Raw genomic sequence first — 57,671 nt, 5'->3', positions numbered from 1 at the left:
ATGGGGATGGAAATTATACTAGGGATTGGTTATATGTCCAAGATCATGCTAAAGCTATCGATTTGGTATTCCATAAAGGTGTTTTGGGAGAAACTTATAACATTGGCGGCTTTAATGAATGGAAGAACATTGATTTGGTAAAATTGCTATGTCAACAAATGGATGAGAAATTGAACAAACCAAAAGGCACTTCAGAGAAGCTCATTACTTTTGTTAAGGATCGTCCTGGCCATGATTTGCGTTATGCCATTGATGCCTCTAAAATTAATAAGGAATTGGGGTGGAAACCTTCTGTAACTTTTGAAGAAGGATTAAGTAAGACCATTGATTGGTATTTGAGCAATGAAGAATGGTTAAATCATGTCACCAGTGGCGCATATCAAACTTACTACCAAACTCAATATAACTAGATATGAAAGGAATTATTTTAGCAGGTGGTTCAGGCACAAGACTTCATCCGTTAACATTGTCGGTAAGTAAGCAGTTAATGCCTATTTATGATAAACCAATGATATATTATCCGTTGTCTACGTTAATATATGCAGGCATCAATGAAATATTAATTATTTCAACTCCTAAAGATTTGCCGTTGTTTCAAGATTTACTTGGTAATGGTGAAAAGTATGGATGTCATTTCGAATATGCTGTTCAGGATGAACCTAATGGCTTAGCAGAAGCATTTATTATAGGGGAAGATTTCATTGGAGAAGAAAAGGTGGCCTTGATTTTAGGGGATAACATATTCTATGGAACAGGCTTGTCACAACTATTGCAAAACAATAATGATCCCGATGGGGGCATTATTTATGCCTATAGAGTTCATGATCCGGAGCGTTATGGTGTAGTTGAGTTTGATGAAGAAGGTCAGGCTATTTCAATTGAAGAAAAACCCAAAGAGCCAAAATCCAATTACGCTGTTCCTGGGATATATTTCTATGACAATAATGTTGTCGATATTGCGAAAAACATTAAGCCAAGTGCCCGAGGAGAACTAGAAATAACTGATGTCAACAAAGTGTATTTGGAACAAGGACGTTTAAATGTAAGTATTTTGGATAGAGGCACTGCGTGGTTGGATACAGGAACATTCCAATCCTTGATGCAGGCTTCTCAATTTGTTGAGGTTATAGAAGAACGACAAGGATTAAAAATAGGGTCTATAGAAGCTGCTGCTTTTGAAATGGGCTTTATTGATGAAACACAATTCAAGGCATTGGCGGAACCACTTCTGAAGAGTGGTTATGGAAAAAATTTATTGGGATTGCTTAATAGAAAATAATGAGGGTAGAGAAAACCAATTTGAAGGGATGTTTTATAATTCATCCAACAGTATTTGAAGATAAAAGGGGATATTTCTTAGAGAGTTTTAATCAAGAAAGGTTTAATGAGGCTATTGGTGAAAATATAACCTTTGTTCAGGATAATGAATCTTTTTCTACAAAAGGTGTTTTAAGAGGATTGCACTATCAAACAGGAGAACATTCACAGGCTAAATTGGTACGTGTTATAAGAGGGAGAGTATTGGATGTGGCAGTTGATATTAGGCCGGATTCTCCAACTTACGGAGAACATGTAGCTGTTGAATTGTCAGAGGAGAACAAAACACAACTTTTTGTGCCAAGAGGATTTGCTCACGGCTTTGTTGTGTTAAGTGAGACCGCTATTTTCTCTTATAAATGTGATAATTTTTATAATAAGGCTTCTGAGGGAGGAATTATTTACAATGACCCTAGCTTAAATATAGATTGGCAATTATCCAATGAAGAATTGATTGTGTCTGAAAAGGATGCTGTTTTACCAATTTTAGAAAAGGCGCTGATATGAAAACCGTTTTGGTTACGGGAGGTAATGGGCAGTTGGGAACATGCATCAAAGATTTAGAACAGTCATTAGATGGTTTTAAATTCATTTATGTAGATAGTTCGGAGTTGGATATTTCGAAAGAAGATCAAGTAAATGAATTCTTTTCTGCCAATACCATTGATTGGTGTATCAATTGTGCAGCCTATACAGCTGTTGATATTGCGGAAAGTGATAAAGAAGGGGCTTTCGAGGTTAATGTTTTGGGAACGAAATATTTGGCAATGGCCTGTAAGGTGTATAAGGCAAAGATGATTCATATTTCAACCGATTTTGTGTTTGGTGGAGATGCTTGCTCTGGCTATTGTGAAACTGATGGAACAAACCCTATAGGTGTTTATGGAGCGACAAAGCTTCAAGGGGAACAAGAATTAGAAAAGCTTCTTGAAAGACATTTCATTTTTAGAACTTCTTGGCTGTATTCGGAACATGGACATAATTTCATGAAAACGATGTTGCGTCTTTCAGAATCCAAAACGGAATTAAATATAGTTGCCGATCAAATTGGAACTCCAACATACGCTAAGGATTTGGCTGTAGTACTTTTGAAAGTAGTTTCTTCTAATAGTGAAGCCTACGGTTTATATCATTTTAGCAATGAAGGTGTAACTAGTTGGTATGATTTTGCACACGCTATTTTTGACATTAGTGAAAGAGAAATTGAGGTTTTTCCAATCAAATCTGAAGATTATCCAACGCCAGCCAAACGGCCTCATTTTAGTGTTTTGGATAAGACTAAGGTGAAGAGTACATTCAACATAAAAATACCTCATTGGAGGGATAGTTTAAAAGAAGCTATAAAACAAATAGATTAATGAAAGAACTTTTAGAAACAGCCATAAAAGCTTCCTTGAAAGCAGGTAAAGCAATTATGGAAATTTACGATTCCAAAATTGAAGTTGAATACAAGGAAGACGAATCTCCCCTTACGGAGGCGGATAAACGTTCCAATAGTGTTATCAATTCCTTTTTGATACCTACCCAAATTCCTATTATTAGTGAAGAGAATAAACAAGTTGACTATGAAATAAGAAAGGATTGGTCTACTTGTTGGGTGGTTGATCCTGTAGATGGGACCAAAGAGTTTATAAAGCGTAATGGTGAGTTTACTGTGAATATTGCATTGGTAAAGGAAGGAAAGCCTGTGTTGGGAGTTATTTATGTTCCTGTAGAACAAACCATTTACTATGCCGATGTTGATTCTAAAGAGGCCTTTAAGGCAAAACTGGAGTCCCATAATACCGACGTTGAAACAGTGTTTGAATTGGCCACTCCTTTAAAACCTAAAGCTAAAGATTCGGATGTTGTTGAGGTTGTAGGAAGTCGATCGCATATGAATCAAGATACTTTAGATTTTGTTGAAGGTTTAAAGGCTGAAGGTAAAAATGTGGAGATAGTTTCAAAAGGAAGTTCTTTAAAGTTTTGTTTGGTTGCAGAGGGAGCGGCGGATGTTTATCCTCGTTATGCTCCAACAATGGAGTGGGATACAGCGGCGGGACAGGCCATATGCAATGCTGTAGGATTGCAGGTCATTTCAAAAGAAACGAATGTACCTTTGCAGTATAACAAGGAAAATTTGTTAAACAGCTATTTCTTGGTTAGCAAATAGATGAAGGACGCCTCATATAAAAGACATATAGCCAAAACCATTACTTGGAGACTTGTTGGTACCATTGATACTATAATACTATCATGGATTATTTCTGGAGACCCTTTAATTGGTCTGCAGATTGGTATTTATGAAGTCATTACCAAAATGGTCTTGTACTTTTTACATGAAAGGGTTTGGTTTAAAGTTAACCTTTCCAAAGATGGGAAGATTTTAGAGAGCAGAAAGCGTCATATCGCAAAGACGATTACATGGCGCATGGTTGGGACTATAGATACAATGACATTAGCTTGGATAGTAACTGGAAATCCCCTAACAGGTTTTAAAATTGCGTCTGTTGAAGTTGTTACCAAAATGCTATTGTATTATTTACATGAACGTACTTGGTACAAAATTAATTTTGGACTTCCAAAAAGAACTAATGAATAGGATATGAAAGAGAACATCATTCCCCACGATTATCAGATTTCAGTTGAAGACAGAAGAAATTCCAATAACCATAATTCTTTTTTATTGTGGTTCACGGGACTGTCAGGCTCAGGAAAATCTACCATTGCTAATGTAGTTGAACAACGATTGTTTAAAAATGGCATCAAAACCTATACACTTGATGGTGATAATATAAGAAAGGGATTGAATAATGACCTTACTTTTTCACCTGAAGACCGTACAGAGAATATTCGCCGAATAGCCGAGACAGCCAATTTGATAGTGGATGCCGGTTTAGTGGTTTTAGCGGCTTTTGTATCACCCTATAAAAAAGATAGGGAAAACATCAAGAGAATCCTCAAAGATGTTAACTTTGTTGAGGTTTACATCAACACGAGCGTTGAAGAATGTGAACGCCGTGATGTTAAGGGACTTTATAAAAAGGCGAGGGCAGGAGAAATAAAAAATATGACCGGTATTTCAGCTCCTTATGAAGCTCCAGAAAATCCGGATATTGAAATATTAACAGAAAAAGAATCAGTTGAAGCAGCCGCCCAACGGATTATTGATTACATAACACCTAAATTACAACTCAACAATGAGTAAGTACTATTTAAATTACCTGGACGAATTAGAAAGTGAAGCCATTTTTGTGCTACGTGAAGTTTGGGCACAATTTCAGAACCCAGTAATTTTATTTTCTGGAGGAAAGGATTCCATAGTGGTAACCCATTTGGCACGAAAGGCATTTCACCCGTGTAAGGTGCCATTTTCTTTAATGCACGTTGATACAGGACACAACTTTCCTGAAACCATAAAATTCCGTGACGATTTAATAAAAGAATTGGGTGTAAACCTGATTGTAGGATCAGTACAGGAGTCTATTGACCAAGGACGTGTTGCAGAGGAACGTGGTAAAAATGCCACTAGAAATGCCCTTCAAATAACCACTTTGTTGGATGCCATAGAAGAACACAAAGTAGACTGTGCTATTGGGGGTGGACGACGTGATGAGGAAAAGGCAAGAGCTAAGGAGCGTTTCTTTTCACATAGAGATGATTTTGGACAATGGGATCCTAAAAACCAACGTCCGGAGTTGTGGAACATTTTCAACGGAAAGTATTTTGAGGGAGAACATTTTAGAGCGTTTCCAATCAGTAACTGGACTGAAATGGACGTTTGGAATTACATCAAGCGAGAAAATATTGAAATTCCGTCATTGTACTATGCTCATGAAAGAGAGGTGATTTGGCGTAATAATTCTTGGATTCCTAATTCTGAATTCTTGATAGTTGAGGAACACGAAGAAATAGTCACCAAGAAAATTCGTTTTAGAACTTTAGGAGATATTACCATTACGGGAGGTATTGAAAGTGATGCGGATACGTTGGAAAAAATTGCTTTGGAAGTTTCGGCTATGCGCCAAACAGAAAGAGGTAACCGAAGTGACGATAAGCGTTCCGAAACGGCTATGGAAGACCGTAAACGTCAAGGATATTTTTAAAAATTAAAGTATTACTGAAGAAAATTCAGTATTCAAATAAAGAAACAATAAAAGATGTTAGATAGCAATCAATTATTACGTTTTACAACTGCTGGAAGTGTAGATGATGGGAAAAGTACCTTGATAGGACGACTTTTGTACGATTCCAAATCCATTTTTGAAGACCAGCTGGAAGCCATTGAAAATACAAGTAGGAAGAAGGGACATGAAGGTGTTGACTTAGCCTTGTTTACTGATGGATTACGCGACGAGCGCGAGCAAGGAATTACCATTGATGTTGCCTATAGATATTTTACAACGCCAAAGCGTAAATTCATTATAGCAGATACCCCAGGACATATTCAATATACCCGAAATATGGTTACGGGAGCTTCAACAGCCAATGCGGCCATTATTTTGGTGGATGCCAGACATGGTGTGATTGAACAAACGAGACGTCATTCATTCATTGCTTCACTTTTACAGATTCCGCATGTGATTGTTTGTATAAACAAAATGGATTTGGTGGATTATTCTGAAGAGGCATATAATAATGTTATTACTCAGTTTGAAGATTTCTCTTCTAAAATGTTGGTAAAGGATGTTCGTTTTATTCCAATTTCAGCGCTTTTAGGAGATAATGTTGTGAACAGATCTGAGAATATGGATTGGTATCAAGGTGCCCCATTGTTACATACCTTGGAAACCTTGCACATCAGTAGCGATGTGAATAAAGTGGATGCTCGTTTCCCTGTACAAACCGTTTTGCGACCTCAAAGTGACGATGACAATAGGGATTATCGAGGTTATGCGGGACGTGTTGCCAGTGGTGTTTTTAGAGCTGGTGATGAGGTTACGGTAATGCCTTCTGGTTTTACCTCTAAAATCAAAAGCTTGGATACATTTGATGGTTCCGTAGAAGAGGCCTTTGCGCCTATGTCCATTTCTATGACTTTGGAAGACGATATTGATATTAGTAGAGGAGATATGATTGTACGTTCCAATAATATGCCTGAGGCTTCTCAGGACATCGAGGTGATGCTTTGTTGGTTAAACAATAGCGCAGCCAAACCAAGGGCGAAATACACTATTAAACACACCTCAAATGACCAAAAGGCAATGATCAAGGAAATTGTTTATAAAATAGATATTAATACCTTGGCAAGGAATGAAGAGGACAAGGAGCTAAATATGAATGACATTTCTAAAGTTAAAATACGTACTACAAAGCCTTTAATGGTAGATTCTTATCGCGAAAATAGAGCAACAGGAAGCATCATTTTAGTAGATGATGCAACCAATGAAACTGTTGCTGCCGGGATGGTGGTGTAGGATGTAGTTTTTTTGATTGAGTTAAAGGGGTTTGTTTTTAGAAAGGGATTACACTTATCATATTGTTTTTTGTGATTGAAAGTATAATTCCTTAGAATTATTAGAAAATTGTATGATTTTACTCGATTGTACCCTTCGAGATGGGGGGTATTATACTAATTGGGATTTTGATGGAGCATTGGTCGAGGAATATGCCATTGCCATGGAAAATTTACCAATAAATTATGTTGAAGTTGGCTACAGAAGCATTCCTTTGAAAGGATATTTAGGCCAGTATTATTACTGTCCTGAATATGTATTAAGGCAGCTGAAAACATTAATGCCATCTAAGGAGTTGACAATCATTTTAAATGAGAAGGATATTCGAGTTGAGCATGTGCAAAATGGTTTGTTGGAAAGTGCAAAACCATACGTGTCCATGGTGAGAATGGCAATTGATCCAAAAAATATTTTAAGGGCAATTGAATTGGCTAAGGTGGTGAAAGCTGAAGGATTTAAAGTAGCATTCAATGTTATGTATATGTCCAATTGGAAGAATGACGGTTCTTTTTTGGATTTGCTGGAAGGTTTGGAGAATACTGTTGATTATTTTTATATGGTAGACTCTTATGGAGGTGTAATGCCAGAGGATGTTAAGGAAATAGTTCAGTTGGTAAAGTCTAAAACTCAAGTGCCTTTAGGGTTTCATGGCCATGATAATTTAGAAATGGCTTTGATTAATACCATTACAGCTTTGCAGGAAGGATGTGAAATTGTAGATGCCACGATTACAGGAATGGGTAGAGGAGCAGGTAACCTAAAAACAGAGTTATTGCTGACATATCTTGAGAGCTCAAGAAAATTACCGGTTTCTTATAGATATTTAAGTAAAGTAGTTCATGAGTTTGAAGAACTTAGAAAGCAATATCAATGGGGGACTAGTTTGCCGTATATGTTTTCTGGTGCCAAATCGTTGCCTCAAAAGCAAGTGATGGAATGGGTGGGGATGAACCGATACCCACTTGGCCATATTATTAACGCATTGAATAATCAAAAACAGGAATTAGAGGACAACTTGAAATTACCGGTTTTAGAAAAGTCTAAAAGTTATGCAAAGGCAATTATTCTTGGCGGAGGGAAAACAGCTAGAGACCATAAAGTGGCTATTCAGAAATTTCTTGAAAACCCACAGAATGAAGCAATACTCATTCATGCAGGGGCAAGAAATATTAAAGAATATGCTAGTGTAGCTTGTGACCAAGTTTTTGGTTTGGTAGGTTCTGAAAGTGATAAAGTTTTAAAGGATATTCCAAATGATACTACTGTTAAAATCACTTGTGTGTATCCCCCATTTCCAAGACCTATGGGGACTTCGATCTCAGAAGATATTTATAAGTTGGCCAAGGAACTTCACAATATTGAATTTACGAAGGTTACTACCGACTCTCCTATGGCAATTGCCATACAAGCGGCCATAGATTTAGGGGCAGAGGAGTTATACTTTGTGGGGTTTGATGGATATGATGTGAATATGAATCAAAACCAATTCGTGATTGCCAATGAAAATCAACAAGTCATTGACGATGCCGTTAATATTGAGGGTGTTACAATAAAAACATTTACACCAACAAAATATCAAAATTTGGAAATTGTTTCATTGTATAGTTTTTTATGAAGTGCATAGGAATTATACCCGCAAGATATAAATCATCCCGTTATCCAGGTAAACCATTGGTTGAGATACTCGGTGTCCCAATGATAATTCGAGTAGCTGAAATCGTGGCTAAAGCATTAGGAAAGGAAAATACATTTGTAGCTACGGAAGATAATAGAATTAAGGATGTGGTAGAGCGGTATGGATTTAAAGCAGTGATGACCTCAGATGGTTGCTTGACTGGAACAGATAGGGTATGGGAAGTAGCTCAACAAATAGACGCTGATATTTATTTGAATATTCAGGGCGATGAGCCAGTTTTGAATCCTCAAGATATTTTAAATATTGCTGAGCAGAAAATACGATTTCCTAATCATGTTATTAATGGAATGATCAATTTGGATGCAAATGAGGATCCAAACAACATTAATTTGCCTAAGGTTTTAGTAAATGTGAATAATGATCTCGTTTACATGTCTCGTTTACCCATTCCTGGAATTAAGGATGATTCAAGAGTAAAACCTACTTATAAAAAGCAAGTTTGTATCTATGCATTTAATTATAATGAGTTGAAATCTTTCGGAGAGTCTGCTGAAAAAGCATATTATGAGCAGTTTGAGGATATAGAAATATTGCGCTTTTTTGATTTCTCAATCCCCATTAAAATGGTAGAAACCACCTCGAGTTCCTTGGCTGTTGACGTACCGGAGGATGTTGAAAAAGTAGAACAGTTTATTAAGGGGAATTTAAAATGATACAAACAGTACTTTGGGATTTTGACGGGGTTATTTTAGATTCTATGTCAGTTAGGGATAGGGGTTTTGAAGAAATATTTAAAGACTTCTCAAGTGATCAGGTGTCACAATTAATAAAATATCATAGAATTAATGGAGGGCTTTCTCGATATGTTAAAATCAGGCACTTCTATGAAGAAATTTTAGGTAGAGAGATTTCGGATGCAGAAGTCATGGCATATGCAAAGGAGTTTTCAAAATTAATGAAGAAAGAACTTACCAATCCTAAGAATTTGATAATGGATTCGGTAAATTTTATCAAAGAGAATTATCAAAAATATAATTTTCATATTGTTTCAGGATCAGATCAAGAAGAGCTTAGGTTTCTATGCAAAGAACTGGATTTGACCTCTTATTTTATATCAATTCACGGTTCTCCAACACCAAAGAAATTGTTGGTTGAAAATTTGATGGGATTACATGGATATGAAAAAGGGAATACTTGTTTGATAGGAGATTCTATAAATGATTTGGAGGCTGCACAAAGGAATGACATTGCTTTTTTTGGGTACAATAATATTGAATTGTCTAAGTTTGATTTTATGTACATTAATAGTTTTGTGGATTTAGAGAAGCTGTAAATCCAAAATAAATTTCTGCATAAGGCATTGTGCGATTTTCTTATGTTTAAAATGAATTATTATATGAGATTATTTTTTTTGATTTTTTGTTTTGTTTTTTTTTATTCATGTAAATCTGAAAAAAAGGAAACTAAAGCAATAGAAGCACCTAACAATTCCTTTGTTATAAATGATGAGGTTGAAGGTAATTTGTATTTTGAAATTATTCTTGAAGTTCTTGTAACGAAGGATGATAAATTTCATCTATTTTATAAAGACCTTAACGATACTGAATATTCTTCAGAAAGAGTTGTTGAAAGGATTGTCAAAGGGTCTGAAAATTTACAAACGATTGTTTTTTCAATTCCAGAGGAAGTTATACCTAATGGATTAAGATTAGATGTAGGAGTTAATTTTTCTCAAGAACCAATTTTTTTGAAAAATCTTAAAATCAGATATGACAAGAAAGAGTTTTATTTTAATGATGGTAAATTTGAACAGTTATTTAGACCCAACAAATTTATTAGTTATGATAGTTTAGATCAAATAATTTTTACGCAGTCTATTGATGGAATTTACGACCCTAATTTTGTCTCAATCAATTTAGAAGATATAGTATTTTCTATGATAGATTAGGCAATTTATTTTTTAAATTAATGATTTATAATGCCAATTAATAATAAAGTTCTTTTTTCTATCTCCAATACTATAAGAACTTTTGAGGTTCTATTAATTTCCGTTTTTTTATCTAGGTTTTTTTTGGATAAAAATCAATTGGGAGAATTATTGCAAATTATTTTTGTGTCCTCAATTTTAGTAACTGTTGTTTCGGGATTACCTCTTTCCCTAAATTATTTTTACGGGAAATATGATAATTATCAAGAAAAGAAATCCTTATTTGGTAAATTCATCTTGATGATTTTTTTGGCTGCCATATTTCTTAGTGTTGTGATCTATTTATTTAAAAATAATATTAGTATAAATTTTAAAAACGAGTCTTTTATAAAATATATATATGTAATTATATGCTATTACTGTGTTAAAATTATTAACACAATTTTTCCTAATTACCATTATTTAGTTGATAAACTGGCAAAATACTTATTTCTTTATTCCATTACTTCTGTATTCCTTTTTGGATGTTTTTTTTACAATTATTTAAAGGGGGATTTTGAAATAAAGACAATCCTTTTTCAACTTGTTTTTGTTGAAGTTTTAAGGTTAATAATTAACCTTTTTATTATTAATAAAAGTGAAATTAAATTAAACTTTGAAACATTTAACATAAATGAATTAGTATACATTGGGACAATATCTATAGGGGTTATTTTAGGAGCTGTTAGTTTATATGTAGACAAGTATTTAATTGCGTTACTTTTAGATCCCACGGATTTTGTTTATTATCAAAATGGTGCCATAAACCTTCCTTTTGTCAATATAATTACTAGCTCTTTGTTTATTGCTTTAATTCCTATTTTTGCAGAACTTCATCTGAAGAATGAAATAAATGAATTAGTCATTAAACTGAAAGAAACCATAATGAAAAGTTCTTTTTTTTTAATTCCAATTTTGGTATACTGTTTTTTTGAGGCAATACCCTTGGTTGAGTTTTTGTATGGAGATGATTTTAAGATGTCAGGAGAGGTCTTTAAAATTTACATATTAAGATATTTACTTAGTGTTATGGCGTTCTCTATTTTTATGGGGAGTATAGGGTTGGAAAAAAAATCTAATTTTATAATATTTTTGAGTGCAATCATTGGTTTGGGATTGAATATTATTTTAATCCCAATTTATGGAGTTAAAGGTGCGGCGTGGGCAACGGTAGCTGCAAGTTTTATTACTATTGGGGTGTCATTATATTTTATCAGCAAAAGGTTAGATTTAGATATTATAAGTTTTTTTCCTTTTAGGCATTACTTTATTGTTGTCTTAATATCCATAACTACTTACTTGCCATTTTTTGTTTTAAATAAAAATTTAGAAATGAAGATGGTAGTCGTTGTTTTATCTGTTATTTATTATTTAACCTCCTTATTTTTTTTAAATCTTAGATTTAAACTTTTCGATTTAAAAAAGGTTTTAGTAAAAATCTAAACATGCACGTTTTTTATATCCATAGCCATATAACTTATGTTTTGGCTCAGCTCTTTATTAACCACCATGATTTAAAAAATGAAGATATTAGGTATATCACGTCTAGAGGTTATCAATTGAACAGCGTTGGGAGAGTTTATGATATTGCAGAATTTTATAATTATCTTGAGTCTGAAGGAAAAGTAAATAAAATATTTTATTTAAAAAAAAGGGTTGAAATTTTAGATGGTAATATTAACAGTTTGGTAGAAAACAAACAATTTCGAGTTTACCTTCCTCAATTTAATCATTCCTTGTTTCAAATTATTGCGAGCCATAGGTTATGTGAAAAAGTTGTGTTAGTAGAGGAGGGAATCACGTCATACAAATTAGACGAAAGGTTATATAAGAAAGTAAATATAAAATTTAGCCAAATTTTATCTCTATTTTATTCAAATAGGTTCTTATTCAAAAACAAGCATTACTGTCCTTATCCTGAAAATAAATTTGAGTATGCTATTTGCATTAATGAAGAATGTTTTCCCTATATCAGCAACAAAAGGGTGTTAGAAATCAAGAGCCAAATTGTAGATAATTATCGGAATTATATTAATAGTAAAGATGCAGTTTTGATTTTGGACTCGTTTAAAGAGCGTGCCAAAATCAAGGATGAGGATTATTTGAAAATAATTAGAGAGACATTAGAGCTTCTAAAGACGGAATTCGATAGATTATATGTTAAGTTTCATCCGGAGCAAGGTGGGGATATTCGAAGTAAGACATTGAAATTCATTGAGAGTGAATTTAACTATAGTAGAGTTATATGTCTTAAGGATTCTTGTATTTTAGAATTTGAGTTTTTGAAGTCAAAGAACCTAACAGTAATTGGTATGCACACATCTCTTTTGTATTATGCTAAACTTTTTGGACATAATGTAATATCCAGTATTAAGATAACATCTAAACTTCCAGAAATATCCGACTACATTGATCACGTGATGGATGAACGGCAAAAAAAAGAATATTTTAACTATGAATGAGCAGAGTTGTGATGTAAGTATAGTGTGTGCTAATTATAATAATGGAAAATATTTACATGAGTTTATATCGAGTGTGATCAACTCTACTTTTTTACCGAAAGAGTTAATTATTGTCGACGATGGCTCAACAGATGAGTCTAAAGAGATACTTCAAACTTATAAGCTTCCATACTTAAAAGTTATTGGTTTAGGTAGAAATGAGGGGTTTGCAAACGCTCTTAATCATGGGATAAATGAAGCAACTTCAAAGTATATTTTACGAGTAGATCCAGATGATATATTGGACAAGAAGAGGATTGAAAAACAGTTTATGTTTTTAGAAAGTAATTGTGGTATTGACCTTATAGGTAGCAATGTTGTTTACTTCAATGAAAATCTATTTAATGTAGTTGGGAGTTCTAATTTTCCAGAAGAAGGACCGGACATTTATAAAAGATATGTAAATGGCGAACATGGTCTTTTGCATGGTACAGTCATGGGTAAAAGCACTTTCTTTAAAAAACACTTGTATAGACAGAATAATGTTCCAGCCGAAGATTATGATATTTTTTCAAGAATGATGGAGGATGGCGCAAAGGCACAAAATAGTTTAGAAAAACTTACTTTTGTAAGAATTCATGTTAATAGTGTTTCGAATTCTTTACCTTTTAGTACTGTTAAAATGACTTATCAATTAAGGGATGAAATTTTTAAATCTAAGACTCCTTTTGTTAAAATTATTATTAATTATCTTAGTTTAAGATACTACAGAAAGTTTTATTTTGAAAAACAGTTGCTAAAAAGAGTTGTTTTTTTAGGGATTTCAAGTGCTTTTAGGCCAGATAAAGTAATAAGAAAATTTTTCGGATGATACTGGATAAGAGGTCTGTAATATTTATACTATATGTCATAGTATTTACAATGGATAGCGTTCTAAATTATTTTTTTGATGTGCCGCTATTTGTATTGTCCTTAATGCTTTATTGTGGATTGTTAACCATACCAGGATTTTTTTCTATTAAAAATTACAAGGATTTTTTAATAGTGCTTTTTTGTTTTTCAATTTCATTTTGTTTTAATTTAATAAAAGAGGGGTTTTATAAGGAGTCATTATCTGATTACTTGTTTATAATATCTTTTTTTGGATCATTTTACTTGTTTTCGGATTTAAAGCATTTTAAGCCTGAAAAAAAGTTGATTTCTTTCTTCCTAATTTGCTCACTTTTTTTGTTTTTAGCAACTTTTGCTGGTTTTGACAAAAATATTTGGGGAAATACTATAGGGCTTAAGACCGATGATATTGAGTTTAGTCGATCTTACCGTCAAGGCTTTTTTAGAAAGTCCCACATAGCCTCTTATTTTTTCACTTTTATACTACTATATTTTTTTAACAGATTTAAGGTTAATGGAGCACATAAATTCAAATATGCATTTTTGGCAATTCCATTAGTCTCAATTATTTTTTTAACGGGATCTAGAACATCAATCGTAGTAATCTTATTGGGCTTATTTATGTATTATTTTAAAGCTAAATTTTTAAAATATTTAATCGCATTGGCATCATTTTTAGTATTCGTTGTTGTTTTTATCGATAAAATATTAGTACTATTCAGTAATACAGTTGTATACCAGTATCTCACAATAATAAAAACTATAAGCTCCAACTTTGGTAGGCTTTCTAGGGTTATAATTTGGTCTTCTTGGTGGCAAGAAGTGAGAACATTTGGTTTGTTTGACTTTATTTTTGGTAGAGGGTTTAATTCTTCAATAGAAGCTAATTGGAAAAACGTTTCATATTCAATTTGGTTTCACAATGATTTTTTAAGTATCTCTTATTCTTATGGAATTTTGCCACTTATTTTATATGTAGTATTATTTGTAAACATATTTAAAAAGCATAAGGAGGTTATTCGGAATAATATTTTTATTTTTTTAGCATTTTCTAGTTTATGGTTATCGGCTTTTTTTAATGGGTTTTATTATTATTTCACAATTTTATTATTATACTTATTTTACGCAATGATATATGAAAAAAATGAGGTTGGCGATATTAGGTACTAGGGGTGTGCCTAATAATCACGGTGGATTTGAACAATTTGCAGAGTATTTTTCACTTTATATGGCCAAAAAGGGACATGATGTAAGTGTTTTTAATTCTCATACCCATCCTTACCAGTCTCAAGAGTGGAATGGTGTTAAAATTATTCATATGAATGATCCAGAGGATAGGGTTGGAACTATAGGGCAGTTTTTTTATGATTTAAATTGTATTAATTATTGTCGAAAGGTTCATTTTGATGTTATATTACAACTTGGTTATACAAGTAGTTCAATTTGGAGAAAACTTCTTCCAAAAAAATCGCTGATTATTACTAACATGGATGGGTTAGAATGGAAAAGATCTAAATATAAAAAACCTGTCAGGAAGTTCTTAAAATATGCAGAGAATTTGGCTGTAAAAAGTAGCGATTATTTAGTTTCAGACTCTATTGGTATACAAGATTATATAAGGGAGAAATATGACAAGGAATCAAAATACATCGCATATGGTGCCGATGTTTTTGAAGAACCAAATTTTGAGATTCTGGATTTATATAATGTTAAGCCATTTTGTTATAATATGTTAGTAGCGAGGTTTGAACCAGAAAATAATATTGAGGCTATCTTGGACGGAGTAAGTTTATCAAGAAGGAAAGAAATTTTCCTCGTTATCGGTAAGCATAATATTAATAAATTTGGTAGTTATTTGAAAAATAAATATAAAAACCATGAGCACATTAAATTTATTGGAGGTGTGTACAATTTGGAACATCTAAATAATTTAAGATATTATTCTCGATTTTATTTCCATGGACATTCTGTTGGAGGGACTAATCCTTCTTTATTAGAAGCTATGGCTTCCGGCGCATTGATTGTAGCAAATGACAATGTTTTTAATAAAAGTATTTTAAAAGAAAATGCTTTATACTTTCAGGACCATAAAGATGTTTTAAACATTATAGAAACTGAAAATATTTTTGACAGAAACAAAGAGAATTTTAAAAAGAATAATTTTAATGAGGTAAAAATGAACTTTAATTGGGACTTAATAAATTTTCAATATGAAGAGTTTTTAGTGTCAAAATTGAAGGAATACAATGGGTAAAATAAAATCTATTGGAATAGTAAATATTTTATTTGCATTTGTGCTTATCTCGTTTGTACTTCCTCCACAAATATTAAATCCCATTTGTTTAGGGATACTATTTAGTTTTGGCTTGGTTAGAAAAGTTATAACTAGGAAAAATTTTGAGACTAATCATTTCAATAAGGTTTCCTTCTATTTTATTTTTTACTTCGTAATCCTTTTGTCATCTTTATTGTATTCTGAAGATTTAAGGAAAGGAATTGGTGTAATTGGAGGTTCTTTATCCTATTTTATAGTTCCTTTTATACCTTTGTTTTTCTCCAAGGAGGATGTTGATTTGAAGTTTATAACAAAATTCTATTTGAATTTAATTTGTATACTTTTTTTTGTTCTTTTTTTTGTTGCAGTATATAAAAATTATCAAGAAGGCTATACTTTGGAATATGTCTTAAATAGTTTGAGTGGAACAGATGTCATAGAAACAGGGAAATATAGGTATATTAATTATTGGTATTTTATATATGATAAATTTGCCTCACCAATAGACATGCAGCCTATTTATTTGGGGATGTTCACTAATCTTGCTCTAGTTTTTCTGCTTTTTTCTAAAGGTGATATAAAAGAGGTTTTTTTTAATATCAAATTGGGAATATTAAGTTGTTTTATTTTGCTACTAGCATCCAGATCTCAAATATTAATTTTCATTTTTAATTATTTAATTTTTATTGTTTTTTTTGATAAATCCAAATTTTGGGATAAAATTCCATTTTTAATGTTCTTTCCAACAATTTTTTTTGCACTTGCTTTTACAAACCCTGTTATGCGTACTAGAATCAGTGAAGCATTTTCTTATAAAGAAGCATTTTATGAAGATAGTTTTGGAGGGACATCACTAAGGATCAAGAAATGGAAAAGTGCCGTTAGGACTATAAAAAACAGTCCGTTTATTGGATTTGGTGTTGGTGATGGGAAAAACGAATTGATGAAACAATATAAAATAGATAAATTTTATTTAGGTTATTACAATAAGTTTAATGCTCATAACCAGTATTTGGATACTGTATTATATGTGGGGGTTTTTGGTTTAATAGCAATATTTTTAATTTTTTACTATTCCTATGTGGATTCTGTAGATAATCCTGTTTTATTGTTTATATCGAACATATTTGGGATTGGTTTTATTACGGAATCAATGCTTAATAGGCAATGGGGCATCATTGCTTTTGCTTTTTTCTTAATTATCTTCTCAACATTTAAATTAAATAAAAGTGATAGCTGAAAAAGTTGCTCCTTTTCTTGTAAAGATAATTTTAATAATTGTGTTTGTAGTTGATGGGATTACAAAATATCTGTTGCATTATTCAAATTATAGTTTTAATATTTTGCCTAATAGGATAGTTAAATTATTGATAGTTTTATTGTCAATAATTTATCTGTTTTCTTTTTGGGGAAAGATCACCAAAGTAATTGTCAGAGTTGGTTTTTTGTTTTTATCTCTTCTGTTTGTTTTTGGATTAAACTCTTTTCTTTACGGATTTGATTTTAACTACTTTATTAAGTATTGTTGTTTTTTCTTATTTAGTATATTCTTTTTTGGAAAAATTGATGATTTATACTGGTTAAAGAATGTTGTTAGCACATTTCGATATATAGTAATAATTAATTTTCTTTTTATTGTTATTGGTATACTTACAGACATCCACCTTTTTAAAACTTATTATAGTCGTTTTGGTTACAATGGTTTGTTGATTACTTCAATGCAATCAACGTATATTTATATAACTGCTATTGTCCTTGCCATAAAAAGCAAGGATAAGGTTTTTTTTCTAATTAGTGTATTGTCTTCATTGGTTGTAGGAACTAAGATTTTATTGGGTTTTTTATTCCTTGTTGGACTTTATTTTATTTGGGTTAAAATAAGGAATAAAAAAATTGGACTAAGTTTACTAATGAGCCTTGTTATAATAGCTGTTTATTCTTTTTTTCTTTTGTTTAAGCAGGAGAGGTTTAAAGATATTATTGAAAATGAAGGAATATTGACTGCAGTGTTTTCTTATAGAAATGATAAATTGATTAAAGTTTTTAATGTAATTAGTGATATTGGGTTTAATATATTTAGTGGTGGAGTGAATTTGGAATATTATAGGGTTGAAATGGAAGTTGTGGATTTAGTGTTATATTTTGGACTAATGGGGCTGATTATATTCTTTTTATTTTTTAAAATATTAAATAATTTTTTTGTTAAGGATTCTTTGGGTCAGTTTTATTTATACGGTATTTTATTATTTGTATTTTTAGGGGGTAATTTCCTCTATTATCCAATCAATTGTTTTGTTTTTTTAATTGGACTCAAAACATTAAGTATGAATCCTGATAATAAAAATGTTATAAGTGTGTGAACAAAGAATTGGATTTTCATTTCTAATCCTACTCAATAAAACAATTCTACTTTACTATTTTTGTAGGAGCAAATTAATTTGTTTACCAATTTGAACACATTTAAGCAGGGAAGATATTCTGGCTACCTAAGGCCTTTATCCTATATAATAGATCTAACTATTATTAATGGATTGGCCATATTTTTATTTTTTCAGCACATAGATCCTTATTTTTTTGTCTTTGTAATTTCATCCTCTTGGATTGTTCTCTCTGTGGCATCCCATTTTTATGAAGTATATCGCTATACTAGGGAGGTGACTATTTTGTCAATGATTATCAAACAATTGGTGCTGTTTGGATTATTGATGTTTGCTTTTTCAGGATATAATTATGAATTCAATTTGCACCCAAAAACAATTATATCCTATGTCTTTAGCGTGTTTTTGTTAATATCAGTATTTAAATTCACGATTTATTACTTGCTGCAAAAGTATCGTGTGTCGTTTGGAGGAAATTTCAGAAATACAGTCATTTTTGGAGCCAATAAAAAAACCTTGGCACTTGAGGGGTTTTTTAATAAAAATCCAGAATATGGTTATAAGCATAAAAAAACCTTTTCTTTCAAGGAGAAAAATTCAAAGGCATTAGAGGAAAGTTTTCAATATGTGTTGGATGAGGGAATTGATGAGATTTATTGTTCTATTTCAGAATTGAGCAATAACCAAATTAATGAAGTCGTAGATTTTGCCGATAACAATCTTAAAATCCTCAAATTTTTACCAGATAATAAGGAAATATACTCTAAGAAATTAAAGTACGAATATTATGATTATATCCCTATTTTGTCCTTGCGGAATATCCCTTTGGAAGAGTCTATAAATATGTTTGTAAAACGTGGGTTTGATATCCTATTCTCAAGTTTAGTGATTGTCTTTATCCTTTCTTGGTTAACTCCATTAATAGCAATTTTAATAAAATTGGAATCCAAAGGACCTGTATTTTTTAAGCAGTCGAGAAATGGATTTAATTATAGGGAATTCGATTGTTATAAGTTTAGGTCGATGATGCCAAATTCTGATGCACATTTGTATCAGGCCACTAGAGGAGATCAACGCGTAACTAAGGTTGGAAAGTTTATTCGGAAAACTAGTATTGACGAATTACCTCAGTTTTTTAATGTATTGTTTGGAGATATGTCGGTGGTTGGACCAAGGCCTCATATGGTTAGCCATACGAATATGTACGCGAAAAGAATTGACAAATTCATGGTGCGCCATTTCGTGAAGCCTGGGATTACAGGACTAGCCCAAATCAGTGGGTATAGGGGCGAAGTGGAAACAGACAAGGATATCATAGGTCGTGTTAAATACGATATCTTTTATATTGAAAACTGGTCTATTTTCTTGGATTTGAAAATCATCTTCAGAACGTTTTTAAATGCGATACAGGGAGAGGAAAAGGCTTACTAAAGTATTTTGCTTAATTCCTCTAATTGCGTATTAAAATCAAAAGCAATTACAGCTTTTTGTTGAATCTCGACTTTATTATTTCGTGAAAGATTGTCTTTGTTTAGAGCTGATATCGCTTTGTTCAAGGATTTATATTCTGCTGCTTCAGCAATCCAGCCTAAGTTGTTTTTACTTATTACCTTTTCACCTTCACCTCCACCAAAATAAATCATTGGAAGGCCTAGTCGCGCATATTCAAAAATCTTTGAAGGGACTGAACCATAAATTCTGTTAAGAAGCGGAATAATGGTGATATCGTATTTCAATAGTTCTCGATGCAAAAGGCTACGCTCAATTTCCCCATGGAATGTAATGGGTAATTCCGAATGGTTCTTGATAAAATCTACAATAGCTTCCTGTTCGGCACCAGCCCCGTAGATATGAAACTCAATATTGGTATAATCCAGTTTGGTACAAAGTTTATGAATGCCTTGAGCAATTCCTAATAAACCCGCATAGACCATCTTGATTTTTGAATTTTCTTGTAAATTGATAGGTATTTCAGGAGGGATAAAATCAGGATAGTTTCTATATAGAAAAGTTTTTTTATTCGGATATATGGAAGTGATGTGCGTTAGAATTTCATTGCTCTGTCCTAATATTAAATTTGCATTTTTATAATTAAAGTGTTCTATCCATTCCAAAAGCCTATAGCTCCAATTCTTTTTAAAAGCTCCAAGTTCCAGACCTGCGATAGGCCATAAATCACTAACATTTAAAATCAATTGACGTTTTTTGTTCCGAAGAAAAAGTATGCAAGTGAAGGCTACTAATAATGGAGGCGATTGTACAATGACCTTTTTGGGAATCTTGTTCCAAATGAAAAACCATATCAAACTAAAGCTATAGGAAAGCATGGCAAACAAGCGCAAGAGTTTATTCTTGGAATTGCTTGCGTAAATCCACAGTCTGTGGACTGTTATTCCGTTTTCTTTTGAAGTGTGCTTAAAATGCTTTTTATAGCCTTCAAAGATTTTGCCTTTGGGGTAGTTTGGGAGTGGCGTGAGTACCGATATACTAAATCCCCTTTTTTGAAGTCCTTCTGCCAAATGAAAAATTCTGTTGGAAGCAGCTCCAGTTTCTGGAGGAAAGTAGTTAGTAATAATTAAAATGTCTTTGCTCAAAGCTGGTAAATATTGATGAGGTGCTCGATGATGCGTTCTGCGGTTTTGCCATCCCATAATTTTGGAATGGTTGTGTTTTTCCATTTGCCGGAAAGAAGAGTTTGGAAGGCAGTTTCAATTTTTTCAGGATCTTTTCCTGCTAAAACATTGGTGCCAAGTTCACAGGTTTCGGGGCGTTCGGTATTTTCTCGCAAGGTTATACAAGGCACATTCATTACGGTGGTTTCTTCAGTAATCCCTCCTGAATCGGTTAATACGGCCAAAGCATGTTTCACCAAAAAATTAAATTCCAAATATCCCAAGGGTTCCACAAAGTAAAGGTTGGAAGCGTTAATGTGCATGGCTTCCAAAACCTGTTTTGTTCGTGGGTGTACTGGAAATATGATAGGGTAATCTTTTCCCAAATTTGTAATAAGAGATAACATCTCGCTTAGTTGTGCCTGTTCGTCTACATTGCTGGGTCTGTGAAGGGTTAAAACCAAATACTTTTTAGCTTCTAGATGTAATTGGCCCCATAACTCTGGCTTTTGAAATCGATCTTCATTTTTTAGAAGTGTATCAATCATCACATTCCCCACAAAAAAGATTTTGCTATTGGGAACCCCTAATTGTGTTAGGTTATTGTTGGCGTATTCTGAAGTAGTAAAAAAGTAATCCGTCAAACTATCGGTGACAATACGGTTGATTTCCTCTGGCATGGTCATGTCTCCAGAACGGATACCTGCCTCTACATGGGCCACACTAATATGTGCTTTTTTGGCCACAATGGTACAGGCCATGGTTGAGGTAACGTCTCCAACTACTAAGACCAAATCACAAGGGTGTTGTTGGAGTTCCTTTTCAAAACCAATCATGATGGCTGCGGTTTGCTCTGCTTGGCTGCCACTTTTAACTTCCAAATTACTGTCTGGAAAAGGTATGTTGAGCGATTCAAAAAAAGTGTCGCTCAAGTTTTTGTCGTAGTGTTGCCCAGTATGTACCAAACGGTAATGGATGTCTTTTCCTGATTGGTTGCTCTTTTGAATAGCCTCAATAATAGGGGCTATTTTCATAAAGTTAGGGCGGGCTCCCGCCACTATAGTAATGGTCATGAATGTTGCTTTACTTGTGATGTAAATTGTTTGAGTTTGCCGCTTTTGGAGCGCACCAAGCGTTCCTTTCTTTCAAATTTTATATGGAGTCCGTTTTCCAAATAACGCTCCATTTGCGATGTGATAATTTTGATTTTTTCTGTGGACAATGGATTGCTACTTACATAAAATATTTTGAACGTATTATGAGTTATCTGTTCTATGACAAATTCCTTAACGTTCCCATCGTCCTCGATAATACTTTTGGTGATATAATAAAAAGTCAAACCAGCAGCGACTTTACCACTTGGCAAAATGGCAAAATCATTGGTTCTTCCTGTTAACTGTTTTAAAATGGGTTTTTGAATGGTGGATTCGGGAGAAAGCGTGCCAATGTCGCCAATATCGTATCTGATAAAGGGATGTGCTTTGTTGTAAAGAGAGGTGATGACGACCCGTCCTTCTCCTCCTAAAGGAACATTTTGGTTGTTCTCATCCAAAATTTCTACAAAAAGGGTTTCGCTATTCACCTGCCATTCTCCTTTTGGATTTTGAAACGCAATTAAATCCAATTCCGAAGCGCCATATTCGTTGACCACTGGAACACCAAATTGCGTTTCCAATAAGGTCTTGTCTGAATCAAATAGCATCTCTGAAGTGACTACACAAGCTTTTAATGTTGGACAAACTGATTTTAAAATAATATTTTTCCTTTGAAGGAACTTGGCAAATTGCACAATGGGGCTGGTATAGCCATTAATGTATTCAAATTTACTTGGCTCAAATTTACTTAGACATTCTTCCAAAGCTTGGTCGCTCATATCGAAAACCGAAAAACGGTAACGATTTCCAAGATAATCCTTAAAGCGTTCTTTATAATAATTTTTTTTGTCCAATGGAATACCATAAAACCTAGCCTGTTTCGAAGCGTTGAAATCCAATCCATGCCATCCAAACCTATTTTGGATTACCGCCCAAGTTAGGGCATGACAGAATTTGTCCTTGGCAAAAATGAAGGGATCCCCCGAAGATCCTGAGGTTTTATTTACATAAACGTCTTTTGTGGCAAATCCTTTAGACAACCGTTGTTCCAAAGGTTGCTGTAGATCCCTTTTGGTCATGATAGGCACTGTGTTCCAATAACTGCCAGAAGCTCTTTTGGCAAATGAGCGATAAAATGGATTGTGCTTTACATGATATTCAAAAATGGCTTGCTTTCTATGGTCTAAATAGGCTTCAAATTCAGGTTCGCTGTACTGCTGAATTTCCTTTAGGGCCATGCGTGCCCTTTGAATGGGAAATCCGTTTAGTTGCAGGGAAAGATCAAATAAATTCAAACGAAAGGCGCCTTAGATGTTTTTGTAAAATAATTATTTTTTAAGCGCAAAAGCAATTATTTTTGCGGCAAACAACAAAGATCATGACTATTTTAATTCTCGGTTCAGGCGGGAGAGAACATACCTTTGCCTGGAAAACAGCCCAAAGCCCTTTATGTACAAAACTTTATGTAGCGCCAGGTAACTCTGGAACTGCCGATATTGCAGAAAACGTAAACATTGGTGTAACCGATTTTCCGGCCATTAAGGAATTGGTGGTTTCTAAAGGAATCGAAATGGTAGTTGTTGGTCCAGAAGACCCTTTGGTACAAGGTGTCCATGATTTCTTTTTGAATGATGAACAGCTTAAAAATGTGCCTGTAATTGGTCCTGAAAAAGCGGCAGCAGAATTGGAAGGAAGCAAGGAATTTGCCAAGGAATTTATGATGCGTCACAACATTCCAACGGCAGCTTACCAAAGTTTCGATGCTAGTACTGTTGAGGAAGGTTTCAAATTCTTGGAATCCTTGCAAGCTCCTTATGTATTGAAAGCCGATGGATTGGCAGCCGGAAAAGGAGTGTTGATTTTGAACGACCTTGAAGAAGCCAAAGCCGAATTGAAAAGCATGTTGGTAGATGCCAAATTTGGAAATGCCAGTGCTAAGGTGGTGATTGAGGAATTTTTGGATGGTATAGAATTGAGCTGTTTTGTTTTGACCGATGGAAAGAATTACAAAATTCTTCCAACGGCAAAGGATTATAAGCGTATTGGAGAAGGGGATACCGGACTTAATACCGGAGGTATGGGAGCTGTTTCCCCAGTGCCGTTTGCTACCGAAGAATTCCTAACCAAGATAGAAGAACGAATTGTTAAGCCTACAGTAGAAGGTCTTCAAAAAGATAACTTGCCTTATAAAGGATTTATCTTTATCGGTTTGATAAAGGTTGGGGATGATCCTAAAGTGATTGAATACAATGTACGAATGGGAGATCCTGAAACCGAAGTGGTGTTGCCGAGACTTAAAAATGATATTGTTGAAATTTTCAATGCCATAGCCAATCAAACCTTGAATGAAATTACCATCGAAATTGATGAACGTGCAGCGACAACCGTAATGTTGGTGTCTGGTGGTTATCCAGAAGGATATGAAAAAGGTAAAGAAATTACTGGGTTAGATCAAGTAGAAGATTCTATTCCGTTTCATGCAGGTGCTGACTATAAAGATGGAAAAGTAGTGACTACAGGAGGGCGTGTGATGGCTATTACCAGCTATGGAAATACGTACAGTGAGGCACTAAAAAAATCTTATCAAAATATAGATAAACTACATTTTGATAAGATGAACTATCGTAAAGATATTGGTTTCGACTTATAGGAAGGAGTGAGAGCTGATGCTCTTATCTTCTTCGTTGTTGTCGTTAAAGGATTTCAATTGTTTCATCCAGTAACCAAAAGCAACAAAACCAATAAGGATAAAAATCCAGGACATTGTGTTGGCTGCGAACCAGTTATCTAATTCTAGAGCTCTTAAGGCATCTAATGGCTTGAAAAGCACATTAACGAATAAATCCTGAATTGCGTAAAAAAAGTCTTTCATGTGGTATAGTTTAAAACTCGTGAGAGCTTAAAAGATTATCAATATATTTACGGGACAAAATTACATTTTTTTCATTTTAATTTTAAAAAATCCGAAAAGAATGTTGGAAAGGTCAATCTAATACTCATTAACCGAAAAGGAAACACGAACATTATTGATGGTATCCAGTTTTTTTAGCAAAGCAAAACCCATACATTTTGTGGTGGTAAGTACGGCCCTGTGTATTTCCTTTGTGATGACAAAACTGTTCATGGTTCATGAGCCTTTTGGGGTTTGGGGTTTGCTCAAGCAAGTCCTAATTTTCGGGGTCTGCCTGTTCTCCATTTTTATATTCGATTTTTTGTCGGGTAAAAACGATCTGACCAAAAAGAACAGTTTTAAAATCTTGTTTTTTACGCTGTTCTTCATGATGTTGCCCGAAACTTTTTTGAATTCAAAAATCCTTTTGGCGAATTTGTTTATTCTCTTGGCTATGAGACGGATTATAAGCTTGCGATCCAAAAAGGATGTAAAAAAGAAACTATTTGATGGGGCTTTTTGGATTAGTTTGGCCACACTGCTGTATTTCTGGTCCTCTCTTTTTTACATTTTGATTTTTGCTGCCTTGTTTTTGTACTCCATAGCAGACCTAAGGGATTGGATCATACCCTTGGTTGCTGTTATTACGGTAGCTATGATTACGGCTAGTGTATTGGTGCTGTTCAACACCGATTTGCTCTCTTACATCGCAGATATGGACATGTCCATAAGCTTTGATTTTTCAAGTTTGAATTCAAAGCATATTATTGTTGCGGCTACCATGATGCTGTCCTGCTTTGTGTGGGGCTCGGTGTATTACCTTAAAAATATTGCTACAAAGGCTAAAAGTTACAAGTCGGCTTATGTGTTGGTTTTTATTGCCACTATTATTGCGTTGACAATTTTGGTAATCGCACCAAAGAAAACAGGAGCTGAGTTTATTTTCTTATTCGCACCATTGTCTATTATCCTTTCCAATTATATGGATGTAGTAACCGAAAAATGGTTTAAGGAGGTGTTTATCTGGGTCTTAATATTGACTCCTGTAGTAGGTTTAATTCTGTAATTTCTGTCCAAAAGCCAAATCACCGGCATCGCCTAATCCCGGTACTATATATCCATGACTGTTTAATTGATCATCAACGGCAGCGATCCATAAATGTGTGTTTTCAGAAAAGTGTTCAGTGACGTAGTGGACTCCTTCTGTGGCGCCAATAACACTTACTAGATGCACTTCTTTTGGAGTGCCGAAAGGTTTTAGGGCTTCATAAGTGGCTACCATAGATTGTCCTGTGGCCAACATAGGGTCGGCTAGAATCAGGGTTTTGTTGTTCAAATCTGGGCAGGCTAAATATTCCACAATAATTTCAAAGCTTTCAGGATTTGCTTTATGATGTCTATAGGCAGAAATAAAAGCATTTTCGGCCTTATCAAAATAGTTTAAAAGACCATTGTGCAAAGGAACCCCAGCGCGAAGGACGGAACATAAAACAATGTCGTTACTCAATAGGTTGTTTTTGGAATTACCTAATGGGGTTGTAATAGTTTTTGGTTCATAGTTCAGGATTTTGCTCAATTCATAACCCAAAATTTCTCCAGTACGTTCAATATTGCGTCTAAAGCGCATAGGATCTTTTTGGATGTCTACATTCCTCATTTCGGCAATAAAGCTGTTCAAAATGGAATTCTCTTTTGAAAAATCGTGGATTTGCATAGGATGTTTTTAAGGTGTTTCTCGATTCGATACTGTCATATAAAAATAAGGGTTTTGTTCCAAAATTGCTACTTCCAGTTTTTTGGAGGGGACGCGCTTTTCTTTGAGGTTTTTTTAACAGATTTTGGTTAATTAAGTGTGTAAAATTGCGTTAATTTGCACTCCATTTAAAATTAATCTAAATAAGAATAAGGATTTTTGATATGAAACATCTGCTGTATCTCATGTCGATTGTTTTTGTGTTGTTAACAACAAATACTTGGGCTCAAATTTCCGAGACAGCAAACTTATCTGGTCAGGTGACTGCTGATGATGGAGAGCCTCTTGTAGGTGTGAGTGTGGTTGTGTTGAAGGCCGGGGTTGGCACTTATACGGATGTTGACGGATTCTATAAGTTAACCAATATCCCTGCGGGGACATACAGTGTTCAGTTTAGTTATGTTGGTTTTACAACACAGACCCTAATTGTCGAGCTACAGTCAGGTGAAGTGTTGACAAAGGCGATTGTGTTAACGGAAGATGTGACACAAATCGATGAGGTTACAGTTAAGGGCTTATCTAAAGTTCAAAAAGTAAAACAAGAGCCTTATAGCGTTAAAGCAATTTCAGCGGAAACCTATTATAACCTTTCAACTGATGTTCAGAGTATTTTGGGCCGTGTAGAAGGGGTGAATATCCGCGAGGAAGGTGGATTAGGATCAGATTCTCAATTTTCGTTGTTCGGTTTTTCTGGAAATCAAATAAAATTTTTCATTGATGGGATTCCTATGGATAATTATGGTTCGTCCTTGGGTTTAAATACTATTCCTGTGACTTCCATTGAAAGGATAGAAGTGTATAATGGCGTTGTTCCGGTGTATTTGGGTACGGATGCTTTGGGCGGTGCTGTAAATATTATCACCAAACAGAATAGTAATTTCTTAGATGCAGCCTATACTTTTGGTTCTTTCAATACCCATCGTGCCGCTGTAAACGGAGCTTACACCAACAGCGAGACTGGATTTACAGTGCGCGGAAATTTCAACTTTAATTATTCCGATAATGATTATGAGGTTTTAGCCGATATAACCGATGTAAACGGGAATATAGAAGATACACGCTGGGTAAAGCGTTTTCACGATACTTATAAGTCGGGAACGGCTAAAGTAGAAGTTGGAGTGGTAGATAAAAGCTATGCCGATCAGTTGTTAATTGGAATTACGGCGGCCAAAGATGAGAACGATGTGCAAACGGGTGCAACCATGGAAACCGTATACGGAGGTATAGAGCAAAATAGCGAATCGGTAATTTCTACTTTAAAATATAGAAAGTCGGGATTGTTTACAGAGCATTTGGATGCTAGCTTTTATGCGGCCTATAATGCTACCAGAACACATAATTTAGACACCTTAACGGGTGTACGGTACAATTGGTTGGGCACTCCTGTTTATACAGGAACCACGGAAGGTGAGCAGGGAAATAGAAATGATGAGACTTTAACAGATAACGAATTCAATACCCAGTTAAATCTCGGGTATCAAATAAGCGAATCCCATACTTTAGCTTTTAACCATGCCCTCCAGTATTTTCATCGTGATATAAATGATGTTTTAAATCCTGACAAACCAGAAAATCAGTTTCCAAAGTCTTATTACAAAAATAATCTAGGGGTTTGCTACACTTTTAGTCCAAACAAAAAATGGAATGCCACGCTGTTTGGGAAAGGGTATTTTTTAAATGTTGAAACTAGTAAACAATATGATTATGGTACTCCTAACGTAAGAATAGATTCTTATAAAAATTCGAAAAATGCTTTTGGATATGGTTTGGCTACCACTTATTTCCTATTGGAAAACCTACAGTTAAAAGCGTCTTATGAGCACACTTACAGAATGCCAGCTCCAGAAGAGATATTCGGAGACAATTTATTTGTAACAGCTAATCCGGAACTAGGACCGGAGCAAAGTGACAATTTTAATTTTAATGCGAAGTGGGATTTTGAGCCTGCAGAAAACCACAATGTACAGTTGGAAGGTAGTTTTATTTATAGAAATGCTTCCGATTTAATTTATCAGAGAGTAACGGTAGCGAATCCGCAAACCAGTTATGCAAATTTAGCGGAGGTGAGAACCCTTGGTTATGCCGGAACGCTTAATTATAAATTTAAAGATTGGTTGCGATTGGGAGGAAATATTACCTATCAGGATATCACGGATCAGGCGGATTTTGTATATAACGATTATGCTGGTCAGCAAACAAATTTCCAGAAAGGCTTTCGAATTCCTAACACGCCTTATTTGTTTGGTAATGTAAATGCTGGTGTTGATTTTAAGGATGTTGTAGTAAAGCAATCGCATTTAAGTGTCAATTATTTTTTCAACTACATCAACGAATACTTTTTAAGTTGGGCGGAATATGGATCGGAGGATTCCAAGAAAATTATTCCTGAGCAGTCTTCACACGACTTGGCCGTTAGCTATAGCCTCAAAGATGGCAAATACAATTTCACTTTAGAATGTAAAAACCTAACAGATCAGATGCTGTTTGACCAATATAAATTACAAAAACCGGGGCGGGCTTTCTATTTAAAATTCAGATACGCTTTATAAACACAGAACAATAATTAAATACTTTATACTATGAAAATATCAAGAAAAATTTCAGCATGGAGTTTAGGACTTATGGCAGCAGTGTCTATGATGTCTTGTAGCTCGGACGATGATAGTAACGATTCTGGTAGTTCGGTAACCGAAAAACCATTCGCCTTATCATTAGCCATACAGGGAAGTGAAGGTGGTTTTACCTATTATACTGTGCCTTTTGAAGGTGTTATGGAAGGAACGCTTTCGGCTTCAGGTCAAGGTATTGAGCAGCCAGGATATTACGATTTTACTAAAGTAGACAATACTGTTTATAGTATTGGAGGATTGGACAACACCGATGTGTCTGCCATCACTCAAAATGCCGATCAAACCCTTTCAACAGAAGGGAATGTATCTTTAAATGAAAGTATTTTGGATTTGGTGAAGGCTGACGATGAGACGTTGATTTCTGTGTCTCTACCTTCTACAGTTGGAGGTGTGGTAACCTTCCGTTTGTTTGATGCAAACACCGTAAGTATTACCGAGACTGTAGAATTGCCATCCAGCGATTTACACTCGGCAACAGATGCCGTGCCTGCATATTCAGGCTTACGCGTCGTGGGTGACCATGTATTTTTAAGCTACTATATGAGCAATCCAACAACTTGGGCAACAGAATATACTGATCAAGCACAAGTTGCGGTATATTCTTACCCAGAATTGGAGTTCATTAAAGTTATTACAGATGACCGTGTTGGACCAATTGGTGGATTTAACATTAAGTCTGGTTTGGAAGTGGACGAAGCTGGAAATATTTATGCTATTTCTCACTCCAATCCTGCAAACGGATTTAGTCAATCAACCAAACCTGCTGGAATTTTAAAAATTAATGCAGGAGAAACTGAATTCGATCAGGAGTATTTCTTCGATGTTGAAGCAGCTGCCGATGGTCATAATATTTCCCATTTAAAATATATTGGAAACGGAAAGGCTTTTGTAGAAGTAAATACAGCAGCTAGAAGCGAGCAGGGGACTTGGTCCGATAGTCCGTTGCGTTCTGCTGTTGTGGATTTAAATAACTCTACAGTAAATTATATAGACGGTGTGCCGGTACATAATGGTGACGGTCGTCGTTTGGCAGCACTGTATAACAATGGTTATGTGTATTTATGCATTCCAGAGGATGGTAGCATCCATGTGTACAGAATGGATACAACCAACTATACATCTACCAAAGGTGCTCAGATTCAAGCTAATTTCGTAGCAGGATTCTTCAAATTTTAAATTTCAAAATATACCGGCTTTGCTACCATTTGGGTAAAGTCGGTTCCTTTTTTTAGAGGCTAATGAGTAAAAAGCGTAAAAACCCGAGTAAATTGAGGCAACTAAATAATTGGCTTCACCTATGGCTGGGATTAATTTCCGGTATTGTGGTGTTTATTGTGAGTATTACCGGATGTTTTTATGCTTTTCAGCAGGAAATTAAAGACAGCTTGGAACCTTGGCGTTTTGTGGAAATTCAGAATAAGCCCTATGTGCCCCCAAGTCAGTTATTGGATACTGCTAGGGTGCATATGCCAAATGGCAAGCCAACAGGCTTGACTTATGCCGATGCAAATGGAGCGGCAGCCGTGGGTTATGAATCAGAGGTAGATGGCAAGCATACATTCTCGGTTGTTTTTATGAACCCCTATACCGGTGAGTTTTTAAAGAAACAGCAACCACTGGGTAGTGACGAATTTGACCTCTTTCACTTTATTATAGATGGTCATAGAGCACTTTGGTTACCATACGAAATTGGGCGTCCTATCGTTGGGGTGTCTACCTTGGTGTTTTTGTTGTTGCTTATAACTGGTTTGGTAATGTGGTGGCCCAAAAACTGGAAGAAAAGCAATCGCGATAAAAGTTTTAAGATAAAATGGACAGCAAAGTTTAAGCGCCTTAATTACGATTTACACAATGTTTTAGGTTTTTATACATTGTTGTTTGCATTGGTTTTGGGGATTACAGGATTGGTCTGGAGCTTTCAATGGTTTGACCAAGCTGTGTATTTCGTTGCTTCAGGAGGCGAAATAAAAGAGATGGGGCATCACCATCCTCATTCCAATGTGGAAAATAAATCCTTGGTTTGGAATGATAGCTTGTCTCCATTGGATAAGGCCTGGTATAAAACCCTTGAAATTGACAAGCAGGTAAAGGGGATGTACATGACGCCAATTTTGGAAGATGAAGACGATCCTATAGAAATTACGGTATATCATAAAGTGGGATCTTGGTACGACCATAACGAATATTTTTACGACAGGTACAGTTTAGAACCTTTGGAACAGGAGGGAAGTAAATTTTCTGAAGCGTCTTTTGCCGATCGTTTATCCATGATGAATTACGACATCCATATTGGTTCTGTTTTTGGTTTGGCGGGAAAAGTATTTGCATTCCTCATCAGCTTAATTTGTGCCAGTTTACCAGTGACCGGATTTTTGGTTTGGTGGCATAAAAAGAAGAAGGCATCCAAAAAAATATAGAACAAACAAAGGGCTCTTGATTATTTACAAGAGCCTTTTGTTTTGTTTAAGCGTGTTTACTACATGAACAAAGGTTGGTTGAAAACAATGCAATGCTCTTATGTAGGAATTTCTGCAGCGTGTTTGGAATCGAGTTCTCTTAAAATTGCGTAACTTTGTGCCCTAAATTTAAGATCATGTTTACAAGCAAAGCCAATAAAATTTTTCAAGAAGTAATTGAAAAATATCACGTTATAAATACAGTTGATCAACCTTTTAGCAATCCTTACGATCAGGAAACGAACTTGATTGAACATTTGTTATACAGAAAATGCTGGATTGATACAGTGCAGTGGCACTATGAAGATATCATCCGTGATCCACAAATTGATCCGGTGGCAGCTTTGACCTTGAAGCGTCAAATTGATGCTTCCAATCAGGACAGAACGGATATGGTAGAATACATCGATAGCTATTTTTTGGAGCAATATAAGGATGTTACACCTAAAGCAGATGCGACTATCAATACCGAAAGCCCAGCTTGGGGAGTTGACCGTCTGTCTATTTTGGCTCTTAAGATTTACCATATGAACGAGGAGGCCACCAGAACAGATGCTACCGAAGCGCATAGAGAGGCTTGCCAAAAGAAATTGGACATTTTGTTGGAGCAACGTGTAGACCTTTCTACGGCCATTGATACTTTATTGGAAGATATATCCAATGGCGATAAGTACATGAAAGTATACAAGCAAATGAAGATGTACAATGATGATGAGCTGAATCCTGTGTTGCGTTCGCAAAAATAGGAGCTCATTACATTTGGTTTGTAAGCATAGATGAAGTCTAGAAAAGCACCCAAACATATTTTAGTCATCCGTCTTTCAGCCATGGGAGATGTGGCGATGACCGTTCCTGTGTTAAGAGCCTTTGTGCAGCAATATCCCGATGTAAAACTTACTGTGCTTACACGCGGTTTTTTTGCTCCCTTTTTTAGGGGTATTGACAATGTTGAGGTGTTTCCTGTGGATGTTAAAGGCAAGCACAAGGGAATTTTTGGGCTGTATAGATTGTCTAGGGAATTAAAGCAACTGGGCATCGATGCTGTAGCCGATTTACACAATGTCCTGCGTTCCAAAATCCTGAAATTTTTCCTCTTGGTGACACCAACAGCGCAATTGGATAAAGGACGTTCTGAAAAGAAAGCTTTGGTGAAAGGTGATGTTTTTCAGCAATTGAAAACCACCCATGAGCGCTATGCTGATGTGTTTCGAAATATGGGATTCCCATTAGAGCTTTCCAATCCTAACTTTCCGGAAAGAACAACCTTAAATCCCAAGGTTTTGGAGCTCTTGGGTACAGACACCCAAAAATGGATTGGGATTGCACCTTTTGCGGCACACAAAGGAAAAATGTATCCTTTGGACTTGATGGAGGAAGTAATTCAGTCCTTGTCTAAAGATTACAAGATTGTCTTGTTTGGTGGCGGTGCTTCTGAGATAGAACAATTACAGCGTATTCAGGATGCTCATGAAAATGTTGTAAGTATTGCAGGAAAGCTAACGTTGGAAGAGGAGTTGGATGTGGTTTCCAATTTGGATGCAATGGTTTCTATGGACTCTGGGAATGGGCATATGGCAGCTATGTTGGGGGTCAAAACAATTACCATTTGGGGAGTGACCCATCCTTATGCTGGTTTTGCGCCTTTCAATCAACCTGAAAACTATTTGTTGTTGGCAGATCGAAATAAATTTCCTTTAATCCCGACTTCTATCTATGGGAACAAATATCCAGAAGGTTATGAAGAGGCGGCTGGAAGTATTTCGCCCCAAGAAGTGATATATAAAATAAAAGCGGTTACTCAGTAACCGCTTTTATTTTTGTTTTAAACATCGTCGTAATCGACTGTTATGGTAGGTGTGGTTGGTTGTGCCTGACAAGTTAATATCAAGCCTTCTGCAACCTCGCTATCGGTTAAAATATTGTTTTGACGCATAGTGGCTTCGCCTTCCGTGATTCGAGCCAAACAGCTACTGCAAATTCCTCCTTGACAGGAATAAGGAGCATCAACATCTTCATCTAAAGCAGCTTCCAAAATGGTCTGCTTTTGAGACATTTCAAAAGTGGTTTCTTCCTCATCAACAATAATGGTGATTTGTGTTTTTCCGCTGGCAACAGCTGTATCCACAATTTCTGTAGGCTTTGCTGCTTTGAAAAGTTCAAAGTGGATTCTATCAGCATCAATATCATGATCGGTAAGTACATCTTTTACGGTGTGGATCATGCCTTCCGGTCCACATAAATAATAAGCATCTACTTCTACGTGTTTGTATTTGTTTTTCATCACGTAGTTTACGGTGCTCTTTTCAATACGTCCAAAAATGGCATCGTCCTCATCAGCTTGACTGAATACAAACTGAAGTGACAAGCGTTTGCTGTATTGGTGTTGCAGTTCTAATAGTTCTTCAAGAAACATAGTGTCCTTTGTGGTCTTGTTACCATAAACCAAAATAATTTCACTATGGATTTCCTCTTCCAAAGCACATTTTACAATGCTCAAGATTGGGGTGATCCCACTTCCTGCAGCAAATAAGGCTATGTTTTTGGTCTTTTTGTCATTTGGTTCGAATACAAAACGTCCCTTTGGCGGCGCAACGTCCAAAACATCTCCTGCTTTTAGTTCTTTGTTAGCATAAGAAGAAAACGTACCGTCTTCCACCTCTTTAACAGCTACTTTAAGTTCGCCACTTTTTGGAGACGAACAGATGGAATAGTCACGTCGTATTTCATTTCCGTCAATGGTGGTTTTTAAGGTGATGTATTGTCCTGCTTTAAAGGTGTATTCGGCTTTTAGTTCTTCAGGAACAATAAAACTGATGGCTACAGAAGCATCCGTGATGCGTTGAACCTCTTTTATGGGGAGTTTATGAAATTGAGACATGAAATTTGTTTTTTACAAAAATAGTGAAGCTTTTGGATGATTTTGGATGAAATGGTTAAAAATTTAACAGGTGAATGTATTGAGGTCAGATTTCATCTAAAGAGACTTCAATAATTCAAAAAGATGCTTATTTTTACAGCCAACACATAATATGCAGGCTAGATTCCTGTTATGTTATGAAGCAAATGTCGGCAAGGTTGAAAACAACTTCTAAAATCATAATAGCGTTACTAGGTGTTTCGGTAATTGCAACCTCATGTTCCCGTAAGAAGGATAAGTTCATGAACCGAAACTTTCATGCCATGGGCACCAAATACAATATTCTCTATAATGGGGAGATTGCTTTGGAACAGGGTCGTGAAGCTATCAATGATGCCTATACCGATGATTATTGGAATTTACTTCCCGTAGAACGCATGGAAGTGTTTGAAGAGGTGATCATGCCTGGGGATGCCAAAAATCCAAGTTTTGAAAGAGCCGAAGAAAAAGCAATTAAGGCCATTCAAAAACATGGGATGAACATTCGGGGAAAAGAATACAATCCTCAAATTGATGAAGCGTATCTGTTGCTTGGTCAGGCTCGTTATTACGACCAACGTTTTATTCCTGCGTTGGAAGCCTTCAACTATATTCTTTACAAACATGCGGCCAGTGACAAGATCAATACAGCCAAAGTTTGGAGAGAAAAGACAAACATTAGGTTGGAGAATAATGAGTTGGCCATTAAAAATCTGAAGCGTCTTTTAGAGCAGACCGAATTGGAAGATCAGGATCTGGCGGATGCTACGTCCAGTTTGGCACAGGCATACATTAATACAAAATCGCCAGACAGCGCCATAACCCAACTGCAAATTGCAGCCTCGGTTACCAAAAAGAATACAGAGCAGGCGCGTTATAACTATATCATTGGGCAGCTTTACAATTCGCTAGGTGAAGTGGATAGTGCCAATATGGCTTTCGATAAAATTATCGATATGCACCGCAAAATTCCAAGACCTTATTATATCAATGCACATCTTGAGAAAATCAAGAATTCAAATGTAACGGATTCTTTGAAAGTGGTTGAGTTTGAAGAGTATTTGGCCGACTTGGAAAAGAATCGTGAAAACCGTCCGTTTTTGGATAAAATCTATTACCGAATTGGAGAATATCACAGAGGAAAAGGTGAAGATAGTATGGCGATTGCCAATTACAACAAATCCTTACGAACCAATACGCCGGATAAGCAGTTAAGAGCGTTCGATTATTCCATCTTGGGGGATATGAACTTTGATATGGCGTTGTATAAAAATGCAGGGGCCTATTATGATAGTACCTTGATCAATTTGGAGCCAAGAACAAAACCGTATCGTACCATCAAGCGTAAGCGTGATAACTTGGATGATGTGATTCTTTATGAAGATATTGCCCAAACAAATGATAGTATTCTTAGCTTGGTAAATATGAGCGAAGCAGAACGTTTGGCGGTGTTCAGTGCTTATATAGAAGAATTGAAAAAAGCTGAAGAGGAGCGTGCCAAGCAAGAGGAAATTGCCAATCGCGTAAATGCAGGTTTGGTAACCACCAATAACCCTAATAATCCATCTTCAAGGAATTCTTTGATGCCTCCAGGGGGTAATGCCAACGGACAAAAGCAAACGTTCTATTTTTACAACCCTACAACGGTGTCCTACGGGAAAAATGAGTTTTCAAAAATATGGGGAGACCGCATGTTGCAGGACAATTGGAGGTTGTCTTCCAATAAAGTGGCTAAGGTAGGTGGCGCTGCCGATGTGGCTCTAGCTGAAGGCGCAAGCGAATCAGAGCTTTACGATCCAGAATTCTACCTGTCTAAAATACCAACAGACCAAAAGGTGATTGATAGTTTGATCAAGGAGCGCAACTTTGCCTATTACCAGTTGGGAATTATTTACAAGGAGAAATTTGATGAAAACGAATTGGCTAAAAATAAGTTGGAAAATTTGTTGCAAAGCAATCCTGAGGAGCGTTTGATATTACCGTCCAAATACAATTTGTATAAAATTTATTTAGCCTTGGAAATGAACCGGGAAGGTGAGGCTATGAAAAACGACATTGTGGCCAATCATCCAGATTCTCGTTATGCCGAGATATTGCTGAATCCAAGATCGGAATTGGCGGGCGATGAAAATAGTCCGGAGAATCTTTATAAGAAGACTTACAAGGAATTTGAAGCAGAAAATTATTTGGAGACCATTGCCCTTTGTGACGAATACATTCGGGAGTTGGAAGGCGATGCCATGGTGCCAAAGTTTGAGATTTTAAAGGCTTCGGCCAAGGGAAGGCTCTATGGTTTTGAAGCTTATAAAGAAGGAGTGAATTATACAGCACTTACTTATCCAAATTCTGATGAAGGAAAACGCGCCCAGGAATTGATGGAAAAGGTGATTCCTGTTTTGGCTAATAAACAGTTTGTGCCAAATGAGTCTGCAACTAATTTCAATTTAATCTATTCTTTTGAAACTAGTGAGCAAGAGGATATGGAAGAATTCGCCAAGAAATTGGAAGAAGCCATTGAAAAAGTGAACTATCTAAATTTATCCGTTTCAACAGATATGTATACCTTGGACACTAAATTTGTGGTGGTTCACGGTTTAAAGAGTATAGATGGTGCGCTTGGATTGGCGGAGATTTTGGAAGGTAAGAAATACAAAATAAAACGTGAGCATTTCGCGATTTCATCACCTAATTATGGAATTGTGCAGATGCATAAAAATGTGAACGAATATTTACAATCCCAATAAAAACTTAACCCTATGTTTTCGGAACAAAAAAAAGGAAGAATGGCAATAGAAGGTATATCACAGCAAAACACCATTGCTAAAGGCACTACCATCACAGGTGATGTTGTTGGTGAAGGAGACTTCAGAATTGAAGGTACAGTAGAAGGTAATATCAAAACCCCAGGAAAAATTGTTATCGGTAGAACCGGTGTTGTTAATGGTACTTTAAAGAGTGCCAACGCCGATATTGAAGGTAGCTTTTCTGGTAAATTGGTGTTGACTGATACCTTATCGCTAAAATCGTCTGCAGTTGTAGAAGGTGAAGCGGAAGTTGGTAAGTTGGCTGTGGAACCTGGTGCTACGTTTAATGCGACCTGCGCAATGAAAGGTTCTAATAATGGAGAACGAAAAAACACCCAAGAAACCCAAAAATCAGCTTAAGAACCTTGCAGCTTTAAGCGGGGTTGCTTTTCAGATGGGAATTACTATCTATCTGTTTGTCATGTTGGGCAAATGGCTGGATACAAAATACACCGACGGAGGAAAACTGTTTTTAATAGTTGGAACACTGTTGGGGGTAGGGATTTCTTTATATGTCGTGCTAAAGCAAATCAATAAATTAAATGAATAAGGACATTCTGGTAAAATCTACAATACAAATAACAATTGCTTCGGCAATTGTTTTTTTTATACATACCATGTTATTGTGGCAACTGGATTATGAGGTCTTTGCCAATCATATTGTTTTGGCTTATGTGGTTAATGTCCTTGTGGCTCTATCCATTTTATATGGGCTCTATTTTTTTAGGAAAAAACTTAAAGACCAAATGGGGTTTTTGTTCATGGCAGGTAGCTTATTGAAGTTTGCCGTGTTTTTTATTGTCTTTTATCCAAAATATTCCGTGGACGGACAAATTACCAGAGTGGAATTTGTCACTTTTTTCGTGCCTTATGTAACTTGTTTGGTTACAGAAGCTTTTGGTGTGTTAAAGCTTCTTAAAAATTTGGATTAACCCCTTTTTTTACTTCTTCAAATTAATTCAAAAATATTGTGAAATTTTGTTTTTTGCTTTTGAATGAAAAGCATACCTTTGCACCAATTTTTAGGCCACTATTAATTAAGTGATATGCAAAACGTAATTTCGTTAAAAACAATTTGTTTACTGTTCTTTTTTGTAACCGCATTTTCTTTTGCTAAAGAAGAAGGACATCATGAGGAAGGAAAAGATTTAAAAACGGAGATCAAGGAGTATATTGATCACCACTTGTTGGACTCTCATGATTTTAGTTTGTTCTCCTATACCAATGACGCTGGAGAGCACAAATATGTTGGGTTTCCTCTTCCTGTAATTTTATTTGACAACGGTTTGAAGGTGTTTTCGTCTTCAAAGTTGCACCATGGTGAATCTGTTGCCGAAGTAGGGGGTGAGTATTACAAATTATACCACGGTAAAATTTACAAGACAGATGCTGAAGGAACGATTTCTTATGACGAGCATCACCACGCAACCAATGTAAAACCGTTGGATTTCTCTGTCACTAAAAACGTATTTACTGTATTTCTTGTTGGGTTGTTGATGTTTTTCGTCTTCGGAAGAATGGCAAAGACATACAAGAATGGTCAAATGACAAAAGGAATAGGTCGTTTCTTAGAGCCTATCATTATATATGTAAGAGATGAAATTGCAATTCCTAACATTGGGAAAAAGCATTACAAGCGTTATATGAGTTACTTGTTGACCATCTTCTTTTTTATCTGGATCATCAACTTATTGGGGTTAACGCCACTTGGGGTGAACGTAACCAACAACATTGCGGTAACTTTTGCTTTGGCTTTGATTACCTATTTAATTACAACTTTTTCAGGAAACAAAAATTACTGGAAACACATTTTCTGGATGCCAGGAGTGCCTGTGCCAATGAAAATCATTTTAGCGCCAATTGAATTGTTGGGGACTTTTATCAAGCCGTTTTCATTGTTGATTCGTTTGTATGCCAACATTACTGCTGGTCACATTGTATTGATGAGTATCATCGGGTTGATGTTCGTCTTCAAAAATTGGGTTGGTAGCACCTTGTCATTTGGTTTGGCATTTGTGTTATCGTTGTTGGAGTTGTTGGTAGCAGCATTACAAGCGTACATCTTTACAATGTTATCTGCATTGTATTTTGGTTCGGCTGTAGAAGAGCACCACGACCACTAAAGTTTGAATGTTTAATTATTTAATATATATACTATGACTATTCCAAACATTGTAGGAGCTGGATTGATCGTTATCGGTGCTGCTTTAGGTATCGGTAGAATCGGTGGACAAGCTATGGACGCTATCGCTCGTCAACCAGAAGCTTCTGGAAAAATCCAAACAGCTATGCTTATTGCTGCTGCCCTTATTGAAGGTATTGGATTTGCTGCCCTTTTCGCGGCATAACAACAAAACTAACAGCTGTAACGGTTGGTTGCAGCTGTTGTTTAATTATTAAAAGAATTAGATTATAACATAAATATAAATGGAGAAGTTAATTAGTGAATTTTCAGTAGGTCTGTTTTTCTGGCAATTGTTATTGTTTGTTGGATTAGTGTTTTTATTAAAGAAGTTTGCTTGGAAACCAATTTTGGATGCGGTTGAAAAGCGTGAAACTGGAATTAAAGACGCCTTATTTGCAGCAGATAATGCCCGTAAGGAAATGGAAAACCTTAAGGCAGACAATGAGCGTATCCTTAACGAAGCTCGTGCTGAGCGCGAAGCTATGTTGAAAGATGCTCGCGACATGAAAACGAAGATGATTAATGATGCCAAAGACGAGGCTCAGGCGCAAGCAACAAAAATTATCGAGCAAGCTCAGGCTGCTATTGAAAGCGAAAAGAAAGCAGCTATGGAAGAGTTGAAAAACCAAGTAGCTGGTTTGTCTATTGAAATCGCAGAAAAAGTGGTGCGTAAGGAATTATCTAGCAACGACAACCAATTGCAATTGGTAGAGTCTATGTTGGGTGAAGCAACATTAAACTAAGATTACAATGGCAGGAGAAAGAGCAGCAGTACGTTACGCCAAGGCAGCTTTAAGTTTAGCATCAGATAACAACAATGCCGATGCCGTAAACAACGACATGAAATTGATTGCTACTACTATTGCGGGAAGCAAGGACTTAAGCGAAATGCTTCTTAGCCCTGTGGTAAGATCATCTGTAAAAAGAGCTGTATTGTCTGAAGTGTTCAAAAACACCAATGCAATTACAACAAACTTAATAGAGACGTTGATAACCAATAAAAGGATTGCCCTTTTAGAGGTTGTTGCAAATAAGTACACACATTTGTTTGATGTGTTAAAAGGAATTCAAGTTGCCAAGGTAACTACCGCAGTTCCTTTAACCGATGCCTTGAAGGCCCAAGTGTTGGCTAAAGTAAAAGAGCTTACCGGTGGTACAGAGGTTGAGGTTCAAAACATCATCGATGAAGATATCATTGGTGGTTTCATTTTACGAGTTGGAGACATGCAGTACAACGCTAGCATTGCCAACAACTTGAACAAACTAAAAAGAGAATTTACATTAAATTAAGATATACTATATCTATTTACAAATAAATAAAGATGGCAGAAGTAAATCCAGCTGAAGTATCAGCAATCTTAAAACAACAACTATCAGGTTTCGAAGCGGGAGCTTCGTTAGACGAAGTAGGAACAGTATTAACTGTGGGTGATGGTATTGTACGTGCTTACGGTCTTTCAAACGCTCAATACGGAGAGTTGGTAGAATTTGAAGGCGGATTGGAAGGTATCGTACTGAACCTTGAAGAAGATAACGTAGGTATTGTATTGTTAGGCCCTTCTAAAGAAATTAAAGAAGGTTCTACTGTAAAGCGTACAGGACGTATCGCATCTATCAATGTAGGTGAAGGTATTGTTGGTCGTGTTGTAGATACATTGGGTAACCCAATCGATGGTAAAGGTGCTATCTCTGGTGAGACATACCAAATGCCATTAGAGCGTAAAGCTCCTGGAGTTATTTACCGTGAGCCTGTAACCGAGCCGTTGCAAACTGGTATCAAGTCTATCGATGCCATGATTCCTGTAGGAAGAGGACAACGTGAGTTGGTAATTGGTGACCGTCAAACTGGTAAAACTACCGTTTGTATTGATGCCATCTTGAATCAAAAAGAATTTTACGATGCAGGAAACCCTGTTTACTGTATCTACGTAGCGGTAGGACAAAAAGCGTCTACTGTTGCGAATATTGCTAAAACATTGGAAGAAAAAGGAGCTTTGGCTTATACTACTATCGTAGCTGCTAACGCATCAGATCCTGCTCCAATGCAAGTTTACGCTCCTATGGCAGGTGCTGCTATTGGTGAGTACTTTAGAGACACTGGTCGTCCTGCATTAATTGTATTTGATGACTTGTCTAAGCAAGCAGTAGCATACCGCGAGGTGTCATTGTTGTTACGTCGTCCACCAGGACGTGAGGCGTATCCAGGGGACGTATTCTACTTACACTCTCGTTTATTGGAGCGTTCTGCAAAAATCATCAACAACGATGCTATTGCTAAAGAAATGAACGACCTTCCAGAAAGCTTGAAATCTGTAGTAAAAGGAGGAGGATCTTTAACAGCTCTTCCAATTATTGAAACTCAAGCGGGAGACGTTTCTGCATATATCCCTACTAACGTAATCTCTATTACAGACGGACAGATCTTCTTGGATGGTGATTTATTCAACTCTGGGGTACGTCCAGCAATTAACGTAGGTATCTCTGTATCTCGTGTTGGTGGTAACGCTCAGATCAAGTCTATGAAGAAAGTATCTGGTACTCTAAAATTGGATCAAGCTCAGTTCCGTGAATTGGAAGCTTTCGCCAAGTTTGGATCAGACCTTGATGCCGTTACTTTAAACGTAATTGAAAAAGGTAAGCGTAACGTAGAAATCTTGAAGCAAGCACAAAACGATCCATTTACTGTAGAAGATCAAATTGCGATCATCTATGCTGGATCTAAAAACTTGTTGAAAGACGTGCCTGTAGATCAAGTTAAGGTATTTGAAAGAGATTACCTTGAGTTCTTAAGAGCTAAGCACAGCGATGTATTGGCTACTTTGAAAGCAGGTAAATTGACAGACGAAGTTACAGATGTATTGACGGCTGTAGCTAAGGATCTTTCAGCAAAATTTAGAGCATAATTAGATTTTAGTATTGAGTAGTGATGTTGACTTCACTACTCAATTCTCATACTTTATTCTAGCATAGAATGGCAAACTTAAAAGAAATACGTAACAGAATATCATCGGTGTCTTCAACGATGCAGATTACCAGTGCCATGAAAATGGTATCTGCTGCCAAGTTGAAAAAGGCTCAAGATGCAATTACGGCTATGCGCCCTTATGCAGACAAGTTAACCGAGCTTTTACAAAGCTTGAGTGCCACTTTGGATGCAGATTCAGGAAGTAAGTTTTCTGAGCAACGTGATGTAAACAAAGTCCTTGTGGTAGTGTTGACTTCAAACAGAGGGTTGTGTGGTGCATTCAATTCAAACATCATTAAGACCGTTAATGGCTTGGTAGCTCAAAAATATGCCGGTAAAGATGTGTCTTATTTGGCCATTGGTAAAAAAGCGAACGATGCTTTTAAAAAGACCAATAAAGTAATTGCCAATGAAAGCGATGTTTTTGATGATTTAACCTTTGAAAACGTAGCTCAAATTGCCCAAAACTTAATGGATAAGTTTGTGGCTGGTGAATTTGATAAGATAGAAATTGTGTACAACAGCTTTAAAAATGCTGCAACGCAAATTGTAATTACTGAACAATTTTTGCCAATTGTACCAATGGAATCTGCAGATGCCAATGTAAACTTAGATTACATTTTTGAGCCTTCAAAACTTGAAATCGTGGAGCAATTGATTCCTAAATCTTTGAAAACACAACTTTACAAAGCTATTAGAGATTCATTTGCCAGTGAGCACGGTGCACGTATGACTGCAATGCACAAGGCTACCGATAACGCGACTGAGTTAAGAGACCAATTGAAATTGACTTATAACAAGGCGCGTCAAGCAGCTATTACCAACGAGATCTTGGAAATTGTTGGTGGAGCAGAAGCTTTGAACAACTAAGCAAATTAGTTTTACATATAAATAGTATTAAAAGCCTCACTCACGTTCGTGGGGCTTTTGTTTTTTGCTCTATATTTAGTCCGTTGTATATCCACTCTGAATACTGTATATTTAGCCGAACAAAATGTAACACTTGAGCGGACTTAAATCACTTTTTAAACAAACATTTGTCTATGGCATTGCGACGGTTTTGCCTAGAATGTTAAGCTTCATCCTAGTTCCTTTATATACAAGTGAGGGTGTATTATCTTCGGTGGCGGAGTATGGCAAAGTAAACATCATCTTTTCTTATTTCGTACTCTTCAACGTTATTTTGGCCTATGGTATGGAAACCGCTTTTTTCAGGTTTTTCAACAAAGAAGAAGACCGGGAAACGGTAACAGGAACCTCGAGCATTACTTTAGTGATATCTTCTTTTATGTTTTTTGCTCTGGCCATGTTGTTTCAAAATCAAATCGCCAGTTTTATAGACATTGATGTCACCTACATTAATTTAGTGATATGGATTTTGCTCTTGGATGCCTTGGTCATTATTCCATTTGCGTGGTTAAGGGCTAACCAACAGCCCATGCGCTATGCGATTATTAAAATTTTGAATGTAGCCATTAATTTGGGGTTGAACGTGTTTTTCCTTTTAGTACTAAAAGAATTGGCTACAGAAGTCTCCATGTTTGAAGGTCTTTACAAGCCCAACTTTGAAATCAATTACATTTTTACGGCCAATTTAATCGCTAGTGGGGTGACCTTGTTGTTTATGCTGCCGTTTTACTTTCGTGTAAAGTTCAACTTCAACAAAGGCTTGTTAAAGCAAATGCTGAAATATGCTTTTCCTGTACTTGTTGCCGGAATTGCATTTTCAATTAACGAAACCTTCGACCGTATTTTATTGGACAAACTGTTGCCAATTAATGTAGCCGAAACGGATATTGGGATGTATTCGGCGTGTTATAAATTGGCCTTGTTCATGACCCTTTTTGCAACTGCATATAGATTGGGAATTGAACCCTTCTTTTTCAGCCATGCCAAAACCGAAAATCCACAAAAGAACTACGCTTTGATATTGGAGTTTTTTGTTGCCTTGGGATCTATAATTCTGTTGGGAGTGGTGGTCTTTGCCGATGTACTGAAAGTTATCGTTATTAGAAGTGAAGATTATTGGGAAGCCATGTGGATTGTACCCATTATTTTGTTGGCCAATTTCTGTTTGGGGATTTACCATAACCTTTCTGTTTGGTATAAAATAACCGATAGGACCAAATTCGGAGCTTATGTGTCCATTATAGGAGCCGTAATCACCTTAGTGCTTAACTTTGCTCTAATTCCTAGTATGAGTTATAAAGGTTCTGCAATTGCAACCTTATCTGCTTATGCCATAATGATGCTTTTGTCCTATGCCTTCGGAAGAAAGTACTATCCAATTCCGTATAATCTCAAAAAAATAGGCCTGTATATGTCGGTGTCTATTCTGTTTGCATTTGTGTCCTTCTACCGATTTAGAGGGAATTATTTTGTTGGAATTGCGCTGTTAATTGTATTTTTGGGCATTGTGGTTATATCCGAAAAAAATCAAATCAAACAATTTCTTAAAAAATAAATGAGATGCTGAGCTAGTGGCGGCATCCCAACGTATATATTGTAATTATGACTATTAAAATCATCAACAAATCCAGCCATGACTTGCCAAACTACGAAACCATAGCCTCGGCAGGAATGGATTTGCGAGCCAATTTATCAGAACCTCGAACCTTAAAACCTTTGGAGCGTACCATTGTTGGAACGGGTTTGTTTATAGAATTACCGATTGGTTATGAAGCCCAAGTAAGACCAAGAAGTGGTTTGGCGGCCAAAAAGGGAATCACGGTTTTGAATGCACCGGGAACCGTAGATGCCGATTATAGAGGTGAAGTGGGAGTGATTTTGGTGAATCTTTCTAATGAAGAGTTTACCATAGAAAATGGTGAGCGTATCGCTCAGATGGTGATTGCAAAACACGAACGCGCCGAATGGATGCAAGTAGAGATGCTTTCTGAAACAACTCGTGGAGAAGGTGGTTTTGGAAGTACCGGAACCAAATAAAAATTAATAAAAAGATCCCTGCTTAGGCGGGCAATGCATATGAAAATTATAGTACCAATGGCGGGACGTGGCTCCCGATTAAGACCGCATACATTAACCGTTCCAAAACCTTTGATACCTGTAGCGGGACAGCCTATTGTGCACCGTTTAGTTAAGGACATTGCTAAAGTACTTGGAGAACCAATTGAAGAGATTGCCTTTGTATTGGGAGACCCAGCCTTTTTTGGGGATGATGTTGTTGAAAGCTTGACTAAATTGGCTGAGGGCCTTGGGGCTAAAGCGTCTATTTACAGACAAGATCAGCCTTTGGGAACTGGCCATGCCATCATGAGTGCAGAGCCCTCACTTTCGGGGCCAGCAGTAATTGCTTATGCCGATACTTTGATTCGAGCCAATTTCAACTTAGATCCAGAAGCCGATGCCGTAATTTGGACCAAAAAAGTTGATAATCCAGAAGCCTACGGAGTAGTAAACCTTAATGACAAGGAAGAAATCGTAGAATTGGTTGAAAAGCCTAAAACTTTTGTAAGCGATCAAGCCGTAATTGGTATTTATTACTTTAAGGATGTGGCTGTTTTGAAACAGAAACTTCAAGAAGTATTGGATGAAAATATCATGAATGGAGGCGAATACCAAATCAATGACGGTATCAAGCGTATGATGGCCGAAGGCAAGATATTCAAAACAGGAACGGTAGACGAGTGGATGGATTGTGGAAACAAGGCAGTAACTGTGGAAACCAATGGAAAAATGTTGGAATTCTTAGCTAGTGATGGAGAGGAGCAATTGGTATCCAATTCTGTTATCAATAAAAATTCAACCATAATCGAACCTTGTTTTATAGGGGAAAATGTGGTGCTCAACAATACAACCGTTGGGCCATACGTTTCTATTGGAAATGATTGTGTACTGTATAATGTAACCGTTAAAAATAGTTTAATTCAGAATGCAACAATCATTAAAAATGCTACCTTAGACGAAGCCATGATTGGAAATCACGTAGTGTATGATGGCAATTTCAAGGCGATTAGCATTGGAGATTATTCCGTGTTGGAATAGCTGCTGAAAGTGTATCAAAAAAATTAAAAAAGGTTTGTTATGAGACTAAAAATCTACAGTTGCCTAGTTGTTTGCGGAATGGCGTTAAGCCTAACCCAAGAGACCTATGCCCAAGTAGATTTTAACAAACGTCCAGATGACGACCTTGGCAATGTAGAGGACGCTTACCAAGAGTACTTTTTTGAAGCCCTAAAGCAAAAGGGAATTGAAAACTACCAACGTTCGGTAGAAGCCTTGCAGCAATGTCTTAAAATAAACGATTCCGATGCCGTATTGTATTTTGAACTTGGTAAAAACTACAACAAGCTAAAAAACTTTGGAGCGGCAGAGGATGCACTTAAAAAGGCAATTTCAAAAGAACCAGACAACGAATGGTATTTGGATGAATTGTACGATGTCTACATTCAGCAGAATGAAGTGGACAAGGCCATAAAAACGGTTAAGCAATTGGTGAAATACCATCCTACCTATGGGGATGATTTGGTTGGGCTTTACATTAGAGCCAAAAAGTATAAAAATGCCCTGCAATTACTGGACGAATTGGATAAGGAATATGGCGTTAGTGAGGATCGGGATTATATGCGAAATCAAATCTACAACATTACCGGAGATGATGATGAGCGCATAGAAAATCTTGAGGAACGTCTGGAATCGAATCCGGAGAATGAGGACAACTATTTAAAATTGGTATACCGTTACAGCGAAAGTGGTGAAAAGGAAAAGGCCTTCAAAACAGCCAAAAAGTTGTTGGAAGTTAACCCAAATTCGCAATTGGTACACTTGGCACTTTATAAATTCTATTTAGATGATAATCAGGTGGACAATGCGGTGAATTCCATGAAAATTGTATTGACCAGTTCCTCTATTAATCCAGATGCCAAAGCTAAAGTTTTAAATGACTTTGTTGGTTTTGTAGGCACACACCCTGAGTACGAAAGCGAATTGTTGGAAGTTGTCACTCTAATTGACAATGATAAAAGCACCAAGACACTAAAGGAACTTGGGCAATATTATCTAAAAACAGACGATAAGGCAAAAGCTTTGACTTATTATGAGCAAGCCTTGAAAGAAGAGCCTAGCAATTACAATTTGATCAAGGATGTACTTTTGTTGCAGTTGGATATGAACCAAAATGAAAAGGCCATTATCAAGAGTAACGAGGCCTTGGAGTTGTATCCGGCGCAACCTATTTTTTATCTTATCAATGGGGTGGCCAATAACAAGATGGGTTATGCCAAACAGGCAATTGAAGTCTTGGAAACAGGTTTGGATTATGTGATTGAAGATCCAAAAATGGAATCCGATTTTTACACCCAATTAAGTGTTGCCTACGGCAAACAAGGGAATGCCCAAAAGGCCCAAAACTTTGCCAAAAAAGCAGAAGCCCTGAAAAATGGGCAGGAGTAATGCCCAATAAACCTAAACTATGATGAAAGTTATCAAACCTCTTGTGTTAGCTGCTGTGTTGAGCCTTGTTGTAGGCTGTAAATCGGCGTTAACGGTAAGCAGTTCGGGAGAACTCAATAAAGAGGTGACGGCGAAACAGCTTATAAAAGAAAATTCAAAACAAGAATTGAAGTTCAAGACTTTTCAGTCTAAAGTAAAGATTGATTATATCGAAGGCACTACCACGCAATCCTACGGTGTCAATTTGCGTATTGAAAAGGATAAAGTGATTTGGATCAATGCCACTTTGGGACTTGCCAGAGTTATGATTACACCTAATGAGGTTAAGTATTACGATAAAATCAACAACCAATTTTTTGATGGGGACTATCGTTTGTTGAGTGAGCTGTTGGGTATAGAATTAGATTTCCAAAAAGTGCAGAATCTTTTGTTGGCCGAACCTATATTTGGCTATAAATCGAATAAATATGTGGCCTCTACACATGAGAATTCATACGTACTCCAACCTGAAGAGCAGAATGCCGTTTTAGAACTGTTCTATTTGTTGAATCCAAAGCACTTTAAAATGGATTCCCAACAGTTATACCAGCCATCAAGCCGAAGAATGTTTCAAATAGATTATCAAACCTACCAAGACGTAGATAAACAAATTGTGCCAGAAAAGGTCCATATCAATGCGGTTGAGGGCAATGACGGCGTAACGATAGATTTGGAATATAAATCGGTGACCTTTAACGAAGAATTACGTTTTCCATTCAAAATACCTAAAGGATTTAAAGAGATTGTGATTGATGAGGCTAACTAAACCAACCTACTTACTTTTTATTATTTGTGTGTTCCTTGGGACCACATTTGCCCAAGCACAAAGCGATAAGCAAAAGCAATTGGAGGCTAGACGCCAACAGTTGAAAAAGGAAATGGAGCAACTTAACAGCTTGTTGTTTGCCAACAAAAAGAAAGAAAAGAACGTGATTACTTTGGTTGAGGATTTAAACTATAAGGTGAGCGTGCGTAAAAACTTGATTAAGGTTACTAACGATCAAGCCAATCTGTTGACTCGTGATATCAATGCCAATCAAAAGGAAATTTCGGAGCTTCGTGATCAATTGGAGGAGTTGAAAAAGCAGTATGCTGCCATGATCGTGAAGTCCTATAAGAGTAAATCCCAATTGAGTCGCGTCATGTTTTTAATGTCGTCTTCCAATTTTAAACAGGCTTACAAACGACTCCAGTACATCAAGCAATATACAGACTACCAAAAGCAGCAAGGAGAAGAGATAAAGGCCAAAACCTTAAAACTGCAGGAGCTCAATACACAATTGCTTAAACAAAAGGAGGAAAAGCAAAAATTGGTAGAGGAGAATAGGATTGCCAAAAAGGAATTGGAAGCAGAGCTGAAGGAACATGAAGTGCTAATGGCTTCCATTCGCAGCAACATGAGTAAATACAATGCCGAATTAAAGCAAAAGCAGAAGGAATCTGACAGGATTGACAAGGAAATTGATCGTTTGATTAAGGAGGCTATTGCGGCGTCCAATAAGAAGGCAGGCAAGTCTACAAGTTCATCGTCTTTTGCCTTGACTCCTGAAGCCAAATCTTTAGCTGCCAGTTTTCAGGCTAATAAAGGTAAGTTGCCTTGGCCTGTAGAACGCGGTATTGTAAAAATGCGTTTCGGAAAACAACCTTCAATTATTGATAAAACTGTTGCTGTAAATAGTAAAGGGGTTATGATTGCGACTGAAAAAGGAGCTAAAGTAAGGGCTGTATTTGAGGGAGAGGTGTCGCAGATTATCGTAATTCCAAATGCCAATCCAGTAGTTATTTTACGACATGGTAATTATATGACGGTGTATAAAAACCTGTCTAAGATTTATGTGAACAAAGGAGATAAAGTAAGCACCAAACAAGACATTGGTGAGGTATTTACCAATAAAACAACAGGTGAAACCCTTTTATATTTTAGGGTATATAAAGATTCTAAACTGGAAAATCCAGCTTATTGGATCAATAAGCTGTAAGCAATTAGTTTTAAAGATTAAAAAAGGCCCTGTATTAATGATTCAGGGCCTTTTTTTGCTGTTTGTTGAGTGCTTAATAAGCATCAATTATTTTAATGGTATTGATTAGGTCTTGCGTGACAATTCTAAGCAATTCTTTGCGGTGCTTTAGTAATTCCTGACCGTTTTGGAAATCTGGTGTCAATTCTGGTTGGCTTACCTTATACACATATTCCCAATCATTGCTACCCACACTAGGAGGGTTATTGATCAAGCTTTTGTATTCGTTAAGTTTTGCCGTGTAAGAAGTTTCCGCAGTTGCAATATTGCGTTTTAAGTTGTTGGTGTAGTTTTCCAACTCACGTTTGTTACCCAATTTGGTCTTTTTCATGGCCAAATTGTAATAGGTATCCAAATCTGATTCCAGTTTGGTAAGGTCGTAGTTGAGACCGTATAATTTGGTATTGTAGCTGTTAAACATCCCTTCAATATCCTTCTCGTTCTTCACCGATTTTTTGATATCGAAAGACAACTGCAACCCATCTGCGGCAGAAGATTCAATTTCATAGGTTCCCAACCAAACAATACTACCGCTGTTAATGTCTATTAATTTAGCATTAAACAAAACCTTCATCCATTTTAGGGAAACAGATTCAGGTAATTGGTTTGGAATGCTACCATAGCTAAGCCCTGCGTGATGACTTACAAATTCCTGTACACTTTCATAATCGGATATGTTAAGCGATTTACTTTTTGGTTCAAAGGTAAGGTTGATTTGGAAGAGATAATCGGCTTGGTCGGCACCGTTTTGGGCCGCTCTAATCACTTCAGCAATATCAGTCATTTCCTGATTGTCCTTTTCGCGGTTTTTGCCTGGTAAACCACGTTGGCTCACCTTGTCTATTTCGCTAATTACTTCGGTGTATTGCTGTGGTGTAATTTTACCGTCGGTCAATTGCTTTTTATATTCCTGTTTAACCACATCGTATTCGCCATTTTCAAGGAGTTTCTCAGACCAATCTGAAAACCACCAAGGACGTTCGTTGGCTCGGTCGCGTAAGTCTCTTAATTTGGCCTCAAATTTAGAGCGGTCCAAAACGTTGAATCCTTGACGTAATAGGGCTTGTTCAATAGCGCGTTCGGCTTGGTTATAGTAACCGTCGGTATTAAAATCGTTTGTATTGATATTATCTGTAGTAGCGTCTTTTTGCTCGTTGGTTTGTGGTACAGCAATAATTACGGAGGGAGCTTTACCATTTTTATTCTTTTGGGCTCCTGGATTGTTGTAATAATCTTCAGATTTTACCGGATATTCTTTTTTCAGGTCAACATTAAGTACAAGTTCTTTGGTGTCCGGAACTTGGTTGACTTCTGCATTATCATAACTTGGGATGTGTTCTAATTGAGGTTTGGTGGTGTAGAAAGGTTCAAAGGTTTTTTTTCCACAACTGGAAAGCACCAGCAATAAGGAACAATAGAGTAAAGTGTTTTGTTTCATGTTGGTATAGTTTTTAGAAGTTGGCCAAACATATAAAAAATACCTTACAGACTGTAGAAATATCTGTATTCCAACAAGTTTTATCGATAAACTGTAAAAGACTCATTTTGTGGCCTTAATTTAATTTTTAAAAAGGCTTAAACTAAGTGAAAATGCAGGGTATAGGGATATAATTCCAATCCGGCAATAAGAGAAGGAAAAGTGGGAACTACTATCTAAAGGAAAAAGAAATTATTCCTCGAAAAGTGCTTTTAGCTCTGTAGCATCTTTCGGTTTCATCTTTTTGGCAAGCACCAAACTCAATTGCTTTCTGCGTAAAGCAGCGGCATAGCGCTCTTTTTCAAGATCGGTTTCAGGGGTTACCTGAGGTACTTTTACAGGTCTTCCAGTTTCATCAACTGCTACAAAGGTGTAAATGGCTTCGTTGGCTTTGGTACGTTCGCCAGATTCGCGATCTTCTATCCAAACGTCTATAAACACTTCCATAGAGCTTGTAAAAGCTCTGGATACGTTAGCTTCAACAGTTACTACACTTCCTAAAGGAATCGCTCTATTAAAGGCCACATGGTTTACGGAAGCCGTTACTACAATTCTTCTGGAATGGCGTCTGGCAGAAATACTGGCAGCACGATCCATTCTAGCCAATAGTTCACCTCCAAAAAGATTGTTCAAAGGGTTGGTTTCACTAGGTAAAACCAAATCGGTCATAACGGTTCTTGTAGAGCTAGGTGTTTTTGCTTCCATGGGTTTTGTTTACAGTGGTGCAAAGGTAAAGCGATTTTGGGCAATCACCCAAAAATTGGATGAATTATCCTAAAACCATTGCATACAGCAATACACTCTGAAAATCAGAATTAAATAATTAAAATCGAAATGGGTGTAAATGAAACTAAGGAATTAGTCCAATTGTTTTACCAACAACCAAGCATCTTGACTGTGTTCGCTCTTAATTTTTTGCAACATTTGTAAAGCTTCCAAACGATTGTTGAAGCTAGCATACACTACTTCATGAAGACCGTACTTGTTAACACCAATTTTACGAGCGTTGTAACCCAAGCCTTGCAATTGCTCAACTTTTTTGTCTGAGTTAGCTTCAACTCTAAAAGCTCCTGCAACAATGTGGTAATTCCCAGATTGCTTGGCGACATTTAAAGTTACAGATGGTAGTGGATTGTCAATAACAAAAGTGGCTTCCTGTACTTTGTGATCCAATTGTTCGTTAGCTTGCTCTTGTGCTAATTGATTGTGGGTTTCTACATCCTTCATGTAGTAGTTGGATATAGCAAAACTTCCAGCAGTCAAGGCAATAAGGGCTACAGCTGCATAACGCAAATAAGGTCTTGCCTTGCGCGTTTCTGGAGTCACCGCAATAGGAACTACCTTTTCAATGGCTTCAACCTCTTCTTTATATACTTCTCTGGTAATGCTAGTAGAATTGAATTGAGACAAGCCAAAGGCATCTGTTAAATAGTTTACGTGGAATGAAGGATCGAATACAATTTTACCTTCAGAATTCAACACCAAATCCCCAATGTTGTGGAAGGTTAAAGTTTCACCTTGTACCAAATAGGATTTAATGGATTTTACATGTTTGCTCAATTTTTGAGCAGCAACTTCATAAGGGATTTTTTCAACCTCCGAGATGTAATTGGCAAGCAAACCATCGTTGCTTTGCAATTGCTCGTTGAAAGACAATACTTTTTTAGGAGGGAAAAACGCATTGGAGTCTGCATCAATCTTGGCAGAAACGCGGTTTGTTAAAAAGGCTCCAAATTCAGGGATGATCACGCAGTCATACCTGTAAAGTAAATCGCTTATGTAGGTTTCTATATGCATAAAAACAAAGTTATAAATTTTTTAAGACGAATAAAAAATGACTTTAAGTATTTATTAACAGCCTAAAATTGCCGTACTTTAAGTTTACAATCAGGAAATTATAGCATGACAGACGACCAATTGCTCTATACTTTGGCCTTGCAGCATATTCCAAAAATAGGGGATATCACGGCGAAAAAATTGATTCAGCACTGCGGAACTGCCGAAATGGTGCTTAAGGAGAAGCCCGAAAAACTGCTCCTTATTGATGGCGTTGGAAAACTTACTATAAACGAATTTAAGAATCCGAAATATGTAAAGGAAGCCGAAGCGGAAATGCAATTCATAAAAGATAATGGTATTGCTTGTTTGTATTTTATGAATGACGATTATCCCGAAAAATTGAAGCATTGTATAGATGGACCGGCGCTTATGTTTCAGGTTGGGAATATCGATCTTAAGGATCGGCATATTATTAGCATTGTAGGCGCGAGAAAAATTACTAATCATGGTGTCGCCTTTTGTGAACGCTTGGTGGAGGAGTTGGCAGTTTTTAATCCAGTGATTGTTTCTGGTTTTGCCTATGGTACTGATATTACTGCACAAAAGGCGGCCATGAACCATAATTTACAGACTATTGGCTGTTTGGCTCATGGGCTCAATCAAATATATCCCAAAACCCATAAACGTTATATGACAAGTGTTGAGAGTAATGGTGGGTTCTTTACCGATTTTTGGAGTACGGATGCTTTTGACAGGACCAACTTTTTAAAACGCAACCGAATCATTGCTGGCCTAAGCGAGGCAACGATTGTAATTGAGTCAGCCGAAACAGGAGGGAGCTTGGTAACCGCCGACATTGCCAATTCCTATAATCGAGAAGTGTTTGCCGTCTCTGGGCGCCCAACGGATCTACAGAGTGTAGGGTGTAATAATCTAATCAAACAACAAAAGGCGCATTTACTTTCTACGCCTATGGATGTGCCATATATTTTAAACTGGTCCATAGAGCAAAAGCCTGCTGTTGTTCAAAAACAGTTGTTTGTAGAATTGGATGAAGATGAAAAAAAGGTGTATAACTATTTGAAGGAACATGACAAACAGTTGTTGGATAGCATTGCTTTAGCCTGCCAGCTTCCAATCTTTAAAATAGCGGGAATCCTTTTAAATATGGAATTGAAAGGGGTGGTAAGGCCACTCCCGGGGAAATTATTTGAAGTTGTTTGAGTTGTGTTCATTAGAAATGAAACTAAACAAAAAGCCTCCATTTTCAAATGGAGGCTTTTTGTTTGTAGGTTTTATTGGAATTAATATCCAGCCTTTTTTCTTACGCGTTTTAAAACATTATTGGCTACCAATCTAGCTTTTTCGGCACCAAGGGCCAATGCTTTGTCTAGTTCTTCCAAGTTGTTCATATAGTACTGATACTTTTCTCTTGGTTCTGCAAATCTTTCAACGATGAGTTCAAACAGGGCTTGTTTGGCATGTCCGTAGCCATAATTGCCATTTTCATAATTGGCTTTCATGGTTGCTATTTGATCGTCATCTGCCAATAAGCTATAAATGGCGAAACAATTGCAGGTTGACCAGTCTTTAGGCTGTTCCAATGGGGTGCTATCGGTTTTGATGCCCATAATTTGCTTACGCAGCTTTTTGTCGGTTTCAAAAATATTGATGAAGTTGTTTCGGGATTTACTCATTTTCTCTCCGTCGGTTCCAGGGATAAGCATGGTGTTCTCCTGAATTTTTCCTTCCGGTAACACAAAAACATCTCCCATTTTTGCATGAAAACGGGAAGCGACATCTCTTGTCATTTCAATATGTTGCAATTGGTCTTTTCCTACGGGAATAATTTCTGCATCATATAGCAAAATGTCAGCCGCCATTAACATAGGATACGTAAACAAACCTGCGTTGATATCCTCTAAACGGTCTGCCTTGTCCTTAAAACTATGCGCTAAAGTAAGACGTTGGTATGGGAAAAAGCAGCTTAGGTACCATGACAATTCAGTGGTCTGCGGGATATCGCTTTGTCTGTAAAAAACCGTTTTTTCAATGTCCAAGCCAAAGGCCAGCCAAGTGGCAGCGACAGAATAAGTGTTATATCGCAACTCTTCGGCATCTTTAATCTGCGTTAAGGTGTGAAGATTGGCGATAAACAAAAACGAATCGTTTGCTTCGTCTTTAGACATTTCTATGGCCGGTAAAATAGCGCCCAAAATGTTCCCTAAATGAGGAGTTCCTGTACTCTGTATTCCTGTTAGTATTCTTGCCATGTGGAGTTTCCCTGAAATGGAAATTATTTAAAATTCGACTTTTCTTTTTTGGAAGGACAAAGGTACTTTTTTTACTACAATAGCTCAATAAATTTGACTAGTTTTGGTCGCAATGAAGATATTCAAATATTTATTTTGGCTGTTATACCGCATTTGGTTTTACATTTTGGTTGCGGTTCCTATTGTAGTATTATTTCCGTTTTTGATCGTTTCCATTCTTAAAGAAAGCTGGTATCCTTTTTTCTTTAGGCTGGCGCGAATATGGGCTAGGTTCATTTTAATTGGGATGGGCTTTAGGGTTAAAATTGAACGTGAAGCAGTTCCCGAAAGGAACGAGAGCTATATGTTTGTGGCCAACCATACGTCGATGACGGATATTATGTTGATGCTGCTAAGTGTTAAGAATCCGTTTGTGTTTGTGGGGAAACAGGAATTGGCAAAAATCCCGTTGTTTGGATTTTTCTATAAGCGTACTTGTATTTTGGTAGACCGCAGTTCTGAAAAGAGCAGAAAAGCGGTGTTTTTAAGAGCTCAAAAACGTTTGAAGCAGGGGTTGAGTATTTGTATTTTTCCTGAAGGAGGCGTACCTGATGAGTCCATTGTGTTGGATGAATTTAAGGACGGAGCCTTCCGATTGGCTATCAACCATCGAATTCCTGTGGTTCCTTTAACCTTTGCCGATAACAAAAGGCGATTTTCCTATACTTTTTTTAGTGGCAGTCCAGGGAAAATGAGAGCGAAAGTGCATAAGTTTATCCCAACCGAGGGGTTGACCATTGCCGATACAAAAACCTTGAATGCACAAGCGAAGGGAGTTATTTTGAAGCAGCTGAATCTGTATAACTTATTGTAGTCCTTTTTTTAGAGGTAAGATGCGCAAAGGGAGAAAAGGTTGCGTTAAAAACAAAAAAAATCCCGTTTTAAACGGGATTTTAATTTTTGGTTAGGATAAAGTCGCTTCCTTTGCAACTTTCCTTACTTTTCCTTCCAGCTCATCCATGAGCTCTGGATTGTCTTTTATCAAGGCTTTTACGGCATCACGGCCTTGGCCAAGTTTGGTGTCTTCGTAGCTAAACCAAGAACCACTTTTCTTGATGATTTCATTCTCTACGGCAATGTCCAGAACTTCTCCAACTTTGGAAATTCCTTCCCCATACATGATGTCGAACTCAGCAGTTTTAAATGGAGGCGCTACTTTGTTTTTAACCACTTTCACTCTGGTTTTGCTTCCGGCTACATTTCCGTCGTTTTCCTTAATTTGGGTTGAACGTCTAATGTCCAAACGCACCGAAGCATAGAATTTAAGAGCATTACCACCGGTAGTTGTTTCTGGGTTTCCAAACATAACTCCAATCTTTTCACGTAATTGGTTGATGAAAATCATGGTACAGTTGGTCTTGCTGATAGAACCTGTTAATTTTCTAAGGGCTTGAGACATCAATCGTGCGTGAAGACCCATTTTGGAATCTCCCATTTCGCCTTCAATTTCACTTTTTGGTGTCAAGGCAGCCACAGAATCCACTACTATAATGTCAATAGCTCCAGAACGGATTAGGTTGTCCGCAATTTCCAATGCCTGTTCCCCGTTGTCCGGTTGAGATATGATAAGGTTTTCTAAATCTACTCCCAGTTTTTCAGCATAAAATCTATCAAAGGCGTGCTCAGCGTCAATAAAGGCTGCAATCCCACCAGATTTTTGCGCTTCTGCAATGGCATGTAAAGTAAGAGTTGTTTTACCTGAAGATTCAGGACCGTATATTTCAATGATTCTTCCTCTTGGATATCCGCCTACACCAAGTGCAATGTCCAAACCAAGGGATCCAGAGGAAATGGCTTCAACATCAGAGATTGCCTGGTCGCTCATCTTCATCACCGTTCCTTTTCCGTAAGCCTTGTCCAATTTGTCCAAGGTAAGCTTCAAGGCCTTTAATTTTGCATCTTTTTCAGTACTCATTATTCAGTTTTTCTAAAATTAAATTCAGGCTAAAATACGATAACTTTTGAATTTTTTCAATCTAATCACGCAACCTTTTTGAGCAATTCACATCT

General features: G+C 36.5%; 57 protein-coding genes (1 of these 57 cut by a window edge). 46 read left to right on the top strand and 11 right to left on the bottom strand.

What is annotated here, in order from left to right:
• The 21 genes from rfbB to BKM32_RS03865 all read left to right on the top strand — a co-directional run.
• Positions 1-410 carry the final stretch of a dTDP-glucose 4,6-dehydratase gene (gene rfbB, locus BKM32_RS03965; RefSeq protein ID WP_076662624.1) on the top strand. Its footprint begins 634 nt before the window's first position, so 410 of the gene's 1,044 nt are visible here — the last part of the coding sequence; the start codon falls outside the window, past its left edge; the stop codon is at positions 408-410.
• Between the two features lie 2 nt (positions 411-412).
• Positions 413-1,279: a glucose-1-phosphate thymidylyltransferase RfbA gene (gene rfbA / locus BKM32_RS03960; RefSeq protein ID WP_076662623.1), complete on the top strand. Its 867-nt coding sequence runs from the start codon at positions 413-415 to the stop codon at positions 1,277-1,279.
• The gene (rfbC, locus tag BKM32_RS03955; RefSeq protein ID WP_076662622.1) at positions 1,279-1,824 is read left to right on the top strand and encodes a dTDP-4-dehydrorhamnose 3,5-epimerase; all 546 of its coding nucleotides are present in this window, start codon (positions 1,279-1,281) and stop codon (positions 1,822-1,824) included. Before rfbA ends, rfbC begins: the two co-directional genes overlap by 1 nt.
• The gene (gene rfbD / locus BKM32_RS03950) at positions 1,821-2,675 is read left to right on the top strand and encodes a dTDP-4-dehydrorhamnose reductase (protein ID WP_076662621.1); all 855 of its coding nucleotides are present in this window, start codon (positions 1,821-1,823) and stop codon (positions 2,673-2,675) included. The genes rfbC and rfbD overlap by 4 nt, the downstream gene beginning before the upstream one ends.
• Positions 2,675-3,469, top strand: coding sequence for a 3'(2'),5'-bisphosphate nucleotidase CysQ (cysQ, locus tag BKM32_RS03945; protein ID WP_076662620.1), 795 nt, complete (start codon positions 2,675-2,677; stop codon positions 3,467-3,469). The genes rfbD and cysQ overlap by 1 nt, the downstream gene beginning before the upstream one ends.
• Entirely contained in the window at positions 3,470-3,898 is a 429-nt protein-coding gene (locus tag BKM32_RS03940; protein ID WP_076662619.1) for a DUF2061 domain-containing protein, read from the top strand. It abuts the gene before it with no gap.
• 3 nt (positions 3,899-3,901) lie between these two features.
• Positions 3,902-4,504 (top strand): adenylyl-sulfate kinase, encoded by a 603-nt coding sequence (cysC, locus tag BKM32_RS03935; protein WP_076662618.1) that lies wholly within the window; start codon positions 3,902-3,904, stop codon positions 4,502-4,504.
• Positions 4,497-5,402, top strand: a complete 906-nt coding sequence (gene cysD, locus BKM32_RS03930; RefSeq protein ID WP_053976516.1) for a sulfate adenylyltransferase subunit CysD — start codon at positions 4,497-4,499, stop codon at positions 5,400-5,402. The genes cysC and cysD overlap by 8 nt, the downstream gene beginning before the upstream one ends.
• Positions 5,403-5,456: 54 nt before the next feature.
• Positions 5,457-6,713: a sulfate adenylyltransferase subunit CysN gene (gene cysN / locus BKM32_RS03925; protein WP_053976515.1), complete on the top strand. Its 1,257-nt coding sequence runs from the start codon at positions 5,457-5,459 to the stop codon at positions 6,711-6,713.
• 112 nt (positions 6,714-6,825) lie between these two features.
• Entirely contained in the window at positions 6,826-8,367 is a 1,542-nt protein-coding gene (locus tag BKM32_RS03920; protein ID WP_076662617.1) for an aldolase catalytic domain-containing protein, read from the top strand.
• On the top strand, positions 8,364-9,101 hold the full coding sequence (locus BKM32_RS03915; protein WP_076662616.1) for a 3-deoxy-manno-octulosonate cytidylyltransferase: 738 nt from the start codon (positions 8,364-8,366) through the stop codon (positions 9,099-9,101). The genes BKM32_RS03920 and BKM32_RS03915 overlap by 4 nt, the downstream gene beginning before the upstream one ends.
• Positions 9,098-9,721, top strand: coding sequence for an HAD family hydrolase (locus BKM32_RS03910; RefSeq protein WP_076662615.1), 624 nt, complete (start codon positions 9,098-9,100; stop codon positions 9,719-9,721). Before BKM32_RS03915 ends, BKM32_RS03910 begins: the two co-directional genes overlap by 4 nt.
• Positions 9,722-9,784: 63 nt before the next feature.
• Positions 9,785-10,336: a hypothetical protein gene (locus tag BKM32_RS03905; protein ID WP_123812054.1), complete on the top strand. Its 552-nt coding sequence runs from the start codon at positions 9,785-9,787 to the stop codon at positions 10,334-10,336.
• Positions 10,337-10,366: 30 nt separating this feature from the next.
• A complete protein-coding gene (locus BKM32_RS03900) occupies positions 10,367-11,797 on the top strand; it encodes a polysaccharide biosynthesis C-terminal domain-containing protein (RefSeq protein ID WP_076662613.1) in 1,431 nt (476 codons plus the stop codon).
• 41 nt (positions 11,798-11,838) lie between these two features.
• The gene (locus tag BKM32_RS03895; RefSeq protein WP_123812053.1) at positions 11,839-12,816 is read left to right on the top strand and encodes a polysialyltransferase family glycosyltransferase; all 978 of its coding nucleotides are present in this window, start codon (positions 11,839-11,841) and stop codon (positions 12,814-12,816) included.
• Positions 12,779-13,666 (top strand): glycosyltransferase family 2 protein, encoded by an 888-nt coding sequence (locus BKM32_RS03890; RefSeq protein ID WP_076662611.1) that lies wholly within the window; start codon positions 12,779-12,781, stop codon positions 13,664-13,666. The genes BKM32_RS03895 and BKM32_RS03890 overlap by 38 nt, the downstream gene beginning before the upstream one ends.
• Before the next feature lie 50 nt (positions 13,667-13,716).
• Positions 13,717-14,856 carry an O-antigen ligase gene (locus BKM32_RS03885; RefSeq protein ID WP_076662610.1) on the top strand — a complete coding sequence of 380 codons (1,140 nt, stop codon included), beginning with the start codon at positions 13,717-13,719 and terminating at the stop codon, positions 14,854-14,856.
• The gene (locus BKM32_RS03880; RefSeq protein WP_371328803.1) at positions 14,822-15,940 is read left to right on the top strand and encodes a DUF1972 domain-containing protein; all 1,119 of its coding nucleotides are present in this window, start codon (positions 14,822-14,824) and stop codon (positions 15,938-15,940) included. The genes BKM32_RS03885 and BKM32_RS03880 overlap by 35 nt, the downstream gene beginning before the upstream one ends.
• Complete coding sequence (locus BKM32_RS03875; RefSeq protein WP_076662609.1) at positions 15,933-17,201, top strand: O-antigen ligase; 1,269 nt, start codon at positions 15,933-15,935, stop codon at positions 17,199-17,201. The genes BKM32_RS03880 and BKM32_RS03875 overlap by 8 nt, the downstream gene beginning before the upstream one ends.
• Positions 17,191-18,321, top strand: coding sequence for a hypothetical protein (locus BKM32_RS03870; RefSeq protein ID WP_076662608.1), 1,131 nt, complete (start codon positions 17,191-17,193; stop codon positions 18,319-18,321). Before BKM32_RS03875 ends, BKM32_RS03870 begins: the two co-directional genes overlap by 11 nt.
• A 90-nt stretch (positions 18,322-18,411) precedes the next feature.
• Positions 18,412-19,770, top strand: coding sequence for an undecaprenyl-phosphate glucose phosphotransferase (locus BKM32_RS03865; protein ID WP_076663044.1), 1,359 nt, complete (start codon positions 18,412-18,414; stop codon positions 19,768-19,770).
• Here the strand turns inward: BKM32_RS03865 and BKM32_RS03860 are convergent.
• The 3 genes from BKM32_RS03860 to BKM32_RS03850 are packed head-to-tail and all read right to left on the bottom strand — an operon-like array spanning position 19,767 to position 23,340.
• A complete protein-coding gene (locus BKM32_RS03860) occupies positions 19,767-21,017 on the bottom strand; it encodes a glycosyltransferase family 4 protein (RefSeq protein ID WP_253187399.1) in 1,251 nt (416 codons plus the stop codon). The two genes, BKM32_RS03865 and BKM32_RS03860, sit on opposite strands and share 4 nt — an antisense overlap.
• On the bottom strand, positions 20,930-22,024 hold the full coding sequence (gene wecB, locus BKM32_RS03855) for a non-hydrolyzing UDP-N-acetylglucosamine 2-epimerase (RefSeq protein WP_076662606.1): 1,095 nt from the start codon (positions 22,022-22,024) through the stop codon (positions 20,930-20,932). Before wecB ends, BKM32_RS03860 begins: the two co-directional genes overlap by 88 nt.
• A complete protein-coding gene (locus tag BKM32_RS03850) occupies positions 22,021-23,340 on the bottom strand; it encodes a phenylacetate--CoA ligase family protein (protein WP_076662605.1) in 1,320 nt (439 codons plus the stop codon). Before BKM32_RS03850 ends, wecB begins: the two co-directional genes overlap by 4 nt.
• A gap of 83 nt (positions 23,341-23,423) precedes the next feature.
• On the opposite strand from BKM32_RS03850, the gene purD reads away from it, so the two are divergent.
• Positions 23,424-24,695, top strand: a complete 1,272-nt coding sequence (gene purD / locus BKM32_RS03845) for a phosphoribosylamine--glycine ligase (protein ID WP_076662604.1) — start codon at positions 23,424-23,426, stop codon at positions 24,693-24,695.
• Here purD and BKM32_RS03840 read toward each other — a convergent pair.
• Positions 24,690-24,917, bottom strand: coding sequence for a hypothetical protein (locus BKM32_RS03840; RefSeq protein ID WP_053976499.1), 228 nt, complete (start codon positions 24,915-24,917; stop codon positions 24,690-24,692). The two genes, purD and BKM32_RS03840, sit on opposite strands and share 6 nt — an antisense overlap.
• 157 nt (positions 24,918-25,074) lie before the next feature.
• On the opposite strand from BKM32_RS03840, the gene BKM32_RS03835 reads away from it, so the two are divergent.
• Positions 25,075-26,001 (top strand): DUF6427 family protein, encoded by a 927-nt coding sequence (locus BKM32_RS03835; protein WP_076662603.1) that lies wholly within the window; start codon positions 25,075-25,077, stop codon positions 25,999-26,001.
• On the opposite strand, the gene upp is transcribed toward BKM32_RS03835, so the two are convergent.
• Positions 25,990-26,649, bottom strand: coding sequence for a uracil phosphoribosyltransferase (upp, locus tag BKM32_RS03830; protein WP_076662602.1), 660 nt, complete (start codon positions 26,647-26,649; stop codon positions 25,990-25,992). The two genes, BKM32_RS03835 and upp, sit on opposite strands and share 12 nt — an antisense overlap.
• 203 nt (positions 26,650-26,852) lie before the next feature.
• Between upp and BKM32_RS03825 the strand changes: the two genes are divergently transcribed.
• From BKM32_RS03825 to BKM32_RS03805, 5 genes are all read left to right on the top strand, one after another.
• Positions 26,853-29,237 carry a TonB-dependent receptor gene (locus BKM32_RS03825; protein ID WP_216349593.1) on the top strand — a complete coding sequence of 795 codons (2,385 nt, stop codon included), beginning with the start codon at positions 26,853-26,855 and terminating at the stop codon, positions 29,235-29,237.
• Positions 29,238-29,267: 30 nt separating this feature from the next.
• Positions 29,268-30,494, top strand: coding sequence for a DUF4374 domain-containing protein (locus BKM32_RS03820; protein WP_076662601.1), 1,227 nt, complete (start codon positions 29,268-29,270; stop codon positions 30,492-30,494).
• A gap of 92 nt (positions 30,495-30,586) precedes the next feature.
• The gene (locus BKM32_RS03815) at positions 30,587-31,735 is read left to right on the top strand and encodes a PepSY domain-containing protein (RefSeq protein WP_253187397.1); all 1,149 of its coding nucleotides are present in this window, start codon (positions 30,587-30,589) and stop codon (positions 31,733-31,735) included.
• A 176-nt stretch (positions 31,736-31,911) separates the two neighbouring features.
• A complete protein-coding gene (locus tag BKM32_RS03810; protein WP_076662599.1) occupies positions 31,912-32,520 on the top strand; it encodes a DUF4254 domain-containing protein in 609 nt (202 codons plus the stop codon).
• A gap of 30 nt (positions 32,521-32,550) precedes the next feature.
• Positions 32,551-33,579, top strand: a complete 1,029-nt coding sequence (locus BKM32_RS03805; protein ID WP_076662598.1) for a glycosyltransferase family 9 protein — start codon at positions 32,551-32,553, stop codon at positions 33,577-33,579.
• Positions 33,580-33,596: 17 nt separating this feature from the next.
• Here BKM32_RS03805 and BKM32_RS03800 read toward each other — a convergent pair whose 3' ends face one another.
• Complete coding sequence (locus tag BKM32_RS03800; protein ID WP_076662597.1) at positions 33,597-34,652, bottom strand: ferredoxin--NADP reductase; 1,056 nt, start codon at positions 34,650-34,652, stop codon at positions 33,597-33,599.
• Positions 34,653-34,828: 176 nt separating this feature from the next.
• Between BKM32_RS03800 and BKM32_RS03795 the strand changes: the two genes are divergently transcribed.
• The 16 genes from BKM32_RS03795 to BKM32_RS03720 all read left to right on the top strand — a co-directional run bounded on the left by BKM32_RS03795 (position 34,829) and on the right by BKM32_RS03720 (position 50,054).
• Positions 34,829-37,414: a lipopolysaccharide assembly protein LapB gene (locus BKM32_RS03795; protein ID WP_253187395.1), complete on the top strand. Its 2,586-nt coding sequence runs from the start codon at positions 34,829-34,831 to the stop codon at positions 37,412-37,414.
• Positions 37,415-37,426: 12 nt separating this feature from the next.
• A complete protein-coding gene (locus BKM32_RS03790) occupies positions 37,427-37,834 on the top strand; it encodes a polymer-forming cytoskeletal protein (protein WP_053976484.1) in 408 nt (135 codons plus the stop codon).
• Complete coding sequence (locus tag BKM32_RS03785) at positions 37,791-38,024, top strand: AtpZ/AtpI family protein (protein WP_076662596.1); 234 nt, start codon at positions 37,791-37,793, stop codon at positions 38,022-38,024. The genes BKM32_RS03790 and BKM32_RS03785 overlap by 44 nt, the downstream gene beginning before the upstream one ends.
• Entirely contained in the window at positions 38,017-38,406 is a 390-nt protein-coding gene (locus BKM32_RS03780) for a DUF6168 family protein (protein WP_076662595.1), read from the top strand. The genes BKM32_RS03785 and BKM32_RS03780 overlap by 8 nt, the downstream gene beginning before the upstream one ends.
• Positions 38,407-38,520: 114 nt before the next feature.
• Entirely contained in the window at positions 38,521-39,597 is a 1,077-nt protein-coding gene (atpB, locus tag BKM32_RS03775) for a F0F1 ATP synthase subunit A (RefSeq protein WP_076662594.1), read from the top strand.
• A 33-nt stretch (positions 39,598-39,630) separates the two neighbouring features.
• Positions 39,631-39,822: an ATP synthase F0 subunit C gene (atpE, locus tag BKM32_RS03770; RefSeq protein ID WP_053976481.1), complete on the top strand. Its 192-nt coding sequence runs from the start codon at positions 39,631-39,633 to the stop codon at positions 39,820-39,822.
• 79 nt (positions 39,823-39,901) lie between these two features.
• A complete protein-coding gene (locus BKM32_RS03765; RefSeq protein WP_053976480.1) occupies positions 39,902-40,402 on the top strand; it encodes a F0F1 ATP synthase subunit B in 501 nt (166 codons plus the stop codon).
• 7 nt (positions 40,403-40,409) lie between these two features.
• A complete protein-coding gene (gene atpH, locus BKM32_RS03760) occupies positions 40,410-40,949 on the top strand; it encodes an ATP synthase F1 subunit delta (protein WP_053976479.1) in 540 nt (179 codons plus the stop codon).
• 32 nt (positions 40,950-40,981) lie between these two features.
• Positions 40,982-42,562: a F0F1 ATP synthase subunit alpha gene (gene atpA / locus BKM32_RS03755; RefSeq protein WP_076662593.1), complete on the top strand. Its 1,581-nt coding sequence runs from the start codon at positions 40,982-40,984 to the stop codon at positions 42,560-42,562.
• A 68-nt stretch (positions 42,563-42,630) separates the two neighbouring features.
• Positions 42,631-43,494 (top strand): ATP synthase F1 subunit gamma, encoded by an 864-nt coding sequence (gene atpG, locus BKM32_RS03750; protein ID WP_076662592.1) that lies wholly within the window; start codon positions 42,631-42,633, stop codon positions 43,492-43,494.
• Between the two features lie 133 nt (positions 43,495-43,627).
• Positions 43,628-45,088, top strand: a complete 1,461-nt coding sequence (locus tag BKM32_RS03745) for a polysaccharide biosynthesis C-terminal domain-containing protein (protein WP_076662591.1) — start codon at positions 43,628-43,630, stop codon at positions 45,086-45,088.
• 47 nt (positions 45,089-45,135) lie between these two features.
• Complete coding sequence (dut, locus tag BKM32_RS03740; protein WP_076662590.1) at positions 45,136-45,570, top strand: dUTP diphosphatase; 435 nt, start codon at positions 45,136-45,138, stop codon at positions 45,568-45,570.
• Between the two features lie 39 nt (positions 45,571-45,609).
• Positions 45,610-46,629: a sugar nucleotidyltransferase gene (locus BKM32_RS03735; protein ID WP_076662589.1), complete on the top strand. Its 1,020-nt coding sequence runs from the start codon at positions 45,610-45,612 to the stop codon at positions 46,627-46,629.
• A 39-nt stretch (positions 46,630-46,668) separates the two neighbouring features.
• Positions 46,669-48,036 carry a lipopolysaccharide assembly protein LapB gene (locus tag BKM32_RS03730; RefSeq protein ID WP_076662588.1) on the top strand — a complete coding sequence of 456 codons (1,368 nt, stop codon included), beginning with the start codon at positions 46,669-46,671 and terminating at the stop codon, positions 48,034-48,036.
• A 19-nt stretch (positions 48,037-48,055) separates the two neighbouring features.
• Positions 48,056-48,841 (top strand): DUF4292 domain-containing protein, encoded by a 786-nt coding sequence (locus tag BKM32_RS03725; RefSeq protein WP_076662587.1) that lies wholly within the window; start codon positions 48,056-48,058, stop codon positions 48,839-48,841.
• Complete coding sequence (locus tag BKM32_RS03720) at positions 48,828-50,054, top strand: murein hydrolase activator EnvC (RefSeq protein ID WP_076662586.1); 1,227 nt, start codon at positions 48,828-48,830, stop codon at positions 50,052-50,054. The genes BKM32_RS03725 and BKM32_RS03720 overlap by 14 nt, the downstream gene beginning before the upstream one ends.
• A 73-nt stretch (positions 50,055-50,127) precedes the next feature.
• Here the strand turns inward: BKM32_RS03720 and BKM32_RS03715 are convergent, their stop codons facing one another.
• The 3 genes from BKM32_RS03715 to BKM32_RS03705 all read right to left on the bottom strand — a co-directional run bounded on the left by BKM32_RS03715 (position 50,128) and on the right by BKM32_RS03705 (position 53,367).
• A complete protein-coding gene (locus BKM32_RS03715) occupies positions 50,128-51,531 on the bottom strand; it encodes a hypothetical protein (RefSeq protein ID WP_076662585.1) in 1,404 nt (467 codons plus the stop codon).
• A gap of 231 nt (positions 51,532-51,762) precedes the next feature.
• Positions 51,763-52,275 carry an acyl-CoA thioesterase gene (locus BKM32_RS03710; RefSeq protein ID WP_053976467.1) on the bottom strand — a complete coding sequence of 171 codons (513 nt, stop codon included), beginning with the start codon at positions 52,273-52,275 and terminating at the stop codon, positions 51,763-51,765.
• 153 nt (positions 52,276-52,428) lie between these two features.
• Positions 52,429-53,367 (bottom strand): SPOR domain-containing protein, encoded by a 939-nt coding sequence (locus tag BKM32_RS03705; protein WP_076662584.1) that lies wholly within the window; start codon positions 53,365-53,367, stop codon positions 52,429-52,431.
• A gap of 105 nt (positions 53,368-53,472) precedes the next feature.
• Here BKM32_RS03705 and dprA point away from each other — a divergent pair, with 105 nt between their 5' ends.
• Positions 53,473-54,573, top strand: a complete 1,101-nt coding sequence (gene dprA, locus BKM32_RS03700) for a DNA-processing protein DprA (RefSeq protein ID WP_076662583.1) — start codon at positions 53,473-53,475, stop codon at positions 54,571-54,573.
• Positions 54,574-54,653: 80 nt separating this feature from the next.
• On the opposite strand, the gene trpS is transcribed toward dprA, so the two are convergent.
• The gene (trpS, locus tag BKM32_RS03695) at positions 54,654-55,622 is read right to left on the bottom strand and encodes a tryptophan--tRNA ligase (protein ID WP_053976464.1); all 969 of its coding nucleotides are present in this window, start codon (positions 55,620-55,622) and stop codon (positions 54,654-54,656) included.
• Positions 55,623-55,734: 112 nt separating this feature from the next.
• Between trpS and BKM32_RS03690 the strand changes: the two genes are divergently transcribed.
• Positions 55,735-56,475: a 1-acyl-sn-glycerol-3-phosphate acyltransferase gene (locus BKM32_RS03690; protein ID WP_053976463.1), complete on the top strand. Its 741-nt coding sequence runs from the start codon at positions 55,735-55,737 to the stop codon at positions 56,473-56,475.
• Positions 56,476-56,565: 90 nt separating this feature from the next.
• On the opposite strand, the gene recA is transcribed toward BKM32_RS03690, so the two are convergent.
• Positions 56,566-57,576: a recombinase RecA gene (recA, locus tag BKM32_RS03685; RefSeq protein WP_053976462.1), complete on the bottom strand. Its 1,011-nt coding sequence runs from the start codon at positions 57,574-57,576 to the stop codon at positions 56,566-56,568.
• Positions 57,577-57,671: the final 95 nt, after the last annotated feature.

Source organism: Mangrovimonas sp. DI 80, assembly GCF_001975575.1.
Taxonomy (GTDB): Bacteria; Bacteroidota; Bacteroidia; order Flavobacteriales; family Flavobacteriaceae; genus Mangrovimonas_A; species Mangrovimonas_A xylaniphaga.
This window is presented reverse-complemented; position numbering and strand designations above follow the sequence as displayed.

Excerpts from the sequence above, each read along its gene's own strand:
- BKM32_RS03880 (WP_371328803.1), top strand. The coding sequence starts at position 14,822 with ATGAAAAAAATGAGGTTGGCGATATTAGGTACTAGGGGTGTGCCTAAT.
- purD (WP_076662604.1), top strand. The coding sequence starts at position 23,424 with ATGACTATTTTAATTCTCGGTTCAGGCGGGAGAGAACATACCTTTGCC.
- BKM32_RS03780 (WP_076662595.1), top strand. The coding sequence starts at position 38,017 with ATGAATAAGGACATTCTGGTAAAATCTACAATACAAATAACAATTGCT.
- BKM32_RS03920 (WP_076662617.1), top strand. The coding sequence starts at position 6,826 with ATGATTTTACTCGATTGTACCCTTCGAGATGGGGGGTATTATACTAAT.
- BKM32_RS03910 (WP_076662615.1), top strand. The coding sequence starts at position 9,098 with ATGATACAAACAGTACTTTGGGATTTTGACGGGGTTATTTTAGATTCT.
- rfbA (WP_076662623.1), top strand. The coding sequence starts at position 413 with ATGAAAGGAATTATTTTAGCAGGTGGTTCAGGCACAAGACTTCATCCG.
- BKM32_RS03875 (WP_076662609.1), top strand. The coding sequence starts at position 15,933 with ATGGGTAAAATAAAATCTATTGGAATAGTAAATATTTTATTTGCATTT.
- BKM32_RS03805 (WP_076662598.1), top strand. The coding sequence starts at position 32,551 with ATGAAGTCTAGAAAAGCACCCAAACATATTTTAGTCATCCGTCTTTCA.
- atpB (WP_076662594.1), top strand. The coding sequence starts at position 38,521 with ATGCAAAACGTAATTTCGTTAAAAACAATTTGTTTACTGTTCTTTTTT.
- atpE (WP_053976481.1), top strand. The coding sequence starts at position 39,631 with ATGACTATTCCAAACATTGTAGGAGCTGGATTGATCGTTATCGGTGCT.
- BKM32_RS03860 (WP_253187399.1), bottom strand. The coding sequence starts at position 21,017 with ATGGAAAAACACAACCATTCCAAAATTATGGGATGGCAAAACCGCAGA.
- BKM32_RS03820 (WP_076662601.1), top strand. The coding sequence starts at position 29,268 with ATGAAAATATCAAGAAAAATTTCAGCATGGAGTTTAGGACTTATGGCA.
- BKM32_RS03835 (WP_076662603.1), top strand. The coding sequence starts at position 25,075 with ATGGTATCCAGTTTTTTTAGCAAAGCAAAACCCATACATTTTGTGGTG.
- BKM32_RS03765 (WP_053976480.1), top strand. The coding sequence starts at position 39,902 with ATGGAGAAGTTAATTAGTGAATTTTCAGTAGGTCTGTTTTTCTGGCAA.
- BKM32_RS03810 (WP_076662599.1), top strand. The coding sequence starts at position 31,912 with ATGTTTACAAGCAAAGCCAATAAAATTTTTCAAGAAGTAATTGAAAAA.
- BKM32_RS03885 (WP_076662610.1), top strand. The coding sequence starts at position 13,717 with ATGGATAGCGTTCTAAATTATTTTTTTGATGTGCCGCTATTTGTATTG.
- BKM32_RS03725 (WP_076662587.1), top strand. The coding sequence starts at position 48,056 with ATGATGAAAGTTATCAAACCTCTTGTGTTAGCTGCTGTGTTGAGCCTT.
- rfbC (WP_076662622.1), top strand. The coding sequence starts at position 1,279 with ATGAGGGTAGAGAAAACCAATTTGAAGGGATGTTTTATAATTCATCCA.
- rfbD (WP_076662621.1), top strand. The coding sequence starts at position 1,821 with ATGAAAACCGTTTTGGTTACGGGAGGTAATGGGCAGTTGGGAACATGC.
- BKM32_RS03940 (WP_076662619.1), top strand. The coding sequence starts at position 3,470 with ATGAAGGACGCCTCATATAAAAGACATATAGCCAAAACCATTACTTGG.
- BKM32_RS03730 (WP_076662588.1), top strand. The coding sequence starts at position 46,669 with ATGAGACTAAAAATCTACAGTTGCCTAGTTGTTTGCGGAATGGCGTTA.
- BKM32_RS03795 (WP_253187395.1), top strand. The coding sequence starts at position 34,829 with ATGAAGCAAATGTCGGCAAGGTTGAAAACAACTTCTAAAATCATAATA.
- BKM32_RS03890 (WP_076662611.1), top strand. The coding sequence starts at position 12,779 with ATGAACGGCAAAAAAAAGAATATTTTAACTATGAATGAGCAGAGTTGT.
- BKM32_RS03735 (WP_076662589.1), top strand. The coding sequence starts at position 45,610 with ATGAAAATTATAGTACCAATGGCGGGACGTGGCTCCCGATTAAGACCG.
- BKM32_RS03800 (WP_076662597.1), bottom strand. The coding sequence starts at position 34,652 with ATGTCTCAATTTCATAAACTCCCCATAAAAGAGGTTCAACGCATCACG.
- atpG (WP_076662592.1), top strand. The coding sequence starts at position 42,631 with ATGGCAAACTTAAAAGAAATACGTAACAGAATATCATCGGTGTCTTCA.
- dprA (WP_076662583.1), top strand. The coding sequence starts at position 53,473 with ATGACAGACGACCAATTGCTCTATACTTTGGCCTTGCAGCATATTCCA.
- BKM32_RS03705 (WP_076662584.1), bottom strand. The coding sequence starts at position 53,367 with ATGCATATAGAAACCTACATAAGCGATTTACTTTACAGGTATGACTGC.
- trpS (WP_053976464.1), bottom strand. The coding sequence starts at position 55,622 with ATGGCAAGAATACTAACAGGAATACAGAGTACAGGAACTCCTCATTTA.
- cysQ (WP_076662620.1), top strand. The coding sequence starts at position 2,675 with ATGAAAGAACTTTTAGAAACAGCCATAAAAGCTTCCTTGAAAGCAGGT.
- upp (WP_076662602.1), bottom strand. The coding sequence starts at position 26,649 with ATGCAAATCCACGATTTTTCAAAAGAGAATTCCATTTTGAACAGCTTT.
- BKM32_RS03690 (WP_053976463.1), top strand. The coding sequence starts at position 55,735 with ATGAAGATATTCAAATATTTATTTTGGCTGTTATACCGCATTTGGTTT.
- BKM32_RS03720 (WP_076662586.1), top strand. The coding sequence starts at position 48,828 with ATGAGGCTAACTAAACCAACCTACTTACTTTTTATTATTTGTGTGTTC.
- cysC (WP_076662618.1), top strand. The coding sequence starts at position 3,902 with ATGAAAGAGAACATCATTCCCCACGATTATCAGATTTCAGTTGAAGAC.
- BKM32_RS03825 (WP_216349593.1), top strand. The coding sequence starts at position 26,853 with ATGAAACATCTGCTGTATCTCATGTCGATTGTTTTTGTGTTGTTAACA.
- wecB (WP_076662606.1), bottom strand. The coding sequence starts at position 22,024 with ATGACCATTACTATAGTGGCGGGAGCCCGCCCTAACTTTATGAAAATA.
- BKM32_RS03915 (WP_076662616.1), top strand. The coding sequence starts at position 8,364 with ATGAAGTGCATAGGAATTATACCCGCAAGATATAAATCATCCCGTTAT.
- BKM32_RS03790 (WP_053976484.1), top strand. The coding sequence starts at position 37,427 with ATGTTTTCGGAACAAAAAAAAGGAAGAATGGCAATAGAAGGTATATCA.
- BKM32_RS03715 (WP_076662585.1), bottom strand. The coding sequence starts at position 51,531 with ATGAAACAAAACACTTTACTCTATTGTTCCTTATTGCTGGTGCTTTCC.
- cysD (WP_053976516.1), top strand. The coding sequence starts at position 4,497 with ATGAGTAAGTACTATTTAAATTACCTGGACGAATTAGAAAGTGAAGCC.
- BKM32_RS03905 (WP_123812054.1), top strand. The coding sequence starts at position 9,785 with ATGAGATTATTTTTTTTGATTTTTTGTTTTGTTTTTTTTTATTCATGT.
- recA (WP_053976462.1), bottom strand. The coding sequence starts at position 57,576 with ATGAGTACTGAAAAAGATGCAAAATTAAAGGCCTTGAAGCTTACCTTG.
- atpH (WP_053976479.1), top strand. The coding sequence starts at position 40,410 with ATGGCAGGAGAAAGAGCAGCAGTACGTTACGCCAAGGCAGCTTTAAGT.
- atpA (WP_076662593.1), top strand. The coding sequence starts at position 40,982 with ATGGCAGAAGTAAATCCAGCTGAAGTATCAGCAATCTTAAAACAACAA.
- BKM32_RS03710 (WP_053976467.1), bottom strand. The coding sequence starts at position 52,275 with ATGGAAGCAAAAACACCTAGCTCTACAAGAACCGTTATGACCGATTTG.
- BKM32_RS03840 (WP_053976499.1), bottom strand. The coding sequence starts at position 24,917 with ATGAAAGACTTTTTTTACGCAATTCAGGATTTATTCGTTAATGTGCTT.
- BKM32_RS03900 (WP_076662613.1), top strand. The coding sequence starts at position 10,367 with ATGCCAATTAATAATAAAGTTCTTTTTTCTATCTCCAATACTATAAGA.
- dut (WP_076662590.1), top strand. The coding sequence starts at position 45,136 with ATGACTATTAAAATCATCAACAAATCCAGCCATGACTTGCCAAACTAC.
- BKM32_RS03785 (WP_076662596.1), top strand. The coding sequence starts at position 37,791 with ATGGAGAACGAAAAAACACCCAAGAAACCCAAAAATCAGCTTAAGAAC.
- cysN (WP_053976515.1), top strand. The coding sequence starts at position 5,457 with ATGTTAGATAGCAATCAATTATTACGTTTTACAACTGCTGGAAGTGTA.